General features: G+C 72.8%; 52 protein-coding genes, 1 tRNA gene and 2 pseudogenes (1 of these 55 cut by a window edge). 24 read left to right on the forward strand and 31 right to left on the reverse strand.

The annotated features are described in order from the left end of the window. On the reverse strand, nt 1-31 hold the beginning of the coding sequence (locus KF840_05865; GenBank protein MBX3024421.1) for a sigma-70 family RNA polymerase sigma factor. The gene continues 482 nt to the left of window position 1, outside the view; only the first 31 of its 513 coding nucleotides appear in the window; the start codon lies at nt 29-31; the stop codon falls past the left edge of the window. A 32-nt stretch (nt 32-63) separates the two neighbouring features. After that, nucleotides 64-444, reverse strand: coding sequence for a PspC domain-containing protein (locus KF840_05870; protein ID MBX3024422.1), 381 nt, complete (start codon nt 442-444; stop codon nt 64-66). Nucleotides 445-627: 183 nt separating this feature from the next. On the opposite strand from KF840_05870, the gene KF840_05875 reads away from it, so the two are divergent. From KF840_05875 to KF840_05885, 3 genes are all read left to right on the forward strand, one after another. Next, nucleotides 628-701, forward strand: a tRNA-Gly gene (locus KF840_05875). A 26-nt stretch (nt 702-727) separates the two neighbouring features. Then, nucleotides 728-1,195: a hypothetical protein gene (locus KF840_05880; GenBank protein ID MBX3024423.1), complete on the forward strand. Its 468-nt coding sequence runs from the start codon at nt 728-730 to the stop codon at nt 1,193-1,195. Nucleotides 1,196-1,387: 192 nt separating this feature from the next. Further along, nucleotides 1,388-1,585 (forward strand): hypothetical protein, encoded by a 198-nt coding sequence (locus KF840_05885; GenBank protein MBX3024424.1) that lies wholly within the window; start codon nt 1,388-1,390, stop codon nt 1,583-1,585. A 48-nt stretch (nt 1,586-1,633) separates the two neighbouring features. Here KF840_05885 and KF840_05890 read toward each other — a convergent pair. The 12 genes and pseudogenes from KF840_05890 to KF840_05945 form a co-directional block, all read right to left on the reverse strand. After that, nucleotides 1,634-2,260 (reverse strand): annotated as a pseudogene (locus KF840_05890) (hypothetical protein). A 615-nt stretch (nt 2,261-2,875) separates the two neighbouring features. Next, entirely contained in the window at nt 2,876-3,163 is a 288-nt protein-coding gene (locus KF840_05895) for a hypothetical protein (protein ID MBX3024425.1), read from the reverse strand. Further along, the gene (locus tag KF840_05900) at nt 3,163-4,470 is read right to left on the reverse strand and encodes a hypothetical protein (protein ID MBX3024426.1); all 1,308 of its coding nucleotides are present in this window, start codon (nt 4,468-4,470) and stop codon (nt 3,163-3,165) included. Before KF840_05900 ends, KF840_05895 begins: the two co-directional genes overlap by 1 nt. 108 nt (nt 4,471-4,578) lie before the next feature. Next, on the reverse strand, nt 4,579-5,028 hold the full coding sequence (locus KF840_05905; GenBank protein MBX3024427.1) for a hypothetical protein: 450 nt from the start codon (nt 5,026-5,028) through the stop codon (nt 4,579-4,581). 277 nt (nt 5,029-5,305) lie between these two features. Next, nucleotides 5,306-5,539: a hypothetical protein gene (locus KF840_05910; protein MBX3024428.1), complete on the reverse strand. Its 234-nt coding sequence runs from the start codon at nt 5,537-5,539 to the stop codon at nt 5,306-5,308. After that, entirely contained in the window at nt 5,532-5,729 is a 198-nt protein-coding gene (locus tag KF840_05915; protein ID MBX3024429.1) for a hypothetical protein, read from the reverse strand. The genes KF840_05910 and KF840_05915 overlap by 8 nt, the downstream gene beginning before the upstream one ends. Beyond that, a complete protein-coding gene (locus KF840_05920) occupies nt 5,726-6,139 on the reverse strand; it encodes a hypothetical protein (GenBank protein MBX3024430.1) in 414 nt (137 codons plus the stop codon). The genes KF840_05915 and KF840_05920 overlap by 4 nt, the downstream gene beginning before the upstream one ends. Next, nucleotides 6,136-6,738, reverse strand: a complete 603-nt coding sequence (locus tag KF840_05925) for a hypothetical protein (GenBank protein MBX3024431.1) — start codon at nt 6,736-6,738, stop codon at nt 6,136-6,138. The genes KF840_05920 and KF840_05925 overlap by 4 nt, the downstream gene beginning before the upstream one ends. Then, complete coding sequence (locus KF840_05930; GenBank protein ID MBX3024432.1) at nt 6,735-7,091, reverse strand: helix-turn-helix domain-containing protein; 357 nt, start codon at nt 7,089-7,091, stop codon at nt 6,735-6,737. The genes KF840_05925 and KF840_05930 overlap by 4 nt, the downstream gene beginning before the upstream one ends. 534 nt (nt 7,092-7,625) lie before the next feature. Continuing rightward, nucleotides 7,626-9,407, reverse strand: a complete 1,782-nt coding sequence (locus KF840_05935; protein ID MBX3024433.1) for an AAA family ATPase — start codon at nt 9,405-9,407, stop codon at nt 7,626-7,628. Next, the gene (locus tag KF840_05940; GenBank protein MBX3024434.1) at nt 9,404-9,574 is read right to left on the reverse strand and encodes an AlpA family phage regulatory protein; all 171 of its coding nucleotides are present in this window, start codon (nt 9,572-9,574) and stop codon (nt 9,404-9,406) included. Before KF840_05940 ends, KF840_05935 begins: the two co-directional genes overlap by 4 nt. Before the next feature lie 89 nt (nt 9,575-9,663). Next, nucleotides 9,664-10,194 (reverse strand): hypothetical protein, encoded by a 531-nt coding sequence (locus tag KF840_05945; protein MBX3024435.1) that lies wholly within the window; start codon nt 10,192-10,194, stop codon nt 9,664-9,666. A gap of 464 nt (nt 10,195-10,658) precedes the next feature. Between KF840_05945 and KF840_05950 the strand changes: the two genes are divergently transcribed. From KF840_05950 to cofE, 15 genes are all read left to right on the forward strand, one after another. After that, nucleotides 10,659-11,630, forward strand: a complete 972-nt coding sequence (locus KF840_05950; GenBank protein ID MBX3024436.1) for a hypothetical protein — start codon at nt 10,659-10,661, stop codon at nt 11,628-11,630. Further along, nucleotides 11,630-12,427 carry a glycosyltransferase gene (locus KF840_05955; GenBank protein ID MBX3024437.1) on the forward strand — a complete coding sequence of 266 codons (798 nt, stop codon included), beginning with the start codon at nt 11,630-11,632 and terminating at the stop codon, nt 12,425-12,427. The genes KF840_05950 and KF840_05955 overlap by 1 nt, the downstream gene beginning before the upstream one ends. Beyond that, a complete protein-coding gene (locus KF840_05960; protein MBX3024438.1) occupies nt 12,424-13,794 on the forward strand; it encodes a hypothetical protein in 1,371 nt (456 codons plus the stop codon). The genes KF840_05955 and KF840_05960 overlap by 4 nt, the downstream gene beginning before the upstream one ends. After that, the gene (locus tag KF840_05965; protein MBX3024439.1) at nt 13,791-14,852 is read left to right on the forward strand and encodes a glycosyltransferase; all 1,062 of its coding nucleotides are present in this window, start codon (nt 13,791-13,793) and stop codon (nt 14,850-14,852) included. The genes KF840_05960 and KF840_05965 overlap by 4 nt, the downstream gene beginning before the upstream one ends. After that, nucleotides 14,843-15,541: a hypothetical protein gene (locus KF840_05970; protein MBX3024440.1), complete on the forward strand. Its 699-nt coding sequence runs from the start codon at nt 14,843-14,845 to the stop codon at nt 15,539-15,541. The genes KF840_05965 and KF840_05970 overlap by 10 nt, the downstream gene beginning before the upstream one ends. Before the next feature lie 133 nt (nt 15,542-15,674). Continuing rightward, nucleotides 15,675-17,477, forward strand: a complete 1,803-nt coding sequence (locus KF840_05975) for a glycosyltransferase family 4 protein (GenBank protein MBX3024441.1) — start codon at nt 15,675-15,677, stop codon at nt 17,475-17,477. 174 nt (nt 17,478-17,651) lie between these two features. Then, the gene (gene asnB, locus KF840_05980) at nt 17,652-19,418 is read left to right on the forward strand and encodes an asparagine synthase (glutamine-hydrolyzing) (protein ID MBX3024442.1); all 1,767 of its coding nucleotides are present in this window, start codon (nt 17,652-17,654) and stop codon (nt 19,416-19,418) included. Then, nucleotides 19,415-20,614, forward strand: coding sequence for a glycosyltransferase family 4 protein (locus KF840_05985; GenBank protein MBX3024443.1), 1,200 nt, complete (start codon nt 19,415-19,417; stop codon nt 20,612-20,614). The genes asnB and KF840_05985 overlap by 4 nt, the downstream gene beginning before the upstream one ends. 293 nt (nt 20,615-20,907) lie before the next feature. Then, a complete protein-coding gene (locus KF840_05990; protein ID MBX3024444.1) occupies nt 20,908-23,256 on the forward strand; it encodes a hypothetical protein in 2,349 nt (782 codons plus the stop codon). 503 nt (nt 23,257-23,759) lie between these two features. Beyond that, nucleotides 23,760-24,860 (forward strand): hybrid sensor histidine kinase/response regulator, encoded by a 1,101-nt coding sequence (locus tag KF840_05995; protein ID MBX3024445.1) that lies wholly within the window; start codon nt 23,760-23,762, stop codon nt 24,858-24,860. Then, the gene (locus tag KF840_06000; protein MBX3024446.1) at nt 24,853-25,524 is read left to right on the forward strand and encodes a hypothetical protein; all 672 of its coding nucleotides are present in this window, start codon (nt 24,853-24,855) and stop codon (nt 25,522-25,524) included. The genes KF840_05995 and KF840_06000 overlap by 8 nt, the downstream gene beginning before the upstream one ends. A gap of 147 nt (nt 25,525-25,671) precedes the next feature. Next, nucleotides 25,672-26,880 (forward strand): 7,8-didemethyl-8-hydroxy-5-deazariboflavin synthase CofG, encoded by a 1,209-nt coding sequence (gene cofG, locus KF840_06005; protein MBX3024447.1) that lies wholly within the window; start codon nt 25,672-25,674, stop codon nt 26,878-26,880. Beyond that, nucleotides 26,870-28,111, forward strand: coding sequence for a 5-amino-6-(D-ribitylamino)uracil--L-tyrosine 4-hydroxyphenyl transferase CofH (gene cofH / locus KF840_06010; protein ID MBX3024448.1), 1,242 nt, complete (start codon nt 26,870-26,872; stop codon nt 28,109-28,111). Before cofG ends, cofH begins: the two co-directional genes overlap by 11 nt. Further along, nucleotides 28,041-28,967: a 2-phospho-L-lactate transferase gene (locus KF840_06015; GenBank protein MBX3024449.1), complete on the forward strand. Its 927-nt coding sequence runs from the start codon at nt 28,041-28,043 to the stop codon at nt 28,965-28,967. Before cofH ends, KF840_06015 begins: the two co-directional genes overlap by 71 nt. A gap of 35 nt (nt 28,968-29,002) precedes the next feature. Continuing rightward, nucleotides 29,003-29,755 carry a coenzyme F420-0:L-glutamate ligase gene (gene cofE / locus KF840_06020; protein MBX3024450.1) on the forward strand — a complete coding sequence of 251 codons (753 nt, stop codon included), beginning with the start codon at nt 29,003-29,005 and terminating at the stop codon, nt 29,753-29,755. Between the two features lie 19 nt (nt 29,756-29,774). On the opposite strand, the gene KF840_06025 is transcribed toward cofE, so the two are convergent. Then, nucleotides 29,775-30,335 (reverse strand): L,D-transpeptidase, encoded by a 561-nt coding sequence (locus KF840_06025; GenBank protein MBX3024451.1) that lies wholly within the window; start codon nt 30,333-30,335, stop codon nt 29,775-29,777. 153 nt (nt 30,336-30,488) lie between these two features. Between KF840_06025 and KF840_06030 the strand changes: the two genes are divergently transcribed. Then, nucleotides 30,489-31,652 (forward strand): acyl-CoA dehydrogenase family protein, encoded by a 1,164-nt coding sequence (locus tag KF840_06030; GenBank protein MBX3024452.1) that lies wholly within the window; start codon nt 30,489-30,491, stop codon nt 31,650-31,652. A 106-nt stretch (nt 31,653-31,758) separates the two neighbouring features. Beyond that, nucleotides 31,759-32,484, forward strand: a complete 726-nt coding sequence (locus tag KF840_06035; GenBank protein MBX3024453.1) for an MBL fold metallo-hydrolase — start codon at nt 31,759-31,761, stop codon at nt 32,482-32,484. Between the two features lie 21 nt (nt 32,485-32,505). Here the strand turns inward: KF840_06035 and KF840_06040 are convergent, their stop codons facing one another. The 6 genes from KF840_06040 to KF840_06065 all read right to left on the reverse strand — a co-directional run bounded on the left by KF840_06040 (nt 32,506) and on the right by KF840_06065 (nt 41,786). Next, a complete protein-coding gene (locus tag KF840_06040) occupies nt 32,506-33,693 on the reverse strand; it encodes an aminotransferase class I/II-fold pyridoxal phosphate-dependent enzyme (GenBank protein ID MBX3024454.1) in 1,188 nt (395 codons plus the stop codon). Nucleotides 33,694-33,695: 2 nt separating this feature from the next. Continuing rightward, nucleotides 33,696-35,045, reverse strand: coding sequence for a threonine synthase (thrC, locus tag KF840_06045; GenBank protein MBX3024455.1), 1,350 nt, complete (start codon nt 35,043-35,045; stop codon nt 33,696-33,698). A gap of 108 nt (nt 35,046-35,153) precedes the next feature. Beyond that, the gene (locus tag KF840_06050) at nt 35,154-36,293 is read right to left on the reverse strand and encodes a hypothetical protein (GenBank protein ID MBX3024456.1); all 1,140 of its coding nucleotides are present in this window, start codon (nt 36,291-36,293) and stop codon (nt 35,154-35,156) included. 8 nt (nt 36,294-36,301) lie between these two features. Next, nucleotides 36,302-37,465, reverse strand: a complete 1,164-nt coding sequence (locus KF840_06055) for a glycosyltransferase family 1 protein (GenBank protein ID MBX3024457.1) — start codon at nt 37,463-37,465, stop codon at nt 36,302-36,304. Between the two features lie 32 nt (nt 37,466-37,497). Beyond that, entirely contained in the window at nt 37,498-39,261 is a 1,764-nt protein-coding gene (locus KF840_06060; GenBank protein MBX3024458.1) for an ABC transporter ATP-binding protein, read from the reverse strand. Continuing rightward, complete coding sequence (locus KF840_06065) at nt 39,258-41,786, reverse strand: glycosyltransferase (GenBank protein ID MBX3024459.1); 2,529 nt, start codon at nt 41,784-41,786, stop codon at nt 39,258-39,260. The genes KF840_06060 and KF840_06065 overlap by 4 nt, the downstream gene beginning before the upstream one ends. 213 nt (nt 41,787-41,999) lie before the next feature. Here KF840_06065 and KF840_06070 point away from each other — a divergent pair, with 213 nt between their 5' ends. Further along, the gene (locus tag KF840_06070) at nt 42,000-42,770 is read left to right on the forward strand and encodes an enoyl-CoA hydratase/isomerase family protein (GenBank protein MBX3024460.1); all 771 of its coding nucleotides are present in this window, start codon (nt 42,000-42,002) and stop codon (nt 42,768-42,770) included. An 11-nt stretch (nt 42,771-42,781) separates the two neighbouring features. Here the strand turns inward: KF840_06070 and KF840_06075 are convergent, their stop codons facing one another. From KF840_06075 to KF840_06100, 6 genes are all read right to left on the reverse strand, one after another. Continuing rightward, a complete protein-coding gene (locus KF840_06075; GenBank protein ID MBX3024461.1) occupies nt 42,782-43,519 on the reverse strand; it encodes an enoyl-CoA hydratase/isomerase family protein in 738 nt (245 codons plus the stop codon). Then, nucleotides 43,516-45,069, reverse strand: coding sequence for a long-chain-fatty-acid--CoA ligase (locus KF840_06080; protein ID MBX3024462.1), 1,554 nt, complete (start codon nt 45,067-45,069; stop codon nt 43,516-43,518). Before KF840_06080 ends, KF840_06075 begins: the two co-directional genes overlap by 4 nt. Before the next feature lie 78 nt (nt 45,070-45,147). Next, entirely contained in the window at nt 45,148-45,939 is a 792-nt protein-coding gene (locus KF840_06085) for an enoyl-CoA hydratase/isomerase family protein (GenBank protein MBX3024463.1), read from the reverse strand. A 7-nt stretch (nt 45,940-45,946) separates the two neighbouring features. Beyond that, nucleotides 45,947-46,240, reverse strand: a complete 294-nt coding sequence (locus KF840_06090; GenBank protein MBX3024464.1) for a hypothetical protein — start codon at nt 46,238-46,240, stop codon at nt 45,947-45,949. Beyond that, a complete protein-coding gene (locus KF840_06095) occupies nt 46,237-47,316 on the reverse strand; it encodes an aminomethyltransferase family protein (protein MBX3024465.1) in 1,080 nt (359 codons plus the stop codon). Before KF840_06095 ends, KF840_06090 begins: the two co-directional genes overlap by 4 nt. A 148-nt stretch (nt 47,317-47,464) precedes the next feature. Next, nucleotides 47,465-47,788, reverse strand: coding sequence for a Rieske 2Fe-2S domain-containing protein (locus KF840_06100; GenBank protein MBX3024466.1), 324 nt, complete (start codon nt 47,786-47,788; stop codon nt 47,465-47,467). Between the two features lie 221 nt (nt 47,789-48,009). Between KF840_06100 and polX the strand changes: the two genes are divergently transcribed. Further along, on the forward strand, nt 48,010-49,812 hold the full coding sequence (polX, locus tag KF840_06105) for a DNA polymerase/3'-5' exonuclease PolX (protein MBX3024467.1): 1,803 nt from the start codon (nt 48,010-48,012) through the stop codon (nt 49,810-49,812). Here the strand turns inward: polX and KF840_06110 are convergent. The 4 genes from KF840_06110 to KF840_06125 are packed head-to-tail and all read right to left on the reverse strand — an operon-like array spanning nt 49,730 to nt 52,055. Next, nucleotides 49,730-50,239: a carboxymuconolactone decarboxylase family protein gene (locus tag KF840_06110; GenBank protein ID MBX3024468.1), complete on the reverse strand. Its 510-nt coding sequence runs from the start codon at nt 50,237-50,239 to the stop codon at nt 49,730-49,732. The genes polX and KF840_06110 overlap by 83 nt on opposite strands. A 1-nt stretch (nt 50,240) precedes the next feature. Next, the gene (locus KF840_06115; GenBank protein MBX3024469.1) at nt 50,241-50,609 is read right to left on the reverse strand and encodes a hypothetical protein; all 369 of its coding nucleotides are present in this window, start codon (nt 50,607-50,609) and stop codon (nt 50,241-50,243) included. Continuing rightward, nucleotides 50,609-51,415, reverse strand: a complete 807-nt coding sequence (locus KF840_06120; GenBank protein MBX3024470.1) for an SDR family oxidoreductase — start codon at nt 51,413-51,415, stop codon at nt 50,609-50,611. Before KF840_06120 ends, KF840_06115 begins: the two co-directional genes overlap by 1 nt. 4 nt (nt 51,416-51,419) lie before the next feature. Next, the gene (locus KF840_06125; GenBank protein ID MBX3024471.1) at nt 51,420-52,055 is read right to left on the reverse strand and encodes a class II aldolase/adducin family protein; all 636 of its coding nucleotides are present in this window, start codon (nt 52,053-52,055) and stop codon (nt 51,420-51,422) included. Nucleotides 52,056-52,216: 161 nt separating this feature from the next. Here KF840_06125 and KF840_06130 point away from each other — a divergent pair, with 161 nt between their 5' ends. Together KF840_06130 and KF840_06135 are read left to right on the forward strand one after the other, a co-directional pair. Next, nucleotides 52,217-55,537 (forward strand): hypothetical protein, encoded by a 3,321-nt coding sequence (locus KF840_06130; protein MBX3024472.1) that lies wholly within the window; start codon nt 52,217-52,219, stop codon nt 55,535-55,537. 212 nt (nt 55,538-55,749) lie between these two features. Further along, nucleotides 55,750-56,751, forward strand: a pseudogene (locus tag KF840_06135) (thrombospondin type 3 repeat-containing protein). Nucleotides 56,752-57,671 lie beyond the last annotated feature (920 nt).

Consider the following 57,671-nt stretch of genomic DNA (forward strand, 5'->3'; position numbering starts at 1 on the left):
CCTGCGCCACGAGCGCTTCGTCGGTCGGCATCGACTGCGCATATCACCCGCTCGCGGCCCGCATCAGGACTCGCGCACCGCCGGCGGCCCGGAGCCCGGGCGGCCGCTCAGCCGCGCCGCCAGGTCGAGCCCGAGGTGCAGCACCCGCTCGAGCAACGACTCCTCGCCCGGCCGGCGCGGGATCGCCAGCCAGAGCGCCGCGTAGAGCAACGGTCCGGCGAAGTGGAAGAAGGTCAGCACGACGAAACCGACGCGCACCGCCACCACCGGTACCGCGAAGGCCCGCGCCAGCGCCGCCGCAACGCCGCCCAGCCGCTTCTCGGGATGGCTGCGGTGCCAGCGGTCGCTGGCGAACGAGGTCAGCCGGCTGCGGCAATAGCGGCAGCGCGTCGCCTCGCCGCGAATCTCCTCGGCACAGAATGGACAGCGCTTCATCTCGGGCATCGACTCCTCCTCGTCTCGCCCGATGATACGCGCCGCCCTCACGGCGGGTTCAATGCCGGCGCAAAATACCCAGGATCGGTCCGTCGGGCGCTGCGCCCGTCCCGTCGCCCGGCGATCTTCTGCGTCCTCCGCGGCGATCCCCCTTTGACTCGCACCACGACCTTCGCTAATCCCAACAGGCACGCGGGCGTAGCTCAGTTGGCTAGAGCGTATGCTTGCCAAGCATAAGGTCGCCGGTTCGACCCCGGTCGCCCGCTCTCGAAAGCCCCGCAATTCCAACGAGTTGCGGGGCTTCTTCTTTCTGGGATTCCGTGTCGCCGGTGGCTGGTTGCGGATAGGTTGCGGATGGTTGCGGGGCGTCGTCGAGTTGATCGAGCTGCGCCAGCCGGCGCTTGCGCGCTTCCGCGTCGCCCTTGATGAGGTGCCCGTAGCGCTCGAGGGTGAAGCTCGCCTTGTGGTGCCCGAGCTGCTGAGAGACGTACAGCAGCTCAACGCCGTCCTGCAGGAGCTGGCTCGCGTAGCCGTGGCGGATGTCGTGAATCCGCACCTTCCGCAACTCAGCCGCAACCAAAAGCGGCTCGAACACCCGCTTGCGGAAGTTGTCGGGGTCGCCGGGGTCCTTGCCGTGGCTGAACACCCAGGCATCCAGGGCACCGGCCAGGTCGGCTTCGAGCGCCGCCTGCGCCTCGGCGTCGATGGCGACCACGCGCTCGAAGCGGTCCGCCCACAGCTCGCGCAGCACGGCCTGTAGCTGGGAGGACATGTCGACGCGCCGGGTCGCCCGCCGCCCCGCCCGGCTGCCCTTCGGGCTGACGATCTTGCCTTTCACCCAGGCGCGGTCGACGGTCAGGAAGCCGCCGGCAAAGTCGATGTCGCCCCACTTGAGCGCCAGCGCCTCGCCCAGGCGCAGGCCGGTGCGGGCGAGCAGCAAGAGGAACGGGTGGTGGTCGCGGTACGGGTACACCGTCTTGCCGTGCCGCTCGATCGCGTGCGTCTGCGCGGTGTGGAGGAGCTGCGCCGTCTCGCCGCGCGTCAGCGGGTCGATCTTCTTTGCCTCGGCGGGGAACAGCTTCTTCAGGCCGCGGGCCGGGTTGGTGGCAATGTGCTCGTCCTCGATCGCCTCCGAGAACAAGCTCGATAGGGTCGCCAGCGTCTTCTGGATGTTCCGGCCGGACTTCTCCGCGGCCTGCAGCCCGTGAGCAAACGCCTTCACGTCGGCGCGCGTGATCTCGCCCAGGCGCCGCGGGCCGAGCACCGGCAGGATGCGGAGTCGGAAGCTGATCTCGTAGTCCTCGGCGGTCGTGGCCTTCCGCCGCCTCTCGATGCGGGGCAGGAACACCTTCGTGGCGTACTCCTCGAGCGTCGGCGTCGTCGCGGCCGGCTCCGGATCTTTGGGCACGATCCCCAAGTCGACCGCGGCCAGCCGCTCCTCGGTTCGCTTCCGCAGCTTCTCGGCTTCCTTCTTCTCGATCCGCCCGAGTCGCTTCGCCGTCCGCTTGCCGTGATGGTCGACAAACAGCCACCACTCGCCCGGCCGGCGCTCGCGCAGTTTCACCGCCATCAGCCCCTCCCCTTCCGCCGCCGCGGCTTCGTCGGCTGCGCGGCCTGCTCCTGCTCGCGGTTGATCGCGAGAACATCCCGGGCAAACGTCTCCAGCGCCTGCAGCAGCGCCGCCAGCGCCGGCGCGGGAACGGCGATCGTGCGCGTGGTCGCGGTCGCCATCACTCCGCCTCCCTGGTCTTCGGCGGCTTGCAGCGCCAGCCGTGGATCTCGAGCACCGCCGCCAGCGTGTCCTGCGTGCACCGATACTCGGCATCGGCGATGAGCAACTGTGCCCACGTCATGGCGAGGTCGTGCGCGACCTCGTCGCGGCGGTCCAGCAGCTTCGCCCACTTCTTTTTCCCATTGCGTCCTCCGTTGGCCCTTGGCCGGTTGTGTTTCGTGTGCGTGCGTGATACATCACGCGCACATGAGTAGCAAGCGCCCATTGGAGGAGTGCCGCCGACGTGATACCCGAGTGGTATTGGTCGGGGGTGTGGGGATGGCGAAGGGAAGCAAGGTTCCTGCGTCGGACGCGGCGATCTCAATTCGCCTTCCAACGGAGATAGTCCGGCGGGCTGATGCGCTGGTTGCGCCGCTGGCACACGAAGCCGCGGCACAGGGTATCACGCGCGTTGGCCGCTCCGTCGTCATCAAGCGGGCACTGCTTGAGGGTCTCGCGGTGCTCGAGGCGCGGTACAAGTCCCGCTGACCGCGTACACCGTCACCGCCCCCAGCTCCGCCCCGCAGAGCGCGCAGCCCGCGTCGAGGTCGCCCGCCAGCGGCGCCCCCGGCCGGCTGTAGCGATAGCGGCAGCGCGAGCACGCCACGGTGAACCAGCGCCGGTCCGGCTCGCGTAACGGTGTGACGTGTGGCGTAACGGGTAACATCGTCACAGCTCCCGCACGTCCGGCACCCGCTGCCGATCCCGCCAGCGGTGCAGCAGGCGACGGCAGTTGGGTGGCACGCGGAAGCCGGTCAGCGTCTCCATCTCGACGGCGCCCGGCCAGTCGCGCGTTTTGACCTGCACGAGAACCACGTCGGTCGACCCGATGCCGATCAAGTCCCACGCGCCGAGCGAGCCCGCGGCCCGCGTGACCGCATAGCCCGCCGCCTCGAGCAGCACGCGGCTGCGGTGCTCGTTGCGCGTGCCTTTTCGTTTCGCGTTGGGGAGCGCCATCAGAAGCCCGTCAGCCGGGCCAGGCCGCGGAAGCCCTCCCGGCGCCCGCCCGCCAGATAGGTCGCCATCGCGACTGCATTGGCCCGGTCGTCGTGGGCGCCCGGCCGATGGTCGACACGGTCCTTGCCGCCGAAGCCGCGTTTGCGCTCCAGGCCGCGCAGCTCGCGCAGCAACACCGGATCATGCGGCACCGTGACGGTGCCGGAGAGCACGCGCGGTAGAAACTCGAGGTACAGCGCCGAGCGGTCCAACTCGCTCGGGATCAGCGACGCGCCAGCCCGCTCCGCGGCGCGCTGCGGGAATTGCGCGCCGTAGCGGTCGGCCGTGATGCGCTGGCACCCGTAGCGGCGGGCGAAGTCGACCAACTCGCCCATGACCGTCTCGGGATTGTGCGGCGCGGGCCAGGCGCGCACCGCCGCCACCACGACCCGATCACCGTCACGGTACGCCACCGCCGCCGCGGTCGCGTCGCGCTGCCCGCCCGACACGTCGGCACCGCAGACGTAGGTTACGCCGTCTCGCGGCGGCTGCTCCCGCCAGTCGGCCACGCAGCCGTCGAGCGCCTCGGGATCGAGCAGCGTCGCGAGACCCGCCCGGAACTCGCCCAGCACCTCCGACCGGTAGGCGTCGGGGTCGTCGTCCCGCATCCGCTCAAGGTAGTCGGCTGGCAAGCCGTCGTGCATCGTCGTCGCCGACGCCTGCCAGACGAGCGTCGCCGAGTCCTCGCGGCCGAAGTGCCGGCGGTGCAGCTCCCAGAGCGCGCCCGCCTGCCCATACGGCGACGACAGCACCAGCAACCGCCCGCCCGTGGTCGCGAGCGCCGGCGTCAGCGCCCGCAGCATCTCGACGTCCACGGGGTTGCCGTCGCTGGCGCGGTAGAACGCCAGCTCATCGGCCACGGCAACTAACGCCCGGATGCCGCGCACCGCCGCCGGCCGGCAGGGATAGACGCCGATCGTCACGCCGTTGGCCAGCGTCAGCGCGTCCGCGGTGCGCCCGGTCACCATGCGCGCCAGCATCGGCACGCGCTCGAATGCCTGGCAGATGTAGCGGAAGGCGGCGCGCATCGAGCCGCGCATGTCCTGCGCGACCAGCACCGCGTAGGTGCCGTCCGCGCTGCCGTCCGCCGGCGCGGTGGCGGCGGTGTAGATCACGACGTCGCCGGCCGTCTGTGTCTTGCCGGATTGGCGGCCGGTGATGACCGCACCCGCCGGATAGCCGCCGGCCCGCGGCTGCTCGCGGCCCGTGCAGGCGCGGAAGAGCGCCAGCCCGTTGTCGTCGAGCGGCAGGCCGTAGAGTGCCCGCAACCATGCATCCCACGCGCGCTGCGTCGCTGGGCGCCGCATGTGCGGCAGGCGCCCAAGTAGCTGCGGGTCGTGGCGGAAGTCGATGATGTCCACCGGGACGCGGCCCCGTCACATGCCGCGCGCCGGCATGAACCCATGGCGCGGCCGCCCGGTGCCGGCCGCACCGGCGAGGATGTCGCGCGCCTGGTCCTTGCTCAGCTCGCCCGCCTCGACGCGGCGGGCGACGTCCGCGCACAGGTCCTCGGCCACGCCGTCGTCGGCGGTGCCGGCGAGAATGGCGTCGAGCGTCTGGCGGGCCGCGCGCTCCACGCGCAGCAACTCGTCGTGCTCGACGCGCCAGCGCGTCAGGTCCCCAGCATCGGCGGCGGACGCCGAGCGGATGCGGTCCGCCAGCGCCGTACGGCGCGCCGCCGCCCGCCTGAGCGGCTCAGCGGCCGAGTCCGCAGCCGCGGCGTGTGCCCGATCGCGGAGCTGCCGCGCCTGGTCGGGCGCGGCGGCGGCGAGCGCATCCATCAGGCGGCGGTGCCGGTCACGCAAGGTGGTGATGATGTCGGTCATGATGAATCTCCAGCTCCTCCTGTCGGTGGTGTGAACCGGGCACCGCCGGACGCGCGCCGGGAGGAGTCGGACGCGACGCCGGCGGGCCGGCCTGCCGGGGGTCGGCAAGGGTCAGTGCATCGCCTCCCGAGCATCGAGGCGCGACATCACGCAGTTCGATTATCTTGGTGGTCGGTCAAGGCGTCGCCCACGGCCGCCAGCCGTCGACGCAAGTGCCACCGCTCGGCGTCCACGGCGTCGAGGTCCCAGAGCGGCCAGGCGAGGCGCTCGGCGTGCGTCATCGGCGGTCCTCGCCGTAGGCGTGCCGCCCGCAGGCGCAGCGCCAGTCCGCCAGCAGCCGGCCCAGCTGCCGCTCACTGGCGGCGCGCAGCACCTCGCGCGTGTGGCCCGGGCCGAGCTGGCCGCAGGAGGCGCCGGCGATCGGCAGCGCCACGCCACACTCCGGGCGCCACACGCGCAGCGGCGGGCCATCGTACGGGCTAGCAGGGCGCGGATGCGATGGGTCAGTCATCGAGGTCTCCCTCGAGCAGCCCGGCGGCGATCAGCTGGTCGCGCAGGCTGCCGTGCTGCGTCGCCACCGGCTGGCGATCGCGCTGCTGCTGCTCGCGGCGGCGGCGCACCTCGGCACTGATCGCGCTGCCGAGCGCCTGCGCGGCCCGGCGCTCGCGGTCGGATGCCCAGCGGCGGCCGGCGCGGCTCATCGGTCGGCCCTCGGGTGCGCGAAATCGGCCGGGCAAGGGGTAGACCCCACCCCGGCCGAAATCTGTGGACAAGACGTAGGAACGGCGGGCATTTTTCGGCGGCGCGTGGCGCGGCTGGTGCGCGTGTACGCCAACTCGCGGGCATACCAGTCGAGCACGCACCGGAACGGGATCACCACCGCGCCGTGGCGGTCGTGGCGATCGAGCACGCGGGCGAAGAACTCGCCGGGCTGGTCGATCCGGCCGCGGAACTGCCGCGTCAGGAAATCGAGCGACCAGCCGTAGCGCCGGGCGGCGCGGGCGAAGTCGCGGCACGTCACCGCCACGGGCACCGGCAGGCGCGGGCGAGCATGGCAGGCACGGGCCGGTAGGCCGGCATGGCACAGGCACTCGAGGATGTCGTCGGTCATGCGGGATCGTCTCCTGTGGTGTCGGCGGACACCTCGGCGTCGACCGCGGCCGCCTCGGCCGGCGGCGCAGCCTCGGCCGGCGCGGCAGCGGGCGCGGCGCGATCGCGCAGGTAGGCGTCGAGGTCCGGCACGTCGACGGTCCGGTCTGGGCGCAGGCCGAGCGCCTGCAGCATCCGAGACAGCGACTGGACGTGGGTCACGTACCCGCGGCGCAGGATGGGCAGCAGCTCGCCGGCGTTGTCGACCAGGCGGTCGGCGTGGCCGAACACGTGTCCCTCAATCGTCGAGCAAATCAGCGCCGCCGCGGCGCAGCGGTCGATCAGCAGCCGCTCTCGCGCCGTCAGGCGGTCCAGCCCGCCGGCATCGGCGGCGAGGTCCTGTCGGAGGTCGGCCAGCGCCCGGGCAATCCAGGTGCGGCGGTCGAGGCTCCCGGCGGCGATGTGGCGGGCGAGCGAGCGGGCACCGCTCTTGAGCGGGGCGCCGGCGCGGCGGGGGCCGACGTCCTGCCGGCGGTGCCGCGAGCGTCCGCCGTCTCGGCCGCGACGTGGTGACTGCGCGGTGACCGGCCCATCATCGCCGGCGTAAGTAGGCGTCGTCATGCGGCTTTTTCCGCTCGATCCCCGATGCCATGCTCGGCACACTCGGAATCGAGCGCGGCGGTCAGCTCGGCGAGGCTGAATCGCCGGTAGCGACCGAACATCCGGTGCGGCAGCCGGCCGAGACGGCTCAGCTCGTTGATCGTCGAGACTGACAAGCTGAATCGCCGCGCCACCTCAGCGGCGGTCACCCACTCGCCGACCGGCGAGCTGCTGGGCGCCGCCGGCGGTGCGGTCAGCCGGGCGTGCAGACGCGCCTGCGTCGCCGCGCACGCGCCGATGGCGTCCGCCAGCTCGGCTCGCGGCAAGTCGCGCTCGGCCTGCTCGAGGGCGCGGCGCAGCTCCTCGAGGGTCATCGTCCCTCCTCGCCGACGATGCGCGAAGCATCAGCGGCCCCAGGGGCGCCGGTCGCGGGCCGGTCATCCGCCACCCGATCCCGCACCGCGAGCAACTCACCCACGGTCACTCGCCCACACCACGCGCGCCAGCTCGGCTCGCCCGCGATGGTCTCGCCGGCCACCTCGAGCGCGGGCCAGCCACGGCGGGCGAGCCAGAAGAGCGCGGAGGAGAGGTCAGACCAGCGCGGGCGGTCGGAGGGAGCGAGCGGGCGCGGCGCCAGGAACGCGACTCGCGACGGCGTCCGGCGCGCCTCAGAATCGACGAAATCAGCCTGTGGATAACTTGCGGCGTGATCCGCGGGTGCGGATCGCTCTGATCCGCGCTGTGATCCGCAATCGTGATCCGCAGGACCACGAGAAAACGTAGCATCGACAAGGGCCAGCAGCTCGGCTGATCCGCGCGTGATCCGCTGATCCGATCCGGCGGAGCCTCCGTGATCCGCTGATCCACCCTCTATAGGGTGGATCGCGGATCGCTGGATCGCGGATCGGTCAGTCATCGTCACCTCCCGGGAGGTGTCCGGCAGCCTGGGCGAGGCGTCGATGGCGGGCGACGGTAGCGACGCCGACACTCAGCTCGGTGGCGATCTGGCGGTGGGTCATGCCGTCGCGGATCATCGCGGCGACGCGCTCGGTGAGGCAGTCATCGAGTGACCGCGATGCCCAGACGAGCCCGCCGCGGCCGTCGTCGGCGAGCGATACCTCGATCGTGCGGGCGTCGTCGCCGTGGACGCCGCGGCCCTTCTCGAGCGCCAGCTCGACCCGGGCGCCCTGCTCAGCGCGATAGTCGCGCGGGCGGCGGAGCGCGAGCACGGTATCGAGCACGTCCTCTCGGCGGCTGGTGCCGCGCTGCTGGCCGCCTTTGCCCGCGTGGTGAATCAACAGGACCGTGCGCCCAGCCCGGCGCTGTGCGAGCACCCAGCGCTGGAGCGGGAGCCACTCGTCGGCCTCACTCTCGGCGGCGCTGGTGAGCGTCGAGATGCTGTCGACGATGATCGTGTCGACGCCGTCGAGGTGCGGCGCGATGGCGCGCTGGCCCTCGGGGCGGGCGAGGTCGGGTAGCGGGCCGGGCTGCAGATCCGGCGTGATGATCCGCAGCATGTCCGGCTCGGGCGCGATCCGCGCGCCGCGGATGAGCTGGCGCAGGCGGTCGCGCATGGTGACGGCCGGCATCTCGCCGTCGACGTACAGCACGCGGCGCGGCTGCGGCGCCGACCAGCGCAGCAGTGCGGCGCCGGTGGCGATCGCCAGCGCGATCGACAACGTGAAGTACGTCTTGCCAGCGCCGCGGGGGCCATAGAGCATGGCGAGTCCCTGGGTCGGGAGCACCGGCGCCAGCACCATCTCGCGGGGCGCGAGGTCGAGGGTCAGTAGCTCGGCGACGGTGACGACGCGCAGCCCCGGCGTCGCGGCATCCTCGCCCTGGCGCAGCCCGAGCCACTCGCGCAGCCGCGCCACCACCGCCTCGCCGTCGGCGAGCAGCTCGGCGAGCCGCGGCCCGCCCGTGGCGGGGTCGCCCGCGGCGATGGCGGCGGCCGTGTCGCGCACGGCGCGCACTCGGTCGGCCACCTCCGGATCGCCGGCGACGCGCGCCAGCACGCCGATGATCTGCTCGGCATCCTGGGCCGCCATGCCGCCGCGCAGCAGTGTGCCGGCCAGCGCCAGGGCCACATCGTGGCGGGCACCGTCCGGCCAGCGGCGGGCGAGCATGGCGACGGCGGCGCACTGCCGCACGGCACGCTGGAGGGCGGCCACGGCGACGTGCGCTGGCTCGCCGGCGGCGTGCCACGTGATGGCCTCGCCGGTCGGGTGCGTCGACGGCGGCACGACGGTCTGACCGCCGCTCGACCGCAGCTCGATCAGCGTCACCGCACGGCCCTGCGCGTCGCGGGCGGTGGGGTCGCGCAGCCGCTCCGTCTGCGCCGGCGGCGCGTCGACCACGTACCAGGCGTGCGACTCAGGCGATGACGCGCGGCCGTGGCGCATGTCGGTCGCGGGACCGAGCAGCGGCCACGCGGCCCGCGCATACGCGTCGTCGAAGTCGACATCGCAGAGCCCGCCAGACGGCGCGCCGCAAAGGATGCCGATGCCGCCGGCGCTGCCCACCTCGCGCTCGAGGTCGGCGCCCTGCAGGCGCAGGCGCTGCCAGCCGCGCAGGGTCGGCGCCTTCGCCGCGCGCCCGAGCGGCACGACCGACCAGCCACGCGCCACGTACTCGCGGGCCGCGGCGAGGATGGCGCTCGGCGCCTCGGCGCGGGCGGTGGCGGCGGTCACGCGGCGGCCCCCTGCCGGGCGGCCAGCCAGGCGCGCACGTCAGCCAGCCGGTAGCGCACACATCGCGCCGTCAGGTGCACGGCCGGCGGTGCGATGCCGCGTCGCTGCCACGCGTCGAGGGTGCGCGGCGCGATGCCGAGTGTCAGGCACAGCTCGGCGCGCGAGATGAGACGGTCAGCGTCGGGGTCGGTATGCGTCACGGTGCGTGCACGGTAGCGCGCACGCCGGCAGCGTCACGGGACCTATATCCGTGGCGCTAGGTCCCGCTGCTCCGACCGTCGGCGCTCGGCGGGACGCGCACGTACATCGCGCCCTTCTGCGCCATCGCGCGCAGGATGCTCCGGACCGCGGCGTAGCTGCGTCCCGTCGCCGCCGCCACCGCTGAGCAGGCCACGTACCGCTCGCGGCCCGTCAGCGCGTCCGTGGCGACGCCGCGGCGGTGTGCCATCGTCTGGCACTCCACCTCATAGGGGATGACCACCGCCGCCATGTGCTGCTCGTCGGCGTCGGTCCATCGCGGCCCGCGCGCTCTACGGACTGCCGGCAGCTCCTTCTTGCGGTCGCGATCCTTGGCGCGTCGCGCCTCGGTTTCGCGCCTCCAGGCGGCGCGGACCGCCGCGATGCGCTCGTCTGCGTCCGCGCGCTCCAGGCCGATGACCACGTCCACCGCGTGCTCGAGCTGCTCGACGCGCGCCCGGAGCTGCGCGTTCTCCGCGCGCAGCCGCGCCAGCTCAGTGCGCGGCGGGCGCGTGGCCTTGCGGGCCGCACCGACCTGCGCCTCGATCACCTCGCGGGGCGCCAGCTCGATCCGCCGCCGTGCCATACCCACTCCCGTCGTGGCCCCCGATCTGTGAGACACCGCCGCCGGCAGGCGCTCGGGATGCGCCGTTCGGTCGGCCGGACCTAGCCGGCGGCGGTATGTGCGCGGCCTAGACTGGCGACGGCTCGACCCGCGCGTCAAGACTCGGCATGGCGGTCACCACCGCAGTCACCATTCCGCCCCGCCCTCGCCGTTCGGAGCCGACGAGCCGCGGCGAAAAATGCCCGCACTTCCGTTCGACGCGGGTCGGTTCGGTATGGCAGACCGTCACATAGCCCATGGACAAGCTCGGGATTCTGGACCGGGACGCCAGCGACGTCGGTTCGTGAGCACGTCCACCCGCCGCCGCCTGCCGCGGTGTGGCTCGCGCGCGATGGCCGCGGCGGGCCGCGGATGCCGATGCACGGCCTGACCGGCTCCCTCGTCGCACCGTGACCCCCTTCTGGGTGCTGTTCTCGCAGAACAACTGGAACGACGGCGGCAACTCGACCGAGCAGTACGGGCGCGCCCTCGCGGCCGCGGGCGCCGTGTTCGTCCACGGCGCGAACCGGCGCACCCGCCACCGGTTGCTCGACCTGGAGATCATCCCGCGCGACGAGGAGAGCGTGCGCGCCGCCCTCGCGCAGCCGCGCGACGGGCGGCCGCGCATCGCCATGTTCTGCCTCCCGGACACCGCGAGCCTGCGCTATCTGGAGATGGCGCGCGCCATGGGGATACGGACCGTGTACCGCTGCGTCGACGATTGGCAACGCTTCCCAGGCGATGCCTGGTACGACGCCCAGACCGAGCGGCGAATGGTCGCGCTCGCCGATGTCGCGGTGGCCTCGTCGCGCAGGATGGCGGAAGATCTCGGGGTGCCCTATCTCCCCAACGCGTGTCAGCGCCTGGCGCCCGCCCCGCGGCCGCAGCGGCCCGGCGAGCCGCGCGTCGTCGGGTTCTGCGGCCTCGCCGACCTGGAGCGCTTCGACGGCGAGCTCGTCCGCGAGCTCGCGCGCCGCTTCCCGCGCGTCCGCTTCGAGATCGTCGGCGCGACGGAGGACGCCGCGGACGGCAACCTGACCCGGCGCCGGCAGACCACCTGGGAGGCCGCCTGGCAACTCATGCAAGGCTTCGACGTGGGCCTGGTGCCGTACCGCGGCGCGCACCTCGCCGGCATGCAGCCGGTGAAGAGCTGGGAATATCTGGGGCTCGGAATCCCGCAGATGTGCCGGCGCGGACTGGACCTCCCCGAGCACGCGTCGGTGCACCGTTACGACGACGCCGACGACTGCGCCGCGGCGCTCGAACCGTTGCTGCGCGGCGTCGATCCGGCCGAGCGCGCCGACGCGCGCGCGTTCGCCGCCCGCAACACGTGGCACGACCGCATCCGGCAGCTCCAAGCCTGGCTCGGGATGGACTCGTGATGCGCGCCCCCGCGGCGAGCATCGTGGTGCCGCTCCTGCGCCAGGACGATGCCTGGCTGGCGCAGGCCCTGGACTCCGCGCTGCGGCAGACCGTCCCGGCCGAGGTGGTGGTGGTGACCGCGCCGACCACGCCGGCCTCGAACCGCGCGGTGCTCGACGCCTTCGCCCGCGAGCATCCGCACCTCGTCGTGCGACAGCAGCGGCGCGCCGGCTTCCCGGCCGCGATCAACGACGGCATCGGCACGGCGCGCGCGCCGCGCATCGGGCTCCTGCTCAGCGACGATTGGCTCGAGCCGACCGCCGTCGAGGAGACGCTCCGCATCGACGCGGACATCGTGTCGGCGGGGATCAGCACGCGCGCGGCGGATGGCGTGACGCGGCTCGACCGACCGGGCGACGTCGTCACCATGGACGGCTTCCTCGCCCGGCCGACGCTCGAGCGCCGCGCCGCGTACCTGCAGCACTTCTTCCTCTTCTCGCGCGCCAGCCTCGTCGCCGTCGGCGGCCTCGACGAGACGCTCGGCGATGCGCCGGGGATCGACGACTACGACCTCGTCTGGACCCTGCTCGAGCGCGGCGCCACGGTCGGCATCGTCGGCCGCAGCCTCTACAACTATCGCGACCACGAGCGCGAGCGCCTCACGTTGCGCGACCCCGCGCAACAGGTGCGCACCCTCGAGCGCATCCTCGACAAGCACGGCGTCGGCGGCGACGAGCGGCAGGAGCTGATCGCCCGGCATGCGCGCTGGTTCGGCCGCCCCATCCATGCGGTGCGCGGAGCGGGGACGCCCCCGTGAGGCGATCCCCGGACGCCGACGCGTTCGCCGTCCTCGGCCTGCGGCGGCGGGAATGCTTCGCGCACGAGGTCGCGCGCATCGACAAGCCGTATGCCGACACCTACCTGCAGCTCGAGCGGCGCGGGCTGTCCCGCGAGGAGGCGCTGTCCGGTCGCTGCCGCCAGCTCAACCTGTACGCGCGCGACCTCGACGGCCTGCCGCCCGACCTGTTCACCGATCGCGCCGTGAACTGGCATCAGCAGCAGCTCGGGCGCGCCGGCCTGATCGCGGTGGCGGGCCTGTTTCAGCGCCAGGGGGCGCTCTTCGTCACCCTCCTGCAGTCGGATGTGTGCCAGCAGTTGTCGAAGCACGCGGCGCTCAGGGCGGCGTGCAGATCGCGGGTCGACAACCGGTTCGGCCGCTGGCCGGCGCTGCTGTTCAACGCCGTGCTCGACTACGCCCGAGACCAGGGCATCGCCAGCGTCCATTCGCCGACCGCGGCGCAGATCCGGGTCGGCATGCGCACCGCCGTCGACCCCGCGCTCTTCGCGCGCATCTATGACTCGGTCGCGGCGCGGTATGCCTGTCGGCGCGTGACCGTCGGCCCGGCGGAGTACTGGGAGGTCTCGGTCGCCGAGAACGCCGCCCGCATCGTCCCGCTGCTGCCGACGGCGCGCCCCGACGGCGACGCGCCCGAGGAGGCGTCGCCGCGCGGCGCGCGACCGACGATCGCCCTCTTCCACGACATCGAGGAGGACGTCGACACCGACGTGCCGAAGGCGGCGTGCGGCGCCGCCCTGGCGCAGGCGCTCGCGCTCCAGCAGCGGCGCGGCATCCGCGTCACCTACAGCATCCTGGGAACCCTCTTCCGCGCCAAGGAGCCGCTGATCGCCGGCCGGGGCCATGGGCTCGCCTTCCACTCCCACGACCACCGCATCGAGGTTCTCGACCAGCTCCCGCGCGTCCGCCGCGTCGACCTGCAGGTGCGCGGCTACCGTCCGCCACGCTCGATCCTGACCGCGGAGCTCACCGACCACGCACTCGCATACTGGAACTTCGAGTGGCTCCTGTGCGGGTCGCGCCACCTCGGATTCGAGGCGCCTCGACTCGTCGGCGGCCTGGTGAAGATCCCGGTGCACCTCGACGACTACCCCCTCCACACGGGCGACCTCGACCGCGCCGCCTGGCTGTCCCGCTTGCGCGGCCTGCTGGCGCGCCAGGCGTTCGTCGGCGTCGGCCTCCACGACTGCTACGCCCGCCACTGGCTCGACTGGTACGGCGACCTCCTCGACGAGCTGGCGACGACCGGCGATCTCCGCACCTGCGACGAGATCGCGGACGCGATGTTCCTGGCCTCGAGCGCAACCCTGGAGCGCGTCGCGCCATGATCGCCGCCCACCGCGCGCCGGCGCGCCCGCGCGTCGTCATCGCCAACGTCACGAATCCGGTGGAGGGGAGCCTCGACTATGATGCGCTCTGGGCCGACCACGAGCTGCCTCCGCCGCCAGCGCGGCGGCATGGCCTCTTCGATCAACCGGTCGGCTGGGGCTTCCACATCTACGCGCTCGGCGTGCTCATGCTGGACCGCGGATTGGCGCGCCACGTCGAGTTCTGGGACTACGCGCGCCAGCGGTCGACCGAATACCACGGCAACGGCGTGCTCAAGGTGCGTTTCTCCAACGCGGCGGACGTCGCCGCGTACCTCCGCCGCTATGGCCCACCCGACCTGTTCGTGAACTACGGGCGCACTGGCCGTCCGCTGCTCGACCTGCTCGCCGGGCAGTGCTTCCGCGTCCACGTGCCCTGCACCCGCGCCGCCAGCGAGCGCGACGGGAACTCGGGCGCGGAGTGCTACCTGGTCGACGACGAGGCCTACCTCGACGACCGTTCGCTGCTCTACGTGCCGGTCGTCAACACGCACCGCATCTCTCCCGGCGCGGATCCGAAGGTCCGCGACTTCATCTATCTGGCCAGCGTCTACGAGGGGAAGCGCCACGACCTGCTCCTCCGCGCGGTGGAAGGAACGGAGCTCACGGGGCATCTCCACCCGGTGGAGCCCGGCCAGCTCGACGTGCGCAATCCCAACATCACCACGTCCGCGTTCGGCGCGCGCAGCGTCGTCGAGCTGCTCCGCTCGTCCCGCATCGCCGTGTACGCGGGCGATCGCACGTCGAACCCCGCGGCGATGTGGGAGTGCGTGGCGGCGGGCCTGCCGATCGTCGTCAACGCGGCGATCCGCGGCGGCAAGCACCTGGTCGTACCGGGCGTCACCGGCGAGCTGGCGACCGAGGACGAGCTCCTCGCCACCATGCGCCGCGTCCTGGCCGCGCGGGATTCCTATGCGCCGCGCCGCCACTTCGAGGCGGCCTGGGACACGGTCGCGACGCTCGAGCGCTATCTCGCGTTCTTCCGCCGCATGGGGCTGCGGTTGCCGCCATGTTCCTGATCGGCGGGCCGGCCTACAGCGGCACGACGCTGCTGACGCTCCTCCTCGACCAGGATCCGGTCGTCTGCCTCGACGAGCCCGATTTCCACAACCCCGAGCAGAGCCATCGCGGCATCCCCGTGCTCGCGGCGCGCTTCCCCGGCGTCCCGTTCCCCGAGCGGCCGCCGGGAGCGCTGAGCTGCGCGCAGGCCGTCGACCTGATGGCGCGGTGCGAGCGCGCCATCGAGCCGCGGATCTTCGGCATGAAGACCTGCAATCGCACCTTCCTCGAATACGCCGAGGTCTACCGCGCCCGGGGGCTGCGGATCGTCGCCATCGTGCGCGACATCCGCGACGCGCTCGTCCGCCCGCTGCCGCCGTGGATCGACGAGGCCCGGATGAACGTCGCCTACCGCGCCATCTGGGCGGAGCGCGAGCGCTTCGACCTGTGGATCCGCTACGAAGACCTCGTCGCGTCGCCCGCCGAGGTGATGCCGCGGGTGACCCGCGCGCTCGGCCTCGAGCTGCCGGTGCGCGAGCGCTGGGACGCGACCGCCGTTCCGCGCCAGATGCTGAAGGCCGAGCGGCACGAGCTGCTGAGGAGCGGCAGCATCTCGCGCCATCGCGTCGGCCTGTGGCGCGCCGCCGGCGTCCCGCTGTCCGAGGAGACCATGCGCACCGCCGTGCTCATGGGCTATCCGGCGGCGTGACGATGCAGCGCGCGGCGCCGGGCCGGGCCGCTGCGAGCCGGCTTGCCGGCTGGCGTCGCGCCATGACATCTGCAGCCGTGCCCACTCCTCCAGGCAGCCGTGCTGCACGGAATCGCCGCCGCGCAGGCCACCGATGACGTCGCTGCGCATCCTCTACGACGTCCCGGGATGGGCCTACCACAACGAGGCGGTGGCGCTGCAGAAGTACGCGCCGCCGGATTTCGAGGTGTCGATCGCGCCGCTCGAGCCCGCGACCGTGGCCGGCGCGGAAGCGGCGCTCGGCGACGGGCCGCCCGCCGACATCGTGTTGCTGCTGCGCGAGTTCGCCACCGCCGAGGTGGCGGACGCGCTCCGCCGCCGCCGCTGGCCGAGCAAGCTCGTGGTCGGCTGGAGCTGCGGGTTCCCGCGCCGGCTCGGCGAGTTCTACGCCCTGCGTCACCGCGCCGACGGGTGGATCTTCAACAACCGCGAGTGCTGGCTCGGCAGCGGCCAATGGCCGCGCACCGTCGAGATCGCCAACGGCGTCGATCTCGACGTCTTCTCGGTGACGCGCCCCCCGGCGACGCGGCGGCCGAAGGTGCTGTGGGTGGGCTCGCAGCTCTACCGACGCCTGAAGGGACACGACGATCTGATGCTGCCCCTGCGCGAGCGCCTGCGTGGGCGCGGCATCGACTGCGAGCTGCTGCTGGTCGATTCCCGCGGTCCGCACAAGCGCACGCCGCGGCAGATGGCGGAATGGTACAACGCGGGAACCGTGCTGGTGTGCGCCAGCGAGTCGGAGGGCACGCCGAATCCAGCGCTCGAAGCCGCCGCCTGCGGCTGCACCGTGGTCTCGACTCGCGTCGGCAACATGCCCGAGCTGATCCGCGACGACGTGAACGGGTATCTGGTCGAGCGCGACCTGGAATCCCTGGCGGCGGGCGTGGAGCGCGCGCTCGCCCACTACCCGCGCCTCGCCGAGGCGATGCAGCAGGACATCCGGGCGTGGCACTGGGCCGATCGCAGCCGGGAGCACTTCGCCTTCCTTCGCGGCGTGCTCGCGTCGCGGCCCGCCGCGCCGGCGGCGCGGCCCGATCTGTCGCGCGCCCTCACCGTGTTCGTGACCACGGTCGGCGCTCCGACCATCGACACCTGCCTCGCGCATCTCGCCGAGCAGGACTGCACCTTTCCGCTGCGGGTGCTCGACCGCGTGGCGCCGATGGACGCCGCGTTCCAGCGCATGCTCGACGAGTGCCGCACGCCCTATTACGTGCAGGTCGACGAGGACATGCTCCTGCATCCGCACGCGGTGCGGACGCTGCACGACGCCATGGCGGCGTCCCCGCCGGCGGTCGCGGTCATCGCGCGCACGCTCTACGACGTGCACCTCGAGCGCTGCATCTTCGGCGTCAAGATCTTCCGCCACGAGGTCGTCCGGCGCTATCCGTTCCGCGCCATCGAGGCGTTCGAGATCGATCAGGTGCAACGCTTCGAGGCCGACGGCTACCGCCTCGTCAAGTCGCCCTGCGGGCAGCGGCCGCTCGCCGGACACACGCTCGGCATGCACGGCACCCGCTGGACGCCGGAATCGATCTACGAGCGCTACGCCAATCTGCAGCGCCGCCTGCGCGTCCATCCCGACCGCATGCAGTGGTTCGCCGAGTACGGACCGATCTTCCTGCGGCGGTTTCTCGACGATCCGAGCGACCTGAACGCGCTCGCCCTGCTCGGCCTGATGGCGGGCCATCTGGCGGCGCCGACCGGCCCGGCCAAGGACTATCGCACCCGTGAGGCGGTGCTCGGCGTCGGCCACCTGCGCGCCTGGCTCGAGTCCCTGCGCCACCACGCCGCCGCGCCACCGCGGGGGCTCGAGCCCGACGCGCCGGTCGCGCAACCGGCCACCGGCGATGCGCCTTCGCCGGCCGACGGCGTCGTGAGGGACCGCCGCAGGGCCTGAGCCGGCCCGCTTCGGACCGCGACCCGGTCCCTCGGCCGGCGATCGAACGATCGGCGCTGCGGCGTGCTGCGCGATCGGCGGCAGGACCCGCGCCGGCTTCGCGGCTGGCGGTGCGGTCTTGCCCTCGCGTCTCCAACCAGACAACTAGCGCCCTGGATGTGCGGAATCGCGGGCGTGTTCCATGTCGACGGCGGCGCCGAAGCGTCGTCCGATCTCGTCGAGCGGATGGCCGGCCGGCTGCGCCATCGCGGTCCCGACGCGGCGGGCGTTCACGTCCGCGGCCCGGTGGGCCTGGCGGTGCGCCGCCTGGCCATCGTCGACCCGGCCGGCGGCGCCCAGCCCATGGTCAACGACGATGCCAGCGTGGCGGTGGCGTTCAACGGCGAGATCTACAACTTCCGCGAGCTGCGCGCCGTCCTGCGCACCCACGGCCATCGCTTCGCGACCGATTGCGACACGGAAGTGGTCCTGCGCGCCTACGAGCACTACGGGCCCGAGTGCGTCCAGCACTTCCGCGGCATGTTCGCCTTCGCCATCTGGGACGCGCCGCGCCGGCATCTGTTCCTGGCCCGCGACCGCTTCGGCATCAAGCCGCTGTACTATGCGTGGGACGGGCGCACGTTCCACTTCGGCTCGGAGATCAAGGCGCTCCTCGCCGCCGGCGTGCGGCGCGCGATCGACGCGACGGCGCTCGACGACTTCTTCACCTTCACCTACATCCCGGCGCCGCGGACGATCTTCACCGCGGTGCGCAAGCTGTCGCCCGGTCGCACCCTGTCCGTCTCGGCGAACGGCGTGGTCGAGCGCGAGTACTGGGACCTCGTGTTCGAGCCGCGGGAGATCGACGCGGCGACCTGCGCCACCCGGCTCGGCGAGGCGCTGCGCGCCACCGTCGCGCTCCACCTCGACGGCGCCGCGACCGGCATGTTCCTCTCCGGCGGCATCGATTCCAGCGCCCTGACCGCGGTGGCGGCCGAGCTCGCCGCGGGCCCCGTCGACACCTTCTCGATCGGCTTCGCGGAGTCCGCGTTCGACGAGCGGCCGTTCGCGCGCGCGGTGGCCCAGCGCTGGCAGACCCGCGCCCACGAGTCGCTCGTGCGGCACGAGGCGGTGCAGGTCGTCGACCGGCTCGCCGAGCACTTCGACGAGCCCTTCGCCGATTCCTCGATGGTGCCGACCTATCACCTCTGTCAGTTGGCGCGGGCGCACCTCCGGGTGTGCTGCGCCGGCGACGGCGGCGACGAGGTGTTCGCCGGCTATCCGCGATTCGCGGCGTTCCAGGAGCGGGCCGCGGTCGATCCCGCCGGCGCGGAGGACGCGTACCTGGCGGCACGCACCTGGCTGTCACCGGAGATGAAAGCGCGGCTCTACGGGAACTGGTTGCGCCGCGAGCTACGCGGATACGACCCGCTGGCCCAGGTGCGGGCGCACTTCGCGCACGCGCGACAGTGGGATCCGCTCTCGCGCATCCAGTACGTCGAGAGCAAGACGTACCTGCCCGGCGACCTCCTCACGAAGGTGGACCGCGCCAGCATGGCGCACGGCCTCGAGGTGCGCGTGCCGCTGCTCGATCACCGCCTGGTCGAGCACGCGGCCCGCATCCCGTCGGCGCTCAAGCTCCGTGACGGCGTCAGCAAGGCGGTGCTGAAGCAGGCGCTCGGCGATCGGCTCCCAGCGCAGGTCGTCGAGCGGCCGAAGAGAGGCTTCTCCATGCCGCTGGCGGCGTGGATGCGCGGCCCCCTGCGCCCGTGGGTCGAACAGCGGCTCTTCCATCGCCAGACGCGTCTCGGCGAGTGGGTCGACCTCGCCGTGGTGCGCGAGTGGTGGCAGGACCATCAGCGCGGCCGCAATCTCAATCGGTTCCTGTGGTCGCTGATCGTGCTCGACGCCTGGGCGGCGCGCTACGGCGACGCCGCGGGCGACCCGGAGCGCCCGTCGTGAAGATCCTGGCCGTCTGCACGCTGCCCCCGCATCGCGGCGGCAGCGCCGTCTCGTCGGCGCTGCTGCTGCGCGGCTTCGCGGCCGCCGGACATGCCGTGCGCGTCCTGGCGCCGATCGCCGACGACGCCGCGGGTGGCGCGGACGCCTTCGCGGCGGCGCATCCCGAGATCGCCGTCACCCGCTTCCCCGTTCCCTTCGATGACGTGGCGCCGAACCTGCCCACGGCGGACCGCTACCGAAGCGTCGAACGCGAGAGCATCCGCGCGCGGCTTCCCGAGCTGATCGCCGCCGACAGACCGGATCTCGTGTTCATGGGCCGGGAGACGTTCGCCTGGGACGTGCCGGAGATCGCCCGCGCGCACGGGATCCCCGCCGTGCTGCGCACCGCGGGCGCGATGACCATCGGGATGCTCCACGGCACACTGCCCGCAGCCGACATCCACCATCTCTTCTCGCAGTACCGCAAGGCCGCCCTGATCATCTGTCCGGCCCGGCATCTCGCGGCACGGCTGGCGCCGTTCGACGTCGGCACCGTGCGCGTGATCTGGAACGCGGTCGACGCCGACCGCTTCGCGCCGCGGGTGAGGGATCCGCGGCTGGCGCGCACGCTGCGGCTGCGCGCGGACCACGTCGTGGTCGCCCACGTCTCGAATCTCAAATCGCTCAAGCGGCCGCTCGACGTCATCGACGCCGCCGCGCTGGCGCTGCGCCGCGATCCGCGCCTCGTCTTCGTGATCGTCGGGCAGGGACCGGTCGGCGCCGCCATGCGGGCGGCGTGCGACGAGAAGGGCATCGCCGAGCGCGTCCGCTTCGTCGGCTGGGTCGACCACGACCGCGTGGCGGACTTCCTCAACCTCTCCGACATCGTCGTCATGCCGGCCGAGGACGAGACCCAGGCGCGCGTCTACCTGGAGACCCAGTCCTGCGGCCGGGTGCTGCTGGCGAGCGACATCGCCGCGGCGCGCGAGGTGGTCACCGACGGCGAGACCGGCGTGCTCTTCCGCAAGGGCGATCCGGCCGACCTCGCGGCCCGGCTGCTGCATCTCGCCGACCGCCCCGCCCTGCGCGCGGCCATTGGTCGGCAGGCGCGCGCGCGCGTCACGGCGCACGCCCTGCCGACGATCGTCGCCGAGTACCTCGACGCCTTCGCCGGCGTCGTGTCAGCGGCGTCGCCGTCCCTGCCGCCGCAACCGTAGGCGAGCACCGACCGCCGCCGCGGCGACCGTGGCGTCGATCTCAGCGGCACGAACACGACCCCGGCGAGGCATGCTCGGGGACTTCACGCGCACGGGCTGGAAGCATCTCGCCCTACCCTGCCGTTGTCGTAGACTCCCAGGCTCGCTTCGGATCTTTCGGGTTTTCCCTAATTGCTTTCTCTTTCTTCCATCTGGCACACACGTGGGCAGTACCGCCGGGCACCCGCGTTGTGACGCGAGATCGGCCGACGGAAGAGGGGGAGACCATGACCACTTCGAGGAAGCACCTGGGGATGGGAGCTCGAGCCAGTCGCATCGTCACCGCGCGGGCTCGCGTGGCGATGGCGATCGCCTGTGCCGCCCTCGCCGCGACCGCCGCGACGCGCGCATCCGCCTTCACGCCTTTCTCCGGCGTCGCATCGAACGTCCCCATCGCATCCCTCGATGGATGGAGCATCTGCTACCAGGACAACTACAACAACTCCGGCACCCCGCTGTCCTCGATCCTCGCCTCGTGTTCGGGGGACCACCTGATGCTCGCTTGCCGCCCGGTCGGCTCGCCGACGCTGACCCTGGCCGCCTATGCTCCACGCGCCGACGTGATCTTCGACACGTCCACCTCGAACACGCCGCACGATGCCAACGGCGTCGGATGGTACTTCAGCAGCACGTATTCCTGGGGCTTCGCGCCGCAGGGCAGCCCGATCAATCGCAACTCCTGCGATACGATCGACAGCAACTCGTATCCCGGTGGCGCGACCGATGGCGACAGGCGCATCTGCTTTCATACCGACGGCGGTGGGATAGATGCGGGATGGCGATGCGGGCGAGACGATTTTCTCCAGGGATCGTCCGCCTTCGAACGCGTGATTCTCCAATACTCCTGCGACTACGACGGCGCGCTCACGGGCCTAGAGGAGTGCGACGACGGCAACAACGTGAATGGCGACGGCTGCAGCAACTGTCTGATCGATCCCTGTTACGAGTGCTCGGGCGCGCCGTCGAGTTGCGCGCCGCAGGCCTCCGGCAGCATCTGTGCCGACGACGGCGAGCCATGCACCTCCGACGTCTGCGATGGCGCCGGGACGTGCACCCACCCGGCATTGCTCCCCGGCAGCCCCTGCCCCGATGACGGGAGCCTGTGCACCGCTGACCAGTGCGATGGCGCCGGCACCTGCGCCCACCCGAACGCCGTCGACTGCGACGCGCTGAACCAGTGCTTCGCGCCCGGTACGTTCACCTGCGATCCGCAGACTGCCGCCTGCCAGACCTGTCCGGCCGGCTACACCAGCGGCGGCGGAGGTTGTCAGAAGACCTACCCGATCGATGTCAGCCTGCTCGACAACCTTGCGGCCAGTTGCTTCGCGGGGAACCGGTACAACAGCTGCAGCGGCGCCTTCGGGTTCCATTGGGTCGATGCCGGGGACGCCGGGGTCGGCGCGGTCCTGGGCGCCGACCTGCGGATCGAGGCCGGCATAAGCTGCAGCGGCACGGCGCGCAACGTCGCGCTCAATGGCAACCCGGTCGGCTCCTACGCCGCCGCCGGCACCTGCTCCTGCAACTCGCCGCATGCGCCGCGACTGCTGACCGGGATCGACGTCACGTCCTACGTCAAGGGCGGAAGCAATGCGATCCTCACCGATGATCCGGGGACCTGCGATGGGCTCAGCGACGACGGGAGCGGCGCGTATGCCGTGGTCACCGTCACGTATGCCGCGCTGCCGGCGCTTCCCCTCCCGGATGGCACCAACTGCGACGACGGCGCGTTCTGCAACGGCAGCGACACCTGCAGCGCCGGCAACTGCGACGTGCACGCCGGCGATCCGTGCCCCGGCCCCGATGGCGACACGAATTGTGCCGAGTCCTGCGACGAGACCGCCGACAACTGCACCGCTCCCGATCCGGCGGGGTCGTTGTGTCGCCCCGCATCCGGCGATTGCGACCTGGCCGAGGTCTGCGATGGCGTGAGCGCCACCTGCCCAGCCGACGCCAAGGAGCCGGATGGCACCAGTTGCGACGATGCCAGCGTCTGCACCCAGTCCGATACCTGCCAGGGCGGCCTCTGCACCGGCGCCGACCCACTGGACTGCGACGACGGCGACGCCTGCACGGCCGATTCCTGCGCTCCGCTGAGCGGCTGCGTCAACGACGACGCCCCTGCCGGCGGCTGCCTCACCTCGGGCAAGTCGATCGTGCTGATCAAGAGCTCGAGCGACCACGGCAAGGACAAGCTGCTGTGGAAGTGGATCAAGGGCGCCGCCCTCGATCCACTCGCTCTCGCCGACCCGACCAGCAGCACCGGTTACGCGCTGTGCGTCTACGCCGGCACCGCCAACGCGCTGATCGCCGACGCGGCGCTTCCCCCCGGTCCGACCTGGAGCGCGGTCGGCACCAAAGGCTACAAGTTCAAGGGCGCCAGCCCCGACGGCCTGTCCCTGGCGCTGCTCAAGGGCGGTAGCGCCGGCAAGTCGAAGGCGCTCGCCAAGGGCAAGGGTTCGGCCCTGCCCGATCCGACGCTGCCGCTCACCTACCCGGTGACCGTGCAGCTCAAGAAGGACGGCTCCTCGCTCTGCCTCGAGAGCGTATTCACCGGCGCCGACGAGAAGAAGAACACCGCGACGCAGTTCAAAGCCAAGCAGTAGGCGCGTGTCGCCAGCCGGCCGCTCAGACGGCTCCGCCACGTGCCAGGGGCGGGTCCGTCTGAGCCCGGGCTGGCCTCGTCGCCACGCCCCCGGGTCGTCGAGGCGCCCTCGCCAACGTCCAGCGGCACGACACCCACTCCGTCGCATCGCTGCCTGGCCTGGCTGCGCCGCAGCCATTGAGATCCCCCGTCCCGGGGCGGTAGCGCCACCCCACGGACCCGAGGTCTCACAGGACCGCCTGCCGGCGGCGCGACCGGATTGACGACCGTCACATTCCTGGCTGTCGGCCGTACGAAATTGTCCACAGCCAGGTCGCCAGTCTTGTGCTTCGCTTTGCTGCGCGGCCGAGGCCAGGACCCCAATTCGTCGCCATTCTGAGCTGTTACACGTCACATTCCATGCGTGGCGCTCGCCCGACGACGGGCCGGGTCGCCGCGCACCTCCCCTGGCACGCGCAGTGCTGTCCGCAGTGCAGAGACGCGGGGGGAAGGTTGGAAACTCAGATGGACAGTCGCGCTTCATTACTGATCGTCGATGACGAACGCGGGCCGACCGAGTCGTTGCGGATGGTCTTCAAGTCCGAGTTCGAGGTCTACACGGCCCCCGGCGGTCACGAGGCGCTCGAGATCCTCCAGGCGCAACCGATCGACATCGTCACCCTCGACCTGCGCATGCCCGGCATGCCGGGCGTCGAGGTGATGGAGCAGATCAAACGCCACGACCCGGACATCGAGATCATCGTCGTCACCGGCTATGCCTCGCTCGACTCCGCCGTGCGCGGCCTGCGCAACCAGGTCTTCGACTACGTCACCAAGCCGTTCGACGTGCCGCAGATCTCGAGCCTGGTGCACCGCGCCCTGGAGCGGCGCCGCGAGTCGCTGCGCGCCCGGCGCGTGAAGGACGACTTCCTCGCCAACCTGTCGCACGAGCTGCGCACCCCGCTCAGCGCCATCATCGGCTACAACTCGATCCTCACCGAGGAGCTGCACACCCGCCTGAACGAGGACCAGCGGGTCGCCTTCGACCGCATCCAGGCGAACTCGCAGAAGCTCCTCAACCTGATCGAGACCGTGCTGCTGCTCAACTCGCTCGACGCGGGCGAGCTGCGCCTCACCCTCTCCACCTTCGACGTGCGCGAGACGCTGCGCCGGGTCGCCCGTCAGTTCGCCGCCGCCGCCCGGCAGCGCGGGCTCGGCCTTTCGGTCGAAGGCGATCTGACGCCGATCTGGGTGACCAGCGACGAACACAAACTGGAGCGCATCCTCTGGGCGCTGATCGACAACGCCGTCAAGTTCACCCCCGACGGCTCGATCGGCCTCGGCTCGCACCTCTCCGCCGACCGGACGCAGGTCGAGATCAGCGTCCGCGACACCGGCGTCGGCATCCACAGCACCGACATCGCGCAGCTCGTCGAGGACATCGTCCCGGCGCCCACCGCCCGCGCCCGCGGCCTCGGCCTCGGCCTGCGCATGGCCTCCCGTCTCACCCAGTTTCTCGGCGGCCGACTGCAGGTCCGCAGCGAGCACCACGGCGGCACGCACTTCACCATCGCCATCCCGGTCCTCGCCTCCGACCCGCACGAGCCGGGGGTGCCGCATGTCTGAGCGGCGCGACGCCTTCCTGCTCTGCCGCCACTGCGGCCTCCTGACCCCGCTGGCGCCGAGCGCGCCCTGGGCGAGCACCGACGACGACGCGAGCGAGCTGGCCGCGTTCCGCGCCGCGCACGCGGCGCACGGCGTCGAGGCAGCGCTGCGCTGCGACGAGCTGGCCCGCACCGACCGCCCGGCCTGGGATCCGCTCGCCACCCGCTGGTTCACGGTCGCGGTCGGCGCCGAGCTGCTGACCGTGCGCAGCAGCCGCCGCGCCCTCGACGACCCGCGCCAGTACGAAATCGCCGCCGCCGGATCGCCGCCGACCAGCAGTTGGGTCGACGTCGACGAGGCGCTCCTCCGCCGCGCCCTCGACCGCCACTTCTATCCGCACGTCATTCATCCGATGGAGGTCGACGCCTTCGTCGGCACCGTGCGCGAGCTGCTGGCGCCGCTCGATCCGGCGGAGATCGACATCGCCTTCGATGACCCCACCCTGCCCGACGCCGGCATCGGCCCCTTCCCCGCCGCGCTGGTCGAACGGCTGGTCGAGCGCTGCGCGACGCTCTTCGACGCGGTCGCCCTCGAACGCGCCCACAGCTTCATCCGCGACCACCGCGCCGAGGACGGCGCCCTCGCGGTGCGCGTACATCGCGCCCTGGTCACCCGGGCCGCGTGAGGCCGCCCCGCCGGCCGGCGGCGCCAGGACGCTCGCAGCCCAGCCGGCCCTCCGCGCCCCCCGCGCTCGCCGCGCTCGCCCGCTGTTGACTCGCTCTCCGAGCGGTCCATATAACGGCCCCACTCGTCCGCGACGGCGGGCACGCCCATGCACGGGATGTTCGAACCGGACGCCGCCCCGCGGCAGCTCGACGCCGTCGACGCCGCCAGTCGACGGATCCTCGACCGCGCCCTCGCGGGCGAGCCGATCGCCGACGACGCCGCCCGCCACCTGCTCGACGGCCCCGCCCCGCTCGCCGCGGTGCTGGCAGTGGCCGGCGCGCTGCGCACCCGCCACAAGGGCCGGGTGGTGACCTATTCGCCGAAGGTCTTCCTGCCGATCACCAACCTCTGCCTCGACCGCTGCTCGTACTGCACCTTCCGCCAGGACCCCGACTCGCCGGCGGCCTGGACCATGCTGCCCGAGGAGGTGCGCGACTGGAGCCGCCGCGGCCGCGCCCTCGGCTGCATCGAGGCGCTGCTGTGCCTCGGCGACAAGCCCGAGCGCGCCTACCGGTCGTACCGCCGCACCCTCGCCGTGCTCGGCTGCGACACCACCATCGACTACGTCGCCCACTGCTGCCGCATCGCCCTCGACGAGGGGCTGCTGCCGCACACCAACGCCGGCGTCATGAGCGCCGAGGAGATGGCCCGGCTGCGGCCGCTGAACGTCAGCATGGGGCTGATGCTCGAGTCGGTGAGCGACCGGCTGCGCGGCCGCGGCGGCGCCCACCAGCAGGCGCCCGACAAGGACCCGGCGCTGCGCCTGGCGATGCTGCGCGCCGCCGGCGAGCTGCGCATCCCGTTCACCACCGGCATCCTGCTCGGCATCGGCGAGACACCCGCCGAGCGGGTCGCCAGCCTGCGCGCCATCGCCGAGCTGCAGGCCGCGCACGGCCACATCCAGGAAGTGATCATCCAGAACTTCCGCGCCAAGCCGAGCACCCGCATGGCGGCGGCGCCGGAGCCGGAGAGCGTCGAGACGGCGCGCACCATCGCCGTCGCGCGCCTGATGATGCCGACGATGAACATCCAGGCGCCGCCCAATCTGAGCCCGCTCGACCACCGCCTGTTCCTCGCCGCCGGCATCAACGACTGGGGCGGCATCTCGCCGCTCACCCTCGACTACGTGAACCCGGAAGCGCCATGGCCGCCGGTGCAGACGCTGGCCGAGACCTGTCGCGACGAGGGCTTCACCCTCGTCCCTCGCCTGCCGGTGTACGCGGAGTACGTGGCGCAGCCGGGGTGGCTCGACGAGGGCATGCGTCGCCGCGTAGACTCGGCGGCGTTGGAACGAGGAGCCCGCCATGTGGGATGAGGTCCGCGCCGTCGTGCACGACCGCCGCACGCTGGCGCAGTTGCTGGACGCGGCGACCCCCGCGACCGCCGCCCTGCTCGAGGGCGCGCTCGCCGGCGGCGAGCTGAGCGCCGTGGACGGCGAGCGCCTCCTGCAGGTCCGCGACGACGACCTCGCGGCCCTGGTGCGGGCCGCCGACCAGGCGCGCGCCAGCGACGTCGGCGACGAGGTCACCTACGTCATCAACCGCAACATCAACTGGACCAACGTCTGCTTCGTCGGCTGCCAGTTCTGCGCCTTCGCCGTCCACCGCAAGGACGCCAGCGCCTTCAACCACTCGCTCGACGACGTGCTCGCCAAGGTGCAGGACGCCGTCGACCGCGGCGCCCACGAAGTCTGCATGCAGGGCGGCATCAACCCCGAGTCCGACGCCTTCTTCTACCGCGACCTGCTGCAGGCGATCCGCGCCCGCTTCCCGCGCCTCCACATCCACGCCTTCTCGCCGATGGAGGTCATGTACGGCGCCCGCCGCACCGGCATGACCTACCGCGACTACCTGACGATGCTGCGCGACGCCGGCCTCGGCACCGTCCCCGGGACGGCGGCCGAGATCCTCGACGACGACGTGCGCGAGATCCTCAGCCACAAGAAGGTCGACGTGCGCACCTGGGTCGAGATCATCACCACCGCGCACGAGCTCGGCCTGCGCTCGAGCGCGACGGTGATGTACGGCCACGTCGAGACGCCGGGCCACGTCGCCCGCCACATCGCGCTCATCCGCGACCTGCAGAAGCGGACCGGCGGCTTCACCGAATTCGTGCCGCTGCGCTTCATCCACACCCTGACCCAGCTCTACCAGAAGGGACTGGTGACGCCCCCGCCGGTCGGCCCGCTCGACCTGCGCGTCTACGCCGTGTCCCGCCTCATGCTGCGCGGCTGGATCGACAACCTGCAGACCTCGTGGGTGAAGCTCGGCAGCGAGCTGGCGCAGCTCACGCTCGCCGCCGGCTGCAACGACTTCGGCGGCACCCTGATGGAGGAATCGATCTCGAAGGCCGCCGGCGCGGACTTCGGCGAGTACCTGCCGGAGAGCGAGATCGTGGCGTTGATCCGCGCCGCCGGGCGCATCCCTGCACAACGGACGACCACCTATGGGCGGATTGCGCCGGACGGCGCCACGCATCCGGGTCGCGGCGCTGGCTGGCGGAGTGGGGGCCGCGCGCTTTCTCCGGGGCCTGCGCTCGCTTCTTGATCCCGCGCGGCTGACCATCATCGGCAACACGGCCGACGACGACACCTTCTTCGGCCTGCACGTCTCGCCCGATCTCGACACCGTCACGTACACGCTGGCGGGGGCCGTCGGACCGCACGGCTGGGGCCTCGCCGATGATCGCTTCACCGCCCTGGCGGCGCTCGGCCGCTACTACGACGCGACCTGGTTCCAGCTCGGCGACCGCGACCTCGCCACCCACATCTACCGCACCGACGCGCTGCGCCGCGGCCGCACCCTCGCCCAGGTGACCGCCGAGATCGCCGCCCGGCACGGCGTCCGCCAGCGCCTGCTGCCGATGAGCAACGACCCGGTGCGGACGCGCGTCACGCTGGCCGGCGCCGGCACCATCGCCTTCCAGGACTACCTCGTCCGCCGCCGCGGCCGCGGCCGTGTGCGCGCCATCCGCTATGCCGGCGCCGACCGGGCGCGGCCGGCGCCCGGGGTGCTGGCGGCGCTGCGCGGCGCCGACGCGATCCTCCTGCCGCCCTCCAATCCGTTCGTCAGCATCGGGCCGATCCTCGCCCTGCCCGGCATCCGCGAGGCCATCCGCCGCCACCGCCGGGTCGCGGCGGTGACCCCGCTGGTGCGCGGCCTGCCGATCAAGGGCCCGCTCGACCGCATGCTGCGCGGCCTCGGCCACGAGGTCTCCGCCGTCGGCGTCGCCGAGCTGTACCGCGGCCTGGTCGACGTCTTCGTCCTCGACCAGCGCGACGCCGCGCTCGCGCCGCGCATCGAAGCGCTCGGCATGCGCCCCGTCGTCGCCGACACGATCATGCGCACGCCCGCCCGCTCGCGCGCCCTGGCGCATCTGGTGTTGCGCGCCCTGACCGCATAGCGCCGGCGCCCGCGAGCGCGTATGGTGCGCGCCGCATGACCGTCTCGATCACCCCCCTGCCCGGCCTGCCGATGATCCGGCCCGGCGACGACCTCGGCGCCCTGCTGCTCGCGGCCGTCGGCGCCGCCGGCCTGGCGCCCGAGGACGGCGACATCCTGGTCGTCTGCCAGAAGGCGGTCTCCAAGGCGGAGGGCCGCCTGGTCGACTTGGCCACGGTCACCCCCTCGCCGTTCGCCGAGCAGATCGCCGCCGCCACCCAGGGCAAGGATCCGCGCGTCATCGAGGTCATCCTCAGCCAGACCCGCCGCATCGTCCGCATGGACAACGGCACGCTGATCGTCGAGACCGGCCCCGGCTGGGTGTGCGCCAACGCCGGCGTCGACGAGTCGAACAGCGGCGGCGACGGCATCGTCGTGCTCCTGCCCGTCGATCCCGACGCCTCCGCCCGCCGCATCGCGGCGACGCTGCGCGAGCGCAGCGGGCGCCGGGTGGCGGTCATCGTCACCGACACCTTCGGCCGTCCCTGGCGCCAGGGGCTGGTCGACTTCGCCCTCGGCGTCGCCGGCATGCCGGCGCTGCTCGACCTGCGCGGCAGCAGCGACCTCGACGGCCGCGAGTTGCACCACACGGTGAACGCCCAGGCCGATGCGCTCGCCGCCGCCGCCGGCCTGGTGATGCGCAAGGGCGCCGGCATTCCCGCGGCCCTGGTGCGCGGCTACCCCTTCACGCCGGGCGAGGGCTCGGGGCGCGAGCTGATCCGCGAGAAGCAGTTCGACCTGTTCCGCTGAGCGGTCGGGGCGGGCGCCCCTACTCGTGGATCAGCACCGGCGTGCCCACCGGCGTGACGTTGTACAGGTACTCGATCTCGTCGTTGCTGACCGCGATGCAGCCCTCGGTCCAGTCGATGGGCATGTACTGGCGGTCGCCGAAGCCGTGGATGCCGACCATGCCGCCGAGCCGGGTCTGCGCGCTCGGGGTGTCCAGCTTCATGTTGGCGAAGAAGATGTCGGCCCACTGGTTGGCGTCGATCAGGCCGCGCTGGTAGCCCTTCTCGGCGTCGTCGATGTTCGGGTAGCTGATGCCGAGGAAACGGTCGAAACGGCTCGGCTTCTTGTAGGCGATGTAGTAGCGCCCCACCGGCGTCCGGTAGTCGCCGCGTTCCTCCTTGGCGAAGCGCGGGGCGCGGCCGAGCATGACGGCGAAGGTGCGGTCGACGTACTCGCCGTAGCGCAGCTCCATCTTGCGCTGCGATTTCCAGATCTCGATCGTCGGCCGGCCCGGCACCACGCTGCCCGCCCCGACATCGGCGGCGACCGCGCTCGCGACCATCCCGGTCGCCACCGCCATCGCCAGCACGCTCCGCCTCACCGCCGCATACACTCCCGGTGCCCTCCTCGACGTCGGCGAAAACACCATGTCGATGGCGCTCGGTCAAGCGGGCTTTCCCCGACCCGCCCCGGGGGCTTCTGGACTTGCCGGCGCCTGGTAGGAGATACAGCACGCCCTGGAGGGAGGACCGCCGTGAACGCGCCATTCGCCACGCCGACCGACGTGCAGGCCGAGCTCGTCGACACGATCCGCCGCTTCGTCGAGCGCGAGGTGGCGCCGGTCGCCAGCCGGCTCGACCACGACGACGAGTACCCGCACGCCCTGGTCGAACGGATGAAGGAATTGGGGCTGTTCGGCGCCACCATCCCGACCGAGTACGGCGGCCTCGGCCTCGACTTCAGCACCTACGCGATGATCATCGAGGAGCTGTGCGTCGGCTGGATGAGCCTCAGCGGCATCCTCAACACCCACCTGCTGCTGGCCTACATGATCCGCACCCAGGGCACCGACGACCAGAAGCAGCGCTACCTGCCGAAGCTGGCCAGGGCCGAGCTGCGCGGCGCCCTCTGCCTCACCGAGGCGCACGCCGGCAGCGACGTGCAGCGCATCCGCACCACGGCCGTCCGCCGCGGCGACGACTACGTCGTCAACGGCAGCAAGATGTTCGTCACCAACGGGCGCGAGGGCAGCGTCTACGCGCTGGTGTGCAAGACCGACCCGCAGGCCAACCCGCCGCACAAGGGCATGAGCCTGCTGATCGCCGAACGGGGCCCGGGCGTCACCATCAGCCGCGACATCGAGAAGATCGGCTACAAGGGCGTCGACACGGTGGAGATCGCGTTCGAGGATTTCCGCGTCCCCGCCGCCAACCTGCTCGGCGGCGTCGAGGGGCACGGCATGCAGCACGTGCTCAACGGCCTCGAGGTCGGCCGCATCAACATCGCCTCGCGCGCCGTCGGCGTCGCTCGCGCCGCCTTCGAGCACGCCATCCGCTACGCGCAGCAGCGCACGACCTTCGGCAAGCCGATCTGCGAGCACCAGGCGATCCAACTCAAGCTCGCCGACATGGGCACCCGCATCGAGGCGGCGCGCCTGCTGGTGCGCCAGGCGGCCTACAAGAAGGACACCGGCCAGCGCTGCGACCTCGAGGCCGGCATGGCGAAGCTCTTCGCCTCCGAGACCTGCGGCTGGGTGACGCTGGAAGCGATGCGCGTCCTCGGCGGCTACGGCTACACCAAGGAATTCCCGGTCGAACGCTTCTACCGCGACGCGCCGCTGATGATCATCGGCGAGGGCACCAACGAGATCCAGCGCACCATCATCGCCCGGCAACTGGTGAAGCGGTATCCGGTCTGAGCGGAACCGCCACGGACGGCGACCACCACCGCCGCGCGCCACGTCGACCGGGATTCCCGCCCTTCGTCGCGGTCGCGGGTGCTCGGTCGTGGCCCCTGGGGAGACCATGATCACCAACCCGCACTCGCGCACCAACGTCCACGAGATCGCCGACGGCATCTACCGCATCAGCACGCCGATCCAGATCCCGGGCGGGGTCGGCGACTTCAGCTTCAACCAGTACCTGGTGCTCGACGACGCGCCGCTGCTCTTCCACACCGGGCCGCGGCGGATGTTCCCGCTGGTGCGCGAGGCGGTCTCCCGCCTGCTCCCCGTCGAGCGGCTGCGCCACGTCGGTTTCGGCCACTTCGAGGCCGACGAGTGCGGCAGCCTGAACGACTGGCTGGCGGTCGCGCCGGCGGCCGAGGCCGCCTGCGGCGCGATCGGCGCCATGACCTCGGTCGGCGACGTCGCCGACCGCCCGCCGCGCGCCCTGGCCGACGGCGACCGCCTCAGCCTCGGCCGCCACACGCTGCGCTGGTTCGACACCCCGCACGTTCCCCACGGCTGGGACGCCGGCCTCCTCTTCGACGAGACCACGCGCACGCTGTTCTGCGGCGACCTCTTCACCCAGGGCGGCGACGGCGCGCCGGCGCTCACCGAGGGCGACATCCTCGGTCCGAGCGAAGCCTTCCGCGCCCCGCTCGACTACTATGCGCACGGCCCCAACACCGCCGCCGTCATCGAGCGGCTCGCCGCCGAGCGCCCGACCACCCTCGCCTGCATGCACGGCAGCGCCTGGCGCGGCGACGGCGCCGCCCTGCTGCGCGCCCTCGCCCGGGCGGTGGCGTGACGCCGTCCCGTCGCGAGCCGGCTACACCGCGTCCAGCGCCTGCGCGAGATCGGCGATCAGGTCGTCGGCGTCCTCGATGCCGACCGAATAGCGGATCAGCGCGTCGGTGATCCCGACCTGCAGCCGCTCCTCGCTGCTGAGCTCGAAGAAGCTCATCAGCGCCGGCTGCTCGATCAGGCTCTCCACGCCGCCCAGCGAGGGCGCGATGCGCGGAATGCGGCAGGCGTCCACCAGGCGCGAGCCCGCCGCCAGGTCGCCGCGGATCTCGAACGACACCACGCCGCCGAAGCCGCGCATCTGGCGCGCGGCGATGGCGTGCTCGGGATGGCTCGCCAGGCTGGCGTGGTGCACCCGCGCCACCTTCTCGTGGCCGGCGAGGAAGGCGGCGAGCCGGGCGGCGCTGTCGTTCTGGCGCTCGACGCGCAGGGCCAGGGTCTTGATGCCGCGGATCAGCAGATAGGCGGCGAACGGATCCGGGACCGCGCCGGTCACCCCCTGCAGGTCGCGGATGCCGCCGATCAGCGGCGCGCTGCCCAGCACCGCGCCAGCCAGCAGGTCGTTGTGGCCGCCGAGGTACTTGGTCGCCGAGTGGATCACCAGGTCGATGCCGTACTCGATCGGCCGCTGGTTGATCGGCGTCGCGAAGGTCGAGTCGATGACGCTCTTCACCCGGTGCCGCTGGGCGATCGCGGCGACGCGCTCGAGGTCGAGGATGCGGTTGTAGGGATTGGTCGGCGACTCGCTGAACAGCACCCGCGTCGTCGGCCGGATCGCCTCCTCGAGCCGTTCGTAGTCGCCCGCCGGCACCACCGTCACCTCGACCCCGTAGCGGCGCAGCGTGTGCAGGAGGAACTGGCGGGTGCGGCGGTAGGCGTCGTCGGTGACCACCACGTGCGCGCCCTTGGACAGCATGGCGAACAGGGTGGTGGTGATCGCCGCCATGCCGCTCGCGAACAGCAGCCCGTCCTCCGCGCCCTCGAGCGCCGCCAGCTTGCGCTCCGCCACGCGCTGGGTCGGATTGCCGTAGCGCCCGTACTCCTCGCGCTCCACCCGGCCCTCGAAGTAGGCCACCAGCTCGGCGGTGTCGGCGAAGGTGTAGGTCGCCGTCTGGACGATCGGCTCGGTGGCGGCGTCGGCGAGCTTGCGTCGCGCTTCGCCGCCGTGGACGGCGCGCGTGCTCGGGCCGCCGGCGTGCGGATCCCGCGGCACGATCACTGCTCCAGCAGCTTCACCTTCTCGGCGAAGCGGTGGATGGCGTCGGTGACCGCGGTGAGCTCGCCGCCGATCTCCATCGGCCGGTTGGCGTAGCGCGAGGTGATGCCCTCGAGCTGGCCGAGGTGGTAGGCGGTCTTCTGCTCGGCGAACTTGAGGCCGTGCGCGGTCGAGATCACCACCACCCGCTGTTGCGGCCGGATCAGCTTCCGCTCGACCAGCTTGCGCAGCGCCGCCAGGGCGACGCCGGTGTGCGGGTCGTTGAACATGCCGGTGCGGTCGGCCAGCGCCGCTTCGTTCGCCAGCTCCGACTCGCTCGCCTGTTCGACCACCCCCTCGAACTGCTTCAGCACCCGGATGGCGCGCTTGACGCTGACCGGGTTGCCGATCTGGATGGCGCTGGCGAGGGTGCGCCGCGCCTCGACCGGCGCGAACTGCTCGAAGTGCTCGAGGTAGGAGCGATAGAGCGGATTGGCGTTCTCCGCCTGGGCGACGGCGATGCGCGGCAGCTTCTGGATCAGGCCGAGGTCGCGCATCAGCAGGAACCCCTTGCCGAGGGCGCTGACGTTGCCGAGGTTGCCGCCCGGGATGATCACCCAGTCGGGGATCTCCCAGTTGAACTGCTGCACGAGCTCGATGGCGACCGTCTTCTGCCCCTCGATGCGCAGGCTGTTCATCGAGTTGGCGAGGTAGACGGTGCGCTCCTTGGTGATCTCCTGCACCAGCGCCATGCAGCCGTCGAAATCCGTGTCGAGGCTCAGCACCAGCGCGCCGTTGGCCAGCGGCTGCACGAGCTGCGCCGGCGAGACCTTGTTGCGCGGCAGCAGCACCACCGCGGGGATGCCGGCGGCGGCGCAGTAGTTGGCGAGCGCCGCCGAGGTGTCGCCGGTCGAGGCGCAGGCGATGGCGGCGATCTGCTGGCCGTCGGCGATCATCTGCTTCACCACCGACACCAGCACGGTCATGCCCAGATCCTTGAAGGACCCGGTGTGCGAGTTGCCGCACTGCTTGACCCACAGGTCCTCGATGCCGAGCAGCTTGCCGTAGCGCTCGGCCCACAACAGGTTGGTGCCGCCCTCGTAGGTCGAGACGATGTTCTCGTTGGCGAGGAACGGGATCACCCATTCCTTCTTGCCCCACACCCCCGAGCCGTAGGGAAACGCATTGTGGCGGTAGCGCTCGTCGAAGAGCTGCATCCACGCCGCCGCCGAGCGCCGGCGCAGCGCCGCCACGTCGTGCACGACGTCGAGCAAGTCGCCGCAGTGCGGGCAGCGGTAGATGACCTCGAACAAGCTGTAGTGGTCGGGGCAGCCGTTCACGCACTCGAACCAGGCCGCGTACTCACTCATGATGCGCTCCTCGATCGCCGCTGCCCCTGCCCCCCGGCGAGCGCGATCCGTACCCGGGCGGGTACCATGCGCCTCTGCGCCGGCGCAATGGACCCGGCGCGGCGGCGGCTACAGCGCGAGCTCCAGCAGACGTCGCAGGACGACGCGGGCGTCGAAGTACTCGGCGGCGAGCGCCTGCGCGGCGGCCGCGTGCCGCTCGTGGTCGCGCTCCACGGCGGCGAGCGCCGCCGCCGCGCCCTCGCCGTCGACGAAGGTCAGCAGGCCGCTCCCCACCGGCAGATGGCCCGCGATGCCGGTGTCCTGCACGACCGCCGGTCGCCCCGCCGCCAGGTAGCAGGCGGTGCGATCGCTGAGCCAGCCGGTGCGGCCGGCGACATACCCCTGCTTGGCGACGGAAAACTCGCCGCGCGAGCCGCGCACGTAGCGGCGATAGGCCTCGTCGTCGGCCGCCTCGCGGCGCGGATCGGACAGCCGCCAGCCGTGGGCGCGCAGCGCCGGCAGGTCGGGCTCGTCGGGATGGATGGCGAGGCAGAGCTCGAGCGGCACCGCGACGCGGCGCGGCAGGTCGATGATGCGCCGGAGCTCGTCCGCCTTCTGTCCGAACCTGATGCCCTGCCACTCGATCGGGCCGTAGCCGCGCCAGTCGGCAACCGTCGTGTAGACCGGCCGCTGCGCGGCGATCGGCTGCCACAGGGCGCGCACCACCGGCGGCGGCAGCGGATGCCAGCGCAGCCCGAGGGTCGGCACCGGACAGTCGGCGCGGCCGACGTTGAGGCCCACGGTGACGTAGGTGTCGTGGCCGGCGAGGTTCATGTCGACCCCGTACCCGGCCTGCCAGATCTGGGTGAAGCCGGGATCCAGGTCGACGTACACCCGCCGCCGCGCCCCCATCATCACGTCGCGCCAGTGCCAGCGGCCCGACAGGTTCACGAACAGGTCGGCGCCCGCGGTCCAGTCGCGCAGCGCGGCGCGATCGGCGCCGATCGCCTCCTCGCCCTCGCCGAGCAGCAGGCTGCCGTCCAGGCGATGCCGCGCCATGACGGCGCGGAAGGCGGCGGCGTTCGCCGACTCGGCGAACGGCGCCGGCCGCCAGGCGGCGTCGACGCAGTCCCGCGCCGCGAGATGCTCGACGTAGCGCACCTCGGCCCCCAGCTCGCGCAGGCCGAGCGCGAACTGCAGGAATGCCCAGGCGTAGCCGCCGGACCCGAGGGGATGGCGGGCCAGCCCGCCGGCGACCGCGACCTTCATCGCCCCATTCACGCCACGTCGGCGAGCAGGCGGGCGAGCACCCGCCGGCTGTCGAGCTCGCGCTCGGCGACGGCCCGCGCCGCCGCGGCGTGGCGCGGGTAGTCGGCCTCGATCGCCGCCACCGCCGCCACGGCCTCGTCGAGGGTCGTGAACGCGAACAACCCCTCGCCGCTCGCGTAGCGCGCGCTCCAACCGGTGTCCTGCGCCACCACCGGCCGGCCGCAGGCGAGATAGGCGGCGCTGCGGGTGCTGAACCAGCCGCTGCGCAGGGCGACGTAGACCTGCTTGGCGACGCTCCACTCGCCGCGCGAGGCGCGCAGGTACGCCTGGTAGACGTCCATGGTGGTCGAGCGGCTCCAGGCGTCGACCACCCGCCAGCCGTGCGCCGCGAGCAGGTCCCGCGGCGGCTCGCCGCCCACCGCCAGCTCGAAGGCAACGCCGCAGCGCCTTGGCAGGTCGAGGAAGCGCATCATCTCGGCGTCCTTGCCGGCGCGGGCCACGCCGTCGATCACCGGCGCCGCGCGGCCGTGCGCCCACGACATCACGGTGGTGTACGGCGCGCCCGGCGGCGGCGGCTCGACCGGCCAGCGGTCGAGCACGATCGGCTGTCGGGTCGGCTTCCATTCCAGGCCGCAGCGGGGCACGCCGCAGCCCGGGTCGCCGATCGCCTCGGCATAGGTGAGGAAGCGGTCGTGCTGGCGGATGAGGGTGGCGGAGAAGCGCTGGTCGTCGCTCGCGTCACCGCGCTCGACCGCCTGCAGCGTGGACTGGGTGAATCCGGGATCGGTGTCCAGGTACGCCGTCCGCCGGGCGGCGCGATAGGCGTCGCGCAGCCAGCAGGCGCCGGAGACGTTGAGGAAGAGATCGGCGCCGCGACAGAAGTCGGCGACCGCCGCCTCGGCGGCGCCGTGCAGCGCGCCATCCGGCGCCCGCACCGCCCAGGGGACATCGCCGGCGTCGATCCGCGCCAGCGCGGCGGTGAGATAGGCGAGGTTCGCGGACGGATCGTCGGCGTACGTCGCGGTGTCCGGTTGGTAGAACCAGCTCCCCGTGTCCTCGAGGTACAGCACCTCGGCGCCGAGGCGCCGGAAGGCGTCGACGTAGGCGAGGTAGTCCCAACTCAGCCCGCCGAGCGGATACGTGGCCACCAGGCCGGTGACGACGACGCGCATCTCACCGGCCCGCACACGGGTTCGCGTGCCGCTCAGGCGCCGACACGCGCGCCTCCGAGCTGGGCGGCGTGCAGGCGGGCGAAGGCGCCGCCGCGGCGCAGCAGCTCGTCCGGGGTTCCGACCTCGACGATGCGTCCGCCGTCGAGCACGACGATGCGGTCGGCGCCCAGCACGGTGCGCAGGCGATGCGCGATGACGATCGCCGTCCGCCCGCGCACCACCTCCTCGAGCCCCGCCAGCAACGCCGCCTCGGTGCCGGCGTCGAGTGCCGCCGTCGGCTCGTCGAGGATCAGGACCGGCGCCTGTCGCAGCAGGGCCCGCGCGATCGTCAGGCGCTGCCGTTCGCCCTCCGACAGCGTCGCGCCCTGCTCGCCCAGCACCGTGTCGTATCCCGCCGGCAGGCGGCGGATGAAGGCGTCGGCCTGGGCCAGGCGGGCCGCCGCCTCGACCTCGGCCCGGGTCGCCTGCGGCCGCCCGTAGGCGATGTTGTCGTGCACGCTCAGCGGCAGCACCGTCGCCGGCTGCAGCACCATGCCGATCTGGCGCCGCAGCGCCGCCAGGCGCAACTGGCGCAGGTCGACGCCGTCGAGGCGGACGCTCCCCTGGGTCGGGTCGGCGAAGCGCGGGATGAGACTGACCAGCGTGCTCTTGCCGGCGCCGGTCGGGCCGACGATGGCGATCCGCTCGCCGGGGGCGATGTCGAGGTCGACGTCGCGCAGCGCCTCGGTCCCGTCCGGATAGGTGAACGACACGCCGCGCAGCGCCAGCCCGCCGCGCACCGGCGCCGCCGGGTCGAGGCTGCCGTCGCGCAGCGGCGCCTCGCCGTCCAGCACCTCGAACACCCGCCGCACGCCGACCGCCGCGGCGCGCACCAGGCCGTAGGTGTTCACCAGCGCGTTCAGCGGCCCATACAGCGAGGCCAGGTAGCTGACGAAGACGACCATCTCGCCGACGCTGAGGCGGCCCGCCCACACCTGCCAGCTCCCGACGACCAGCACCGCCGCCGTGCCGGCCGCCGTCAGCACGCCGGTGGCGGCGCCGTAGGCGGTCTGCAGCGTGTACAGGCGCAGGCTGCTGCGCAGGCTGGCGCGGCTGCCGCGCAGGAAGCGCTGCTGCTCGATCGGCTCGGCGGCGAAGGCCTGCACGACGCGGATCGCGGCCAGGTTGCGCTGCACGATCTGGTACACCGCGCTCTCGTTGGCGCGCACCTCGCTGGCGACGGCGTCGAGGCGGGCGTTGACCAGGGCGATGCTCAGCAGCATCAGCGGCGCGACGACCAGCGCCACCACGGTCAGCAGCGGATTGAGCTGCAGCATCACCGCCAGCATGCCGGCGAGCAGCAGCACCGCGGAGGCGACCGGAAACAGGCCGTTCATCGCCAGCGTCTGGATGGCGAAGGTGTCGGCCGTCACCCGGTACAACAGGTCGCCGACGCCGGCGCGGGCGTGGAACGACAGGCTCAGGTGCTGGACGTGGTCGTAGAGGCGGTTGCGCAGGTCGTCGACCATCGCCTGGCCGGCGGCGATGGTGGTGTGGTTGTTCCACACCGCGAGCGCCCCGCTCGCCACCCAGATGCCGACCAGGCCGCCGGCGGCGACGGTGAGCAGCGCCTCCCGCGACCAGCCGGCCAGCGGCGCCCAGCGCACCGGGTGGCCGCCGATGACGGCATCGATCACCACCTGCAGCGGCCACGGCTTGAGCAGCTCGAGGCCGTTGATCGCCGCCACCTGCAGCAGGCCGAGGGCGACCGGCCAGCGGTGCGGCCACACGGCCTGCGCGGTGCGCCGCAGGATCATCGCCGTTCGCTGACCGGGACCAGGCCGAGGCGCTCGGCGACGATCGCCGTCACCTGGCTCATCATGCGGCCGGCGCCCAGCACGGCCCGGCCGCCGAATGCGACGCCGGCCGCGGCCGCGCCGGCGGCGACCGCGGCGCTGGCGGCGGGTCCGCCGAACCCCAGCGCGAGCGCCGCCGCCAGCAGCAGCGCCAGGGCGATCCGCCCGAGGAGGGAGAGGCGCGGGGCGCAGCGCACGCGCAGCAGCCGCCGGTCGCCGCCGTGGTATTCGACCGCCGTCAGCACCGCGACGTGCGCCCAGAGGCCGGCGTGGACGTCGAGATCGCAGGCGCGCCAGCCCTGGTCGACGGCGACCTGCACCCGGCGCGGTCGCAGGAACGCCGCCAGCGCGTGCAGGAAGTCCTCCTTGTCGTGCCCGGCCTCGCTCCAGAAGGCCATCTCGATCGCCGTCCGCCGCCAGCGCACCCGCGCCGGCGGCAGCGGCCGGGTCGACCACACCGGATCCACCGGCGTCGCCGCCGCGAGGCGGGTGCGGTAGCGCTGCCAGCTCCGCGCCAGCGGCCCGAGATAGGTGAGCAGCGCCACCAGCGCCCGGCTGCTCCAGCGGTCGTGCTCCGGCGCCAGGCGCGCCCGCCAGCCGCGGGCGCCGGCCGCGGCGAGCGAGACCAGCAGCGGCAGCAGCGCCAGCGGCAGCGGGTCGCCGCTGAGCACGCCGGTGACCAGCAACACGACCGCCAACAGATTCCACTCGAGGGTGAACGGAAGCCAGGAGAGCGCCGACGCCGGCGATTCGTACAGCGTCTGGAACAGCGCCCGCCCGTAGGTGCCGTAGTAGATCACCGGCCGGCGCAGCAGCCATCCGTGCTCGAGGTCGCCGTAGATGCGGCCCAGCCAGCGCGACTGTCCGAGCAGATTGAAGCGGTACGGATGCTTCTGCGCCAGCAGCGCCTCGGCGGCGCCATAGCCGCGTTGCTGCGACAGGTAGGCGCGCACCGTGTCGCGGCGGAAGTGCCAGACCATCGCCGCCGGGCTGAAGCCGATGCGCAGGCCGGCGTCCTGCAGCCGCCAGCAGACGTCGACGTCGTCCCCGGCGGCGCGGAACAAGGGATCGAAACCGCCGATCGCCGCCAGCGCTTCGCGCCGGAAGGCCATGTTGCAACCGGGGATGTGCTCCGCCGTCTCGTCGTCGAGCAGCACGTGCGTCGGCCCGCCGGGCGCCGCCGCCACGCACGCCGCGGTGCGCGCCGCCTGCGGCGGCGGCAGGTTCGGACCGCCGACCGCGGCGGCGTCCGGATTGGTGAAGCTCCACGCCAGATACGTGAGCCAGTCCGGATCGACGACGCAGTCGGCGTCGGTGAAGGCGATCAGCGCCCCGGTCGCCGCCGCGATGCCGGCGTTGCGGGCCGCGCTGAGGCCGCGATTCGGCTGCGAGATCAGGCGCGCCCACGGATGCTGGCGGGCGATCGCCGCGGTCGCGTCGCTCGAGCCGTCGTCGACCACGATCACCTCGACGTCCGGGTAGCGCAGCGCCCGCAGACTCTCGAGGCACGGCTGGATGGTGCCCTCCGCGTTGTAGGCGCAGACCACCACCGACACCCGCGGCGCCGGGTCGGGCAGCGCCGGCAGCGCCTCGCGGTAGAGGCGCTGCACGGCCGCGAAGGCCGGCTTGCGGCGGCGGTCGCGATCCACCAGCCCGAAGGCCCAGTCGTCGACCGGCTGGCCGCCGGTGTGCCACTCGTCCGTCCAGGCGAAGACGCTGGCGCCGGCGAGGCCGAGCGCGAAGGCGGCGCGGAGCTGCCAGTCGAGGATCGTCGCCTGCGCCGCTTCGCCCTCGCGCATCGAGTCGATGCCCAGCTCGGTCAGCAGCAGCGGCTTGTCGCCGGCCAGGTTCTGCAGGCGCAACAGGTAGCGGCGGAAGTCGGCCGGGCGGTGCAGGTAGACGTTGAAGGCGACGAAATCGAGCTCGCCGAGGTCGAGGTATTCGGTGGGCGGAAAGCTGGCGTAGCCGACCAGGGCCCGCGGGTCGCGGCGGCGCACGCCGGCCGCCAGCGATTCGACGAAGCGGCGCACCCGGTCGACGCCGAGCCAGCGGACGATGTCGGGCGGGATCTCGTTGCCGACCAGGTAGGCGCTCACCGCCGGGTGGCCGGCGCAGGCGTCCACGCCCTGGTCGACCGCCGCCCGCACCTGCGCCGTGATCGCCGGATCGTCGAGGAAGCTGACGTGCTCGCTCCACGGCAGGCCGACCAGCACGCCGAGATCCGCCTCGTGCGCCAGGTCGAGCAGCCAGCGCGGCGGCACCGTGAAACAGCGCACGGTGTTGGCGCCCAGCTCGCGCATGAGGGCGAGGTCGCGCCGGACCAGCGCCGCAGCGGGAAACTGGCAGCCGTCCTCCGCCGGCGCGAACGGCCCGTAGCTGACGCCCCGCAGGTAGACCTTGTCGTCGCCGCGAAAGAGGAACTTGCCGCGCGCCGTCAGCCGGGGCGCCCCCCCGGCCGCCAGCGGGTGGGGATCGGGAGCGCCCATCGACGTCGCCATGTCAGCCGCGCCTTCCGCGCCGCGCGCGCGCGACCGCCCCGTGCATCTCGCGCGACTGTCTGCCCGGAAGGCGCCGGGGAATCAAGCCGCTGTTGCGCGCCGCGGGGCGGCGGCAGCGCGCCCACCCCGCGCCGACGGCCCTTCCGCCACCTTGACCTGACGGGTCGCGCGGCCTACTGCCGGCGGCGGTCAGGAGGAGCCATGGCCCGCATCGATCTCGACTCGCGCCACCTCGACGCGACGCTGGACGACGGCGTCCTGCGCGTCGTCATCAATCGGCCGGAGCGGCGCAACGCCTGCACGATCGAGATGTACCACGGCATCAAGAAGGCCGCGGTGCTGGCCGACAAGGACCCGACCGTCGACGTCCTGCTGCTCACCGGCAGCGGCGACGTCTTCTGCGTCGGCGGCGAGATGGGTGGCCAGCACGAGGGCGGCGAGCGGCTGGACCGCGAGACCGACGGGCTCGACCTGCTGCCGTTCCGCGCCCTCGAGACGACGCGGGCGATCGTGCTCACCGCCATCAACGGCCTCTGCCAGGGCGGCGGACTGAACATGGCGCTGTGCAGCGACATCGCCATCGCCTCCGAGCGCGCCACCTTCCGCGCCCCCGAGCTGCTGCGCGGCGTCGCCGACCCGTTCCTCCCCGCCCGCCTGCCGGCGCGCGTCGGCACCGCGATGGCCAAGTACCTGCTCCTCACCGCGGCGGTCATCGATGCCCAGGAAGCGCTGCGCATCGGCCTGATCGCGCGCCTGGCGCCGCACGACCAGTTGCCGGCGGTCACCGAGCAGGTGATCGCGCAGGTGCTCGCCACCGGACCGGCGGCCCGCGCCGCCGTCAAGGCCGAGATCAACCGCGAGCTGCCGGCGTTCAACATGGTGATGTTCGCCCAGTCGCTGCGCGGCCCCGAGGTCGCCGAGGGCTTCACCGCCTTCGTCGAGAAGCGCCCGCCGCGCTGGCCGCGCGGCTGACCGGCGCCGGGTCAGGCGCCGCGAAAGCGCGGCCGGCGCTTGCGCAGGAAGGCGCGCACGCCCTCGGCGCGGTCGGCGGTCGTCTGCAGCAGCACGTAGAGGTCCTGCTCGAGGCGCACGCCGGCGGCGAGCGGCAGGTCGCCGCTGGCGCGCACCGCCTCCTTGGCGAGGCGCAGGGCGATCGGGCCCTTGGCGCAGAGCTCGGCGGCGACGGCGCGCGCCGCGGTCGCCGGCTGCGGTGACACCTGCGTCACCAGGCCGATGCGCTGCGCTTCGCGCGCGCCGACGCGGCGGCCGGTGAGCAGCAGCTCCATGGCGCGGGTGCGGCCGACGATCCGCGGCAGGCGCTGGGTGGCGCCGTGGCGCGGCAGCGCGCCGGCGGCCAGGTGCGGGAACGCGAAGGCGGCGCGCGGGCCGGCGATGCGCAGGTCGGCGGCGAGCGCCAGCTCCGCCCCGGCGCCGACCGCGGCGCCGGCGACGATGGCGATCACCGGCACCGCCAAGCCGGCGACGGCGCCGACCCAGTCGGGCCAGCCCTCGCGTTCGTCCTCGACGCCGAGGCAGAAGCCATTGCGCGGCCCCTCGAGCACGGCGACCCGCACGTCGGGGTCGAAGGCGATGCGCTCGGCGGCGGCGCAGAGATCCTGGGCGACGCGCAGGTCGACGCGCGGCCGCAGCAGCGCCATCGACGCGATGCCGTCGCGCACGGCGCAGAGCACGCCGGCGCGCCTGGCGGTGGCCGCGCTCACGATGCCGCCAACTGCGCCCGCAGGTCCTTCTTCAGCACCTTGCCCATCTGGTTCTTCGGCAGGGCCTCGACGAAGCACACCTGCTCGGGCTTCTTGAAGCTGGCCAGGCGCTGGCGGCAGAACTCGATCAGCTCCGGCTCCTCGAGCGCGGCGTCGGCTCGGCGCACCACCACCGCGACGACCCGCTGCCCCCACTCGACGTCCGGCAGGCCGATCACCGCCGCTTCCTCGACCCCGACGTGCGAGTAGAGGACCGCTTCGACCTCGGCCGGCGAGATGTTCTCGCCGCCGCGGATGATCATGTCGTCCTTGCGCCCGGCGAGGAAGATGTAGCCGTCCTCGTCGATCCAGCCCATGTCGCGGGTCGGCAGCCAGCCCTCGAGCGCCGGGTTGGTGACGCCGCCGTCCTGCCCGGCGTAGCCCTTCATCGTGCGCGGCGTGAACACCCACAGCTCGCCGACCGCGCCGGCGGGCAGCTCGTCGCCCGCGTCGTCGACCACCTTGACCTGCACGTCGGGCAGCGGCCGGCCGATCGACACCAGGCGCTTCAGATTGCGCTCCACCTCCTCGGCGGTGCCGTCGAGGCGATGGTCGTCGGGGCCGAGGACGGTCAGGGTCGAGGTGGTCTCCGTCTGGCCGAAGGCGTTGACGAAGCCGGTGCCGCGCGGGAACAGCTCGATGGCGCGGCGGATGACCGGGAACGGCATCGCCGCGCCGCCGTACGAGAGGTTCTGCAGGCTCGAGAGATCGAAGGCGGCGAACTGCGGATGGTCGAGGATCTGCTTCAGCATCGTCGGCACGACGAAGGCGTGGGTGACCCGCTCGCGCTGCACCGCCTCGAGCCAGGCGGCGGGCTCGAACTGCGGCAGCACCACCAGGCGGCGGCCGGTCCACAGCGAGGTCATGATGTTGGTGGCGCCGGCGATGTGGTAGAGCGGCGCCGACAACAGCGCCGTGCCGCGCGGCGTGCCGTCCGCCATGTCGGTGGTGCCGACGACGTAGGCCGTGAAGTCGTTGAAGCGCAGCATCACGCCCTTGGGCAGCGACGTCGTGCCGCTGGTGTACATGAGGATGCTGACGTCGTCGTCGTCGATCGGCTCCTCGTCGAACTCGTCGCTCGCCGCGGCGATGAGCGACTCGAATGGCGTCATGTCCGGGTGCGGGGCGTCGAGGGAGACGTACTCCCGCACCCGCAGGCGCGGCCGCAGGTCGCCGATCAGCGGCAGGTAGCGGCCGCCGACCAGCAGCACCGCGATGTCGGCGGTGTCGATCATGTACTCCAGCTCGGGCGGCTTGGCGCGGTAGTTGAGCGGCACGAAGACGGCGCCGATCGCGGCGGTCGCATAGTAGGCGGTGACGTACTGATCGGAGTTGGTCTGCAGCGCCCCGACCTTGTCGCCGCGGCGCACGCCGAGGGCGCGCAGGGCGTTGCCGAGACGGCGGACGTTCTCCCACAGGTCGCCGTAGGTGAGGCGGCGGTCGCCGAAGACCAGGATCTCCTGGTCGGGGAACATCTGCGCCGGAATGCCGACGAAGTTGGCGGTGTTCATCGCCCCTCACCTAGCGTCGTTCGAACGCAAAAGACAAATTCGCGCGCCGCCGCGGCACGGCGTCGATCGGCCCTCGCGTCAGCCCGCTTCCGACGCGCGCCGCGACGCGCTTCGACTGGCGCACGCCAACCGCCGCTCCAGCGCCAGTCCCCGTCCCAGCGGCAGCTCCGTCCCTTCGTTGACCGCGCGCTTGAGGCGCGCGGCGAGACCGGCCGGCAGGCGGGCGACGGCGCGGGCGGTGGCGAGCGCCGTCGGCAGCAGGGCGTGGCGCGGCACGATGCGCGACACCAGGCCGCAGGCGCGCGCCTCCTCGGCGTCGAGCCAGGCGCCGGTGAGCGCGTAGTGCAGCGCCCGCCCGAGGCCGGTCAGGCGCGGCAGGGTCTGCGTGCCGGCGACGCCGGGAATCATCCCCAGGCCAGTCTCCGGCAGGGCGAACCGGGCATCGGCCGCCGCCAGGCACTGGTCGCAGAGCAGCGCCATCTCGAAGCCGCCGCCGACCGCGTACCCGTGCACGGCGGCGATGGTGATCGCCGGCAGCGACCACAGCGTCCCCCAGACGTCGCGCAGCCAGCGCACCTCGCGGGCGCGCAGCGGCGACGGCGCGCTGCCGAACTCGGCGACGTCGCCGCCGGTCGAGAAGGCCGGGCCGTTGCCGCACAGCACCAGCGCCCGGACGGCGGGGTCGTCGCGCACCGCGGTCAGCGCCGCGTACAGCGCGTCGCGCATGGCGACGTCATAGGCGTTGCGCCGCTCCGGCCGGTTGAGGGTGACGAGCGCCACCCGCCCCTCGTCGACCAGGTCGAACAGCACCGCGTCGCCGGGCGACTCCTGCGTGCCGGGCCGTCGCCGCGGCGCCGCCGTGCGGGCCACCGCCGCCTCAGTCGCTCGAGGGCAGCGGCTTGGCGTCCTTGAGCTCCATCGGCTGCCCCTCGTAGCGCAGGTCGCAGGGGCCGGGCTTGTTGATCAGCACCTCGACGGCGCCGTCGGCCGACTTGTAGCGCTTGCCGAGCTGCAGCGGGGTGGCGCCCGCCGCCGTCCCCTCGGGGAACTTCTCGCCCGAATCGGCGCGCAGCAGGGGCGTCGCGCCATCGCTGAGCACGCCCGGGCCGCCCTTGGTGACGATGAGCTGCATGCCCCCAGGCGCGATGTAGATCTTGCCGAGTTGCGTCACGGTCCGTCCTCCTCCGAGCCGGCGGGCGCGAAGGGCAGCGCCGCCACCGTCGCCAGGCTGGCGTCGTCGGCGCGCTGCAACCGTTCCCCCACCGCTCCGTGCTTGATCTGGATCATCGCCAGCGCGATCGGCCGCTCGAACAGCGGCGAACGCACGGCGCTGGTCACATAGCCGACCGGGCGGCCCTCGGCCAGCAGCGCGGTGCCGGGCGCGGGCAGCGTGTCGCCCGCCAGCAGCACGCCGCCGAGCCGGCGGTTGACGTGACCGCGGGCGGCGATGCGCTCGACCACCTCCTGGCCGAGGTAGCAGCCTTTGCTGAAGCTCACCGCCGCCTCGCGACCGGTCTCCAGCAGCAGGGTCGACTCGTCCATGTCGAGCCCGGCCCAGGCGACGCCCGCTTCGATGCGCAGGCACTCGAGCGCCGCGAGCCCGGCCGGCAGCCCGCCCGCCTCGACGCCGACCTCGACCAGGCGCGGCAGCAGCGCCGGCGGACCGAGCACCAGAATGCCGCTGCCGCCCGCTTCGGAGGCGCTCACCAACCGCAGCGGCCGCCCCTCGAGGGCGCCCGCGGCGTGCGCGAACGGCGCCTCGGGCAGCGCCGCCATGCCCAGCGCCTCGCCCGCCACGGCGCGCGCCAGCGGCCCCTCGAGCTGCAGCAACGGCTGCTCCGCCGCGTCGGCGAGCTCGACGTCATCGGCGATGAGGAAGCGCTCCAGCGCCGCGCGCAGCGCCGCGGCGCGCCAGGCGACGACGTCGAGCAGCAGGCGGTCGACCTCCGCGTAGACCCGCAGATCGCTGACCACCTTGCCGGTCTGGTTGAGCAGGGCCGCGTAGCAGCCGTCGCCCGGCGCCAGCGCCTTGACGTCGTTGGTGAGCATGCCCTGCAGGAAGTCGAGGCGATCGCCGCCGGTGACCGCGATGGCGCGCCGATAGCCGGCCGGGATCAGCGCCGCGCCCTCGCGCGCGGCGCGCCATTCGCGGTCGACGTCGCCGAAGTGGAGCACCACCTCGACGCCGGCGAAGGGCCCCGTCACCGCGCCGCGCGCCCGCAGCGCCGCTGCCGCGTCCGCGCTCACGGGACGGGCGGCGGCGCGGCCGCCGCGGACGGTTGTGGGGCGCGTCGGCGCCTGCCGCCGAACGCCCGTTTCAATGCGCTGGCCATGGCGCTGCTCTCTCCTCCGACTGGTCTCCGCCGCTCCGCGTCCTGGCGTGGATTCTCCGCCGTCACGGCGCCGGAGCGACGGCCGGCACGGCGACCAGCACCTCGCCCTTTTCCACCCGGGTGTCGAAGCGTTCGACCCGCGCCGCGGCGTCGTCGGGCGACTGGCCGGTGGTGACGTCGTAGGTCCAGCCGTGCCACGGGCAGGTGACGATGCAGCCCTCGAGATCGCCGTCGGCCAGCGGCCCCTGCTGGTGGGCGCAGCGCTGGTCGATGGCGTGGAAGCGGCCGCCGACGTTGAACACCGCCACCTGACGGCCGTTGATCTCGAACATCCGTCCCTCGCCGGCGGGGATGTCCCTGATGCGGGCAACCCGTACGAACTCCATCGCTGCGCTCCTCGGAACGAGCCTTCTACGCGGATCGCGCCGCGAGGTCCACGCATCCGGCCAACCGTCGCCGGCCGCGGCGCCAACCCGCCGACGGCGGGCGCCGCGGACGGATGCGTCACGCGCTCGCGTCGGGCGAGCGCGTCGAGCGGCGCCGGAGCCGGCGTGCGATCGGCGCGCGCGGTGGCGAATTCACGAATGATCCGGGCTAGTCTGGGGGCGTGCGGACCAACGCCGAGATCGCCGCGCGGCTGCGCGAGCTGGCGCTGTTTCTCGAGATGCGCGGCGTGGCCTTCAAGCCGCGCGCCTACGAGAAGGCCGCCAGCGCGGTCGAGGCGCTCGATCGGCCGATCGCCCAGCTCTTCGCCGAAGGCGGGCAAAAGGCGCTGGCGACGGTGCCGCACGTCGGCGCCGGCATCGCCGAGCGGATCGGCGAGCTGATCGCCACCGGCCACACCGCCGACCTCGACGCCATGCGGGCGGAAACCCCGGTCGACATCCTGGCGTTGACCTCGCTCGAGGGCGTCGGACCAAAGATGGTCAAGCACCTCTACGACGAGCTCGGGGTGCGCACGCTGGCCGACCTCGAGCGGGCGGCGCGCGCCGGGCGGGTGCGCCGGCTCCCGCACAGCGGCGAGAAAACCGAACGCAAGATCCTCGAGGGCCTGGCGCTGCTGGCGCAGCGCAGCGGCCGGCGACCGCTCGGCGCCGTCCTCGACCTGGCGGAGGACATCGAACGCCGCCTTGCGGCGCTTCCGGGGGTGCGCCAGGCGGCGGTCGCCGGGTCGGTGCGGCGCCGCCGCGACACCATCGGCGATCTCGACTTCCTGGTCGTCGCCGACGCCCCCGCGGCGGTGATGCGCGCCTTCGTCGCCCTGCCCGAGGTGGCGCACGTCCACGGCAGCGGGCCGACCAAGACCATGGTGCGCCTGGACAACGGCATGGACGCCGACCTGCGGGTCGTCCCGGCCGAGAGCTTCGGCGCCGCCCTGCACTACTTCACCGGCTCCAAGGATCACAACGTCGCCCTCCGCCGCCTCGCCATGGAGCGCGGGCTGAAGCTGAACGAGTACGGCGTGTTCAGGGGCGAGCGCGCGATCGCCGGCCGCACCGAGGCGGAGGTCTACCGGGCCCTCGGCCTGCCCTTCATCCCGCCCGAGCTGCGCGAGATGACCGGCGAGATCGAGGCGGCGCGCGCCGGCACCCTGCCGCGGCTGATCGCGCCGGGCTCCCTGCGCGGCGACCTGCAGATCCAGACCGACTGGAGCGACGGCGCCGACAGCCTGGCGGCGATGGCCGCCGCGGCGCGCGCCCAGGGACTCGACTATCTCGCCATCACCGACCACACCCACGGCCTGGCGATGATGGGGCTCGACGAGACGCGCCTGCGCCGGCAGGGCCGGGCCATCGCGGCGCTCAACGCCAGGACGCCGGGGGTGCGCGTGCTGCGCGGCGCCGAGGTGAACATCGGCAGGGACGGCTCGCTCGACATCGCCGACGCGCTGCTGGCCGAGCTCGACGTCGTCGGCATCGCCGTCCACTCGCACTTCCACCTCTCGCGCGCCGAGCAGACGGCGCGGGTGATCCGGGCGATGGAGAATCCGCACGCCGACATCCTCTTCCATCCGACGGCGCGCGTCCTCGGCCGCCGCGAGCCAATCGACCTCGACATCGACGCGGTGATCGCCGCCGCCAAGCGCACCGGCACCGCGTTGGAGATCGACGCCCTGCCGGACCGCCTCGATCTCAGGGACGAACACGCGCGCAAGGCCGTCGCGGCCGGCGTGCCGCTGGTCATCGACAGCGACGCCCACGCCATCGCGCACCTCGGCTTCCCGGAGCGTTACGGCATCGCCGTCGCGCGCCGCGGCTGGGCGACGGCGAAGGACGTGCTCAACACCCTGCCGGTCGAGCGCTTCCTGGCGCGTCTGAAGGGCGGCGTCAGGCGGGCGTCGGCACGATCGTCAGCGGCATCGACTCGGGCGCGGTCCCGAGCACGACGGCGATCTTCGAGAACCCCATGAAGAGCGCCAGGCCGGCGGTGAGCTCGACGATCTCGGCCGGCGCCAGCTCGCGCCGCAGGGCCGCCCGCAACGCCGGCGGGATGGCAGCGGGGTCGGTCAGGAACGCGTCGGCATAGCGGATCACCAGCTTGTGCCGCGGCGACAGCGCCGACGTCTCGAAGCCGTCGTCGATCTGCTGCACCAGGTCCTCCGTCAGCCCCTGGCGCCGGGCGCCCTCGAAGCGGACGTTGCGGCAATAGCCGCAGCCGGTGACGCGCGCGTTGCGCAGCCGCGCCACCTCCTTGGTCGCCTGATCGAGCACGCCGCGGCTCCACAGCGTGCCGTACAGGCGCTGGAACGCCCGCCACAGCTCCGGCTGGTGTCCGAGCGGGCCGCGCAGCGCCGGATCGGCGTGCGTCGGATCGGCCGCTGGGACGCGCGGCGCCATCTCAGTCCTCCACCCCGAGGATGAGGCGGAAGCGGGTGAAGCCGTCGAGCAGCGCCAGGGCCTCGACCAACGCCACCGTCGCCGGCGGGCCGAGATGCGCCACCACCGCCGCCGCGTCCGCGTCGGTCACCCCATGCGGGTCGAGCACGAATTTGTCGGCGAGGCGCAGGCAGGCGCGCTCGCGGTCGCTCTCCGGCTCGAGCGCCGTCTCCCTGGCGCCCAGCAGGTAGCCGACCCGGGCCTGGCACAGGGCGAACAACCGGGGGTCCACCGCCCCGCGCACGGCCTGTTCGAATTCCTGGTAGTCCGCGAACAACCCCGGCCGCAGCCCGAAGGCGCCGGCGAAGCTCCCCTCCCCGACCCAGCCCATCAGTCCGTCCGCGGCGGCACGGCCTCGCCACCGATCGCGGCGCTGTAGGGACCCGCCGTGATGCCGCCGTCGGTGACGATCATCGTCCCGCTGACGAAGCTCGCCTCGTCGCGGGCGAGGAAGGCGGCGACGCTGGCGACGTCGCGCGGCTGGCCGATGCGGCCGACCGGCGTGCGGTCGATGAAGCCGCGCAGCAGCGCCGGCACGGCGCGCACGCGCTCGGTCATTCCGGTCTCGATCATCCCGGGCGCGATCGCGTTGCAGGTGATGCCGTGGCGCCCGCCGGCCATGGCGAACGCCTTCACGAGCTGCTTCACGCCCGCCTTGCTGGCCGTGTAGGCCGGCGTCGCGGCGCCGCCCCACTCGGCCATGATGCTGGAGATGGCGATCAGGCGGCCGCCGCCGCCCTGGGCGATCATGCGATTCGCCGCCGCCTGCAGGGTGAGAAAGACGCCGGTCAGATTGACGTCGATGGTGCGCTGCCACTGGTCCGCGCTGATGCGCAGACAGTCGGTGTCGGTCTCGACGACGCCGGCGTTGGCGACCGCGATGTCGATCCGTCCGAAGCGCGCCACCGCGGCGGCGACGAGCGCGTCGACGTCGGCCCGGCGCGACACGTCGCACCGCTGCACCAGCGCGGCGCGGCCGCGGGCGGCGACGCGCGCCGCCGTCTCCTCGCTGCCCGCCTGGTCGAGATCGGCGATGACCACGTCGGCGCCGTCGGCGGCGAAGCGCTCGGCGATGCCGCGGCCGTTTCCCGAGGCGGCGCCGGTGACGATCGCGACCCTGCCCGCGAGCGCCGTCATCCGCTCAGACGAAATCGGCGATCGCCGCCAGGCGCCCGATCCAGTCCTCCGGCACCAGCGACACCGTGCCGCCGAACTGTTTCGTGTAGAGGACGATCTTGGCCGTCTCCTCGAGCATCATCGCCCGCGTCGCCGCCTTGCGCAGGTTGACGCCGACGGTCATCAGGCCGTGGTTCTGCAGGATGCAGCCCTTCGACTTCTTCATCGCCTCGCCGACCGCCTCGGCGAGCTCGATCGAGCCCGGCATGAACCACGGAACGGTGACCGTATCGGCGAGGAACACGGCATCGGTGTTGATCGGCGGAAACGTCTGATTGGCGATGCCGAAGGCGGTGGCGATCGGCGCGTGGGTGTGCACCGCGGCGGTGCAGTCGGGCCGCACCTCGTAGCAACGCCAGTGCATGTGGTACTCGACCGACGGCACCTTCGCGCCCTCGAGCACCGTGCCGTCGGGCCGGATGCGCACCAGGTCGTCCTCGGTCAGGCCGCCCTTGTACATCTGGCTCGGCGTGATCCAGAACGTCCCCTCCTCCTCGGCCTTGGCGCTGATGTTGCCGCCGGTGGCGGTCAGCAGTCCCATCGAGAAGAGCTCGTTGACGATCTGGATGATCTGCTGGCGCGCTTCGCGGTCGGTGAGCATCGAGCCTCCGTGTCCCCACCGCGAGTCATAAGTGAGCGCGCCGCGCACGCGCAAGCGGCGGCGCGGCGGGCGCGCGCGCGTGGCGATTGCGGGTTCCGCGGTCGGGATGATAGCCAGCGGGCGCTGGGTGTGAGCGGCAGCCACCCGGCGCCGGGGGGTCCATGGTTCGCTTCGTCATCGGCATCGTAGCGGCAGCACTCGCGTCGCCGGCGCTGGTCGCCGCCGAGTCGTTCACCGCCTTCGAGAGCGGCCAGGTGCGGCCGCTGGCCCTGTCGCCGGGCGGCACCCGACTGTTCGCCGTCAACACGCCCGACAACACCCTGGAGATCTTCGCCGTCGGCGCCGCCGGCCTGACCCACCTCGACTCGGTGCCGGTCGGCCTCGAGCCGGTCGCGGTGGCGGCGCGTACCGATGGCGAGGTGTGGGTGGTGAACCACCTCTCCGACAGCGTCAGCATCGTCGACGTCACCGCCGCGCCGCCGCGCGTCGTCCGCACCCTGCTGGTCGGCGACGAGCCGCGCGACATCGTCTTCGCCGGCCCGACGGACGGCGCCGGCGCTTTCACCCGCGCCTTCGTCACCACCGCCCGGCGCGGCCAGAACGTGCCGGCGAGCGTGCCCCCGCTGCTCACCACCGGAGGCACGCCGCGCGCCCTGGTGTGGGTCTACGACGCGACGGCCCTCGGCACGACGCTGGAGGGCGTGCCGCTCACCATCCTCGAGCTCTTCGGCGACACGCCGCGCGCCCTCGCCGCCACCGCCGACGGCAGCACCGTGTACGCGGCGGTCTTCCATTCCGGCAACCAGACGACGGCGATCAGCGAGGGCGCGGTGTGCAACGGCGGCGGCGCCGCCGCGCCGTGCGGGCTCGACGGCGTGCAGGTCCCGGGCGGGCTGCCAAGCGCCCTGATGCCGGGCGGCCTGCCGGCGCCGAACCAGAACCTGCAGGGCTCGCCGGCGCCCGAGGTCGGGTTGATCGTGCGCCGCGATCCGCTGTCCGGCGTCTGGAAGGACCAGCTCGGCCGCAACTGGACCAACGCCGTGCGCTTCGACCTGCCCGACCTCGACGTCTTCCGGATCGACGCCGCGGCGCCGCTGCCGGTGCAGACCGGCGCCGTGCCGCACGTCGGCACGGTCCTCTTCAACATGCTGGTCAATCCCGCCACCGGCAAGCTCTACGTCACCAACACCGAGGCGCGGAACGAGGTCCGCTTCGAGGGCCCGGGCGGCGGCGGCACCACCGTGCGCGGCCATCTGCACGAGGCGCGCATCACCGTCGTCGACGGCCTGAGCGCGCTGCCCCGCCACCTCAACAAGCACATCACCGCCCTGCCCGACGGCTACCACACCGCGCCGATGCCGGCCGCCGTCGCCGCCGCCAGCCTCGCCACGCCGCTCGGCATGGCGTTGTCGAGCGACGGCACGCTCTACGTCGCCGCCTTCGGCTCGAGCGCCATCGGCCGCTTCGCCGCCAGCGCGATCGAGAACGACAGCTTCGTCCCCAGCGCCGCCGACCACATCGCGGTGAGCGGCGGCGGGCCGACCGGCCTGGTGGTCGACGACGCGCACGCCCGCCTCTACGTGCTCACCCGCTTCGACAACGCCGTGAAGGTGATCAACGCCACCACCCGCGCCGAGACCGCGCAGCACCCGCTGCACGATCCCGAGCCCCCCGTGGTGCGCGACGGCCGGCGCTTCCTCTACGACGCCCGTCTGACCTCGAGCAACGGCGAGGCGTCGTGCTCGAGCTGCCACGTCTTCGCCGACTTCGACAGCCTGGGGTGGGACCTCGGCAATCCCGACGACGTCGTCGTGCCCAACAACAATCCGCCCGGCATCATCGGCGGCGGCCAGCCCTTCCACCCGATGAAGGGGCCGATGACGACGCAGACCCTGCGCGGCCTGGCGACGCACGGGCCGATGCACTGGCGCGGCGACCGCACCGGCGCCACCTTCCCCGGCGATCCGCTCGCCTTCGACGAGCAGCGCGCCTTCGAAGCCTTCAACGTCGCCTTCGACGGCCTGCTCGGCCGCGATGCCGGTCCGTTGCCGGCGGCCGACATGGCCGCGTTCGCCCGCTTCGCCCTCGCCATCCGCCTGCCGCCGAATCCGATCCGGGCGCTCGACAACTCGCTGACGCCGCAACAGGCCGCCGGCCGCAATACGTTCCTGAACGCCCCCAACACCGACGGCATCGCGTCGTGCAACGGCTGCCACGTGCTCGACCCGGCGCAGGGCTTCTTCGGCTCGGCGGGGCGCGCGACCTTCGAGAACGAGACCCAGGAATTCAAGGTCGCGCAACTGCGCAACCTCTACCAGAAGGTCGGCATGTTCGGCATGCCGAACATCGCCTTCCTCAACGTCGCCGACCCGCAGCACACCGGCGCCCAGGTGCGCGGCTTCGGCTTCCTCCACGACGGCTCGGTCGACACCGTGCGCCACTTCCTGCACGCCACGGTGTTCTTCCTGAGCGACACCGACCGCGCCAATCTCGAGCAGTTCATCATGGCCTTCGACAGCGACCTGGCGCCGGCGGTCGGCCAGCAGGTGACGCTGACCAGCAGCAACGGCGCCGTCGTCGCGCCGCGCCTCGCCCTGCTGCTGGCGAGGGCGCAGACCACCTTCGTGCTGCTCAACGCGCCCGGCGTGCGCGAATGCGATCTGGTCGTGCACGGCATCGTCGGCGGCGAGGCGCGCGGGTATCTGTTCGACCCCGCGAGCGGTCTCTTCCGCAGCGACCGCGCCGCCGAGCCGCCGCTGGGCGATGCCGCGCTGCGCCTGCTCGCCGGCACGGCGGGTCAGGCGCTCACCTACACCTGCGCGCCGCCCGACTCCGGGCCGCGCCTGGCCCTCGATCGCGACCAGGACGGCTTCTACGACCGCGACGAGCGCGACGCCGGCACCGATCCCGCCGATCCCAACAGCTACCCCGGCGGCCCGGTCGACGTGCGGGTGGGGCTGCAGACGCTGCAGATCAGCAACCGCCTGCCCGACGACGAGGCGCGCAACCAGATCGTCGTCGTCGCCAGCGGCAGCGATGTCGCGACGCCGGCGGTCGGCGGACCCGACGACCCGCGCTGCGGCCTGGCGCCGCCGGACACCGTGCGCGCCACCCTGCGCGTCGCCAGCGCCAGCTCCGGACAGGCGCACCTGACCGGCCTGCCGTGCGGCAACTGGCGACTGATCGGCAGCGCCGCCCATCCCAAGGGCTACCGCTACCGCGATCCGGAGCTCGACGACGGCACGGTCAAGCTGGTGGTCTGGAAGACCGGGCGCCGCCTCAAGGTCGTGCTGCTGGGGCGCGGGCCCTCCACCCTCGACTACGATCTGCAGGTCGGCGTGCCGCAGGGCACCGTCACCGCCGTGTTGCGGAGCGGTGGCACCTCGCTGTGCGGCGCCTGCGGACCCGCCGCCGGCGCCGACGGCAGCGACGGCCGCCGCTTCACCGGCCGCGCCTGCGCCGCTCCCGGGGCGTGCCCATGAGCCAGGCAAGGGAGGTGCCCATGCGACGCGGGATCCTGGCGGCGATGCTCCTGATCTCGCTGCTGCTGGCGCGCGGCGCCGGCGCCCAGCCGACCAATCCCGGCTTCGAAACCGGCACCTTCAGCGGCTGGCTGCTCGCCGGCACCAGCGCCGCCACCGTGGTCGACGCGAGCATCGGCATCGCGCCCACCGAGGGCGCGTTCCAGGCGCAGATGACGAACGGATTCGGCTCGGTGTCGGCGGCGGCGCTGGAGGGCTTCCTCGGCCTCGCGGCAGGCGCCCTGAACGGGCTCGGCAACGGCACCGCCACCGAAGGCAGCGCCCTGCGCCAGGCCTTCACCGCGCCGCCGGGCGCCATCATCGCGTTCGATTGGAACTTCGGCACCAACGAGGGCGCGGGGTCGATCTACAACGACTTCGCCTTCCTGACCTTCAACGGCAGCCTGCGCGAGCTCGCCGACACCAACGCGCGGTTCATCGGCTTCGGCTCGATCGGCCTGCAGACCGGCTATCGCTCGGCGTGCGTCGTCGCCACCGGCGGCGTCGACGTCATCGGCGCCGGCGTCACCGACGTCCGCGACGGCATCGTCGACTCCGTGCTGCTGTTCGACAACGGCCGCATCGTCGGCGACAGCGATGGCGACGGCGCCGGCGATCCCTGCGACAACTGTCCGGAGGTCGCCAACCCCGATCAGGCGGATGGCGACGGCGACGGCATCGGCGACGCCTGCGACCCCTGCGTCGGCGACGGCGCCGACGGCGACGGCGACGGCGTCTGCGACGGCATCGACAACTGTCCGGCCGACGCCAACCCCGGGCAGGAGGACAGCGACTTCGACGGCTTCGGCGACGCCTGCGACCCCTGCGCCGCCGACCCGTCGCCGTTCGACTACGACGGCGACGGTTTCTGCAGCGCCCCCGCGCAGTGTCCTGCCGGGTGCGACAACTGCCCGTTCAACTTCAACCCGACCCAGGCGGACGCCGACGGCGATGGGCACGGCGATGCCTGCGACAACTGCCCCGCGGTCGCCAACCCCGATCAGGCCGACAGCGACTTCGACGGCATCGGCGACGCCTGCGACGCCTGCCTCGGCGTCGGCACCAGCGACGGCGACGGCGACGGCGTCTGCGACGAGGTCGACAACTGCCCGAGCACGCCCAACCCCTCGCAGCAGGACAGCGACGGCGACGGCAATGGCGACGCCTGTGACACCTGCGCCGGTCCCGGCACGGTCGACAGCGACGGCGACGGCCTCTGCGACGAGGTCGACCCCTGCGTCACCGATCCGACCCAGGCCTGCGCGACCCTGTTCGCTTGCACCAATGCGGGGATCAGCCAGCTCTACCGCCTCAATCCGACGACCGGGGTGGGCCTCGCGGTCGGCGCCATGGGCTTCCCGGGCTGCGCCGGGCTCGAATTCGACCCCACGACGGGCATCCTCTACGCCCTCCGCACCTCCTCGCCGCCGGCGCTGTTCCGCGTCGACCCCACGACCGGCGCCAGCACCCTGATCGGCACCACCGGTTCGACCAACGTCAACGACCTGGCGTCGCGCAGCGACGGCGCGCTGTTCGCCTTCGTCCTCCCGCCCATCCGCATCGCCCGGCTGTCCAAGACGACCGGCGCCGCCAGCCCGCTGGGCAACCCCAACCTGATCGACACGGCCAACGGTGGCCTCACCTTCAGCGCCGCCGACGAGTTGTTCTATGCCTCGCAGCGCCTGGCCCGCATCAACCAGGCCACCGGCCTGGCGACCGACCTCGGCCCGCTCGCCTTCCCCCCCGACGCCTGCGTAAGCCCGCGGGTCATCGGGCTCGCCACCGACGAGGCCGGTACCGCGCACGGCCTGCTGTCGTGTCCGGCGCTCTTCCCCGGCCGTTTCCTGTCGACCATCGGCCTGCCCGGCGGCACCGTGAGCGCCATCGTGCCGACCGTGCCCGATCTGGCCGGCATCGCCTTCGCGCCAACCGGCGCCTGCGGTGACGGCATCCTGAACCTCGGCGAGGAGTGCGACGACGGCAACATCGCCGCCGGCGACTGCTGCTCGCCCACCTGCACGTTCGACGCGGTGGGCGCGTCCTGCACGGGCGATCCCTGCGCGGTGAGCCACTGCGACGGCGCCGGGGGCTGCAT

The organism is bacterium (assembly GCA_019637795.1).
Taxonomy (GTDB): domain Bacteria; phylum Desulfobacterota; class Binatia; order HRBIN30; family CADEER01; genus JAHBUY01.

Coding starts and splice junctions, on each gene's coding strand:
- KF840_05870 (MBX3024422.1), bottom strand. CDS start 444: ATGCCCGAGATGAAGCGCTGTCCATTCTGTGCCGAGGAGATTCGCGGC.
- KF840_05895 (MBX3024425.1), bottom strand. CDS start 3,163: ATGGCGCTCCCCAACGCGAAACGAAAAGGCACGCGCAACGAGCACCGC.
- KF840_05905 (MBX3024427.1), bottom strand. CDS start 5,028: ATGACCGACATCATCACCACCTTGCGTGACCGGCACCGCCGCCTGATG.
- KF840_05910 (MBX3024428.1), bottom strand. CDS start 5,539: ATGACTGACCCATCGCATCCGCGCCCTGCTAGCCCGTACGATGGCCCG.
- KF840_05915 (MBX3024429.1), bottom strand. CDS start 5,729: ATGAGCCGCGCCGGCCGCCGCTGGGCATCCGACCGCGAGCGCCGGGCC.
- KF840_05920 (MBX3024430.1), bottom strand. CDS start 6,139: ATGACCGACGACATCCTCGAGTGCCTGTGCCATGCCGGCCTACCGGCC.
- KF840_05925 (MBX3024431.1), bottom strand. CDS start 6,738: ATGACGACGCCTACTTACGCCGGCGATGATGGGCCGGTCACCGCGCAG.
- KF840_05930 (MBX3024432.1), bottom strand. CDS start 7,091: ATGACCCTCGAGGAGCTGCGCCGCGCCCTCGAGCAGGCCGAGCGCGAC.
- KF840_05955 (MBX3024437.1), top strand. CDS start 11,630: ATGCGCGCCCCCGCGGCGAGCATCGTGGTGCCGCTCCTGCGCCAGGAC.
- KF840_05965 (MBX3024439.1), top strand. CDS start 13,791: ATGATCGCCGCCCACCGCGCGCCGGCGCGCCCGCGCGTCGTCATCGCC.
- KF840_05970 (MBX3024440.1), top strand. CDS start 14,843: ATGTTCCTGATCGGCGGGCCGGCCTACAGCGGCACGACGCTGCTGACG.
- KF840_05975 (MBX3024441.1), top strand. CDS start 15,675: ATGACGTCGCTGCGCATCCTCTACGACGTCCCGGGATGGGCCTACCAC.
- KF840_05990 (MBX3024444.1), top strand. CDS start 20,908: ATGGGAGCTCGAGCCAGTCGCATCGTCACCGCGCGGGCTCGCGTGGCG.
- KF840_05995 (MBX3024445.1), top strand. CDS start 23,760: ATGGACAGTCGCGCTTCATTACTGATCGTCGATGACGAACGCGGGCCG.
- KF840_06000 (MBX3024446.1), top strand. CDS start 24,853: ATGTCTGAGCGGCGCGACGCCTTCCTGCTCTGCCGCCACTGCGGCCTC.
- cofG (MBX3024447.1), top strand. CDS start 25,672: ATGCACGGGATGTTCGAACCGGACGCCGCCCCGCGGCAGCTCGACGCC.
- cofH (MBX3024448.1), top strand. CDS start 26,870: ATGTGGGATGAGGTCCGCGCCGTCGTGCACGACCGCCGCACGCTGGCG.
- cofE (MBX3024450.1), top strand. CDS start 29,003: ATGACCGTCTCGATCACCCCCCTGCCCGGCCTGCCGATGATCCGGCCC.
- KF840_06035 (MBX3024453.1), top strand. CDS start 31,759: ATGATCACCAACCCGCACTCGCGCACCAACGTCCACGAGATCGCCGAC.
- thrC (MBX3024455.1), bottom strand. CDS start 35,045: ATGAGTGAGTACGCGGCCTGGTTCGAGTGCGTGAACGGCTGCCCCGAC.
- KF840_06050 (MBX3024456.1), bottom strand. CDS start 36,293: ATGAAGGTCGCGGTCGCCGGCGGGCTGGCCCGCCATCCCCTCGGGTCC.
- KF840_06055 (MBX3024457.1), bottom strand. CDS start 37,465: ATGCGCGTCGTCGTCACCGGCCTGGTGGCCACGTATCCGCTCGGCGGG.
- KF840_06060 (MBX3024458.1), bottom strand. CDS start 39,261: ATGATCCTGCGGCGCACCGCGCAGGCCGTGTGGCCGCACCGCTGGCCG.
- KF840_06065 (MBX3024459.1), bottom strand. CDS start 41,786: ATGGGCGCTCCCGATCCCCACCCGCTGGCGGCCGGGGGGGCGCCCCGG.
- KF840_06070 (MBX3024460.1), top strand. CDS start 42,000: ATGGCCCGCATCGATCTCGACTCGCGCCACCTCGACGCGACGCTGGAC.
- KF840_06080 (MBX3024462.1), bottom strand. CDS start 45,069: ATGAACACCGCCAACTTCGTCGGCATTCCGGCGCAGATGTTCCCCGAC.
- KF840_06100 (MBX3024466.1), bottom strand. CDS start 47,788: ATGGAGTTCGTACGGGTTGCCCGCATCAGGGACATCCCCGCCGGCGAG.
- KF840_06110 (MBX3024468.1), bottom strand. CDS start 50,239: ATGGCGCCGCGCGTCCCAGCGGCCGATCCGACGCACGCCGATCCGGCG.
- KF840_06115 (MBX3024469.1), bottom strand. CDS start 50,609: ATGGGCTGGGTCGGGGAGGGGAGCTTCGCCGGCGCCTTCGGGCTGCGG.
- KF840_06120 (MBX3024470.1), bottom strand. CDS start 51,415: ATGACGGCGCTCGCGGGCAGGGTCGCGATCGTCACCGGCGCCGCCTCG.
- KF840_06125 (MBX3024471.1), bottom strand. CDS start 52,055: ATGCTCACCGACCGCGAAGCGCGCCAGCAGATCATCCAGATCGTCAAC.
- KF840_06130 (MBX3024472.1), top strand. CDS start 52,217: ATGGTTCGCTTCGTCATCGGCATCGTAGCGGCAGCACTCGCGTCGCCG.